This is a genomic window from Gordonia terrae (assembly GCF_001698225.1).
Classification (GTDB): Bacteria; Actinomycetota; Actinomycetes; order Mycobacteriales; family Mycobacteriaceae; genus Gordonia; species Gordonia terrae.
On the sequence record NZ_CP016594.1, the window covers coordinates 4654758 to 4712428 of the forward strand.

Sequence of the window (57671 nt, forward strand, 5' to 3'; positions counted from 1 at the left end):
GCGAGGACCGCACCCAGCGGCCAGACCAGGGCGCTGTGTCCGCCACCTCCGTGCAGCAGCAGCACGCGCAGTGGGGCCGCGTTCCGGCGCGCCCGCAGGATGTGCACATCCACCTCCCCGCACGGCCGGTCGGAGCTCGACGGCCAGGCCCACCAGCCGGATTCGGCAGCCACCCCGGTGGCTGCGGACCGCCACGGTTCGGGCAGGAAGCGAAGGTAGGATTCGGGCGTTCCGGATTCGCGGATCATGCATCCATCGTCGAACCGGAGAAGTCCACCGGCAACTCGCATTCCACCGGCGTCGAGAAGATGCGAAACATACTCGGCGGCAACGGTCTTCGTTCACCGTCGGCCTACTTCTCGGGCACGCACTCAGCTTCTCGACGTCGGGGAGCACGGAGCCGACGTCCATCGCATCGCCGAGAATGTCGGACTGCGACGAGCTGCGACGCGATAGCGTGTGGGCCGACGGTGAGGCGGTGGGCGATGCGAGGGTCTTCGCGAGTGGGTGCGGTGGTCGTGGTGATGGCGTCTGTGGTTCTGGGACTCCAGCCGACGACGGCCGCGGCGGCGCCCGGATGCGCCCACGTGACGGTGACCGAGGTCGTTCCGTCGTCGACGCCGACCGGATGGTCGGAGAACGTCGGCTACGACGCCGACGGAAACCTGTGGGTGTCGCGGATTCTCGAGAACGTCGTCGAGAGACGTGACCAGCGGGGCCGGGTCACGGCTCGCGTCCGAGTCGAGTCACCCGGCGCCGTCCGTCTCGGCCCGGACGGTCTCCTCTACATCGCCTCTGGCGACTCGCCGGTCAACATGCTGCCCGGGTCTCCGCTGGTCGGCAAGGTCCTGCGGATCGACCCGCGTTTGCCCTCCGCGCCGGCGAGCGTCTTCGCACGCGGACTGGGTATGCCGAACGGGCTGGCCGTGGACCGCACCGGCGACGTGTACGTCTCCGACGGGCGGCTCGGGGTCGTGCGGATCCGCCCCGACGGTTCCATCGATCGCGCCTGGTCGGCCGCGGCACCGAAGAACCTGACTCTCAGTGCCACGATCAACGGAACCGGGATCAACGGCGCCGTGATCGTCGGTCGGGACCTGTATGTCACGCTGACCATGAGCGCAACGGGTCGCGTGCTGCGTGTCCCGCTCGCCGATCCCGCCGCCTCCTCCGTGGCGGCCGATCTCACCACTCCGCTGCCGGGTGTGCTCGACGATCTCACCGCGGTCGGCCCCGGACAGCTCGCGGTGTCGTCGACCACCGGCCAGGTCCACCTCGTGGACCTCGGGACCGATCGGATCTGCACCACGAACGTCGGGCAGCCGGTGACCGCCCTCGCCGTGATACCCGGATCGACCGGTCGCCTCGTGGCCGGGACGGATCGGGGGCGCTGCTGACCCTGTCGATCGGCCGCTGAGTCCACTCCTCCGCCGCGAACGCGAAATACCGAACAGATGCGCAAAAGACCACGGCAACAACGCTCTTCGTTCACCGTCGAGACGATCCTCGAGGCGACCACACAGCTCCTCGACATCGAGGGCGCGGAAGTGACGACCAACCGCATCGCGGAGAAGGCCGGGGTGTCGGTGGGGTCGATCTACCAGTACTTCGGCGACAAGCAGGCGATCTTCGACGAACTCGCGCGGCGCCACCTCGACGACGCCGACCGGGCGATGACCGCGGTGCTCGACGACAATCCGGTGGGTTCCAGTCCATGGCCGGAGGTGCTGCGCGCCGTGATCGAGGTGGCGGTGCGCGAGAACTCGACACACGGTCGTGCACATGGGCGCCTGCGCGAACTGGCCGATCCGGCACGCCTGGCCGCCGGGTACACCGCGCTCGTGGACACCCTGATCGCTCGGCTGACCGCCTACCTCGTCGCCGACGGTTGGACCGTGGAGTCCGCGGCGGTGGACCTACGGCTCGCGTTCGCGGCCGTCGATGCCCAGGTGCATCAGCTGGCCGGCACCGAGCTGACCGGCGACGAGCTGACCGACCGAGTCAGCGCCTACACCGAGGCCGCGCTCCGCGGGCGCTGACCACAGCGCCGGCGGCCGACCGCCTCGAGATGCGAGATCACTTGCCGCGCCGCGGGTTGGCCTTGGCCCGTTCGTGGACCAGGCGCAGCCCCTCGAGGGTCAGATGCGGGTGATGGTCGGTGAGCGAACGACATTCGTCGAACATGAGCGGGGCGAGGTAACCGGTCGCGACCACGGTCACGTCGTCGCCGTCGAACCCCGGGACGGTGTCGCAGACACGGTCGACCAGTCCGTCCACCTGACCGGCGAAGCCGTACAGGATGCCCGACTGGAGCGCCTCGACGGTGTTCTTGCCGAGCACGCCGCGCGGCGGCATCAACTCGACCTTCCGAACCGTGACCGTGTGTTCGGACAGCGCCTCGACGGCTAGGTTCACCCCGGGTGCGATCGCCCCGCCCAGGAACTCGCCCGACGCCGAGATCGCGTCGACGACCGTCGCCGTGCCGAACGCGACCACGATGCAGGGCCCGCCGAATTCATGATGGGCGGCCAAACAATTGGAGACCCGGTCGGTACCGACCTCTTTGGGATTGTCGACCAGGAGCGGAACACCGGTGCGCACGCCGGGTTCGAGCAGCACATGCGGACCGTTACCGAAGTAGCGCGGCACCATCACCCGGAGCTCGCGGAGCAACGACGGCACCGTCGACAGCGCACTCACCCCGGTGACCTGGTCGATGTCGTCTCCGAGCATGCCCCGGAATGCCCAGGCCAATTCGTCCGCGGTGTAATGCGGGTCGGTGTGAATCCGCCAGTCGCGCACCAGTCGTGCGTGATCCCCCACCCCCGCATACACGCCGAGATGGATGTTGGTGTTCCCGACGTCGACGGTGAGTAGCATCGAAAGCCGTTGCCGTGTCAGAGCGAGGCGTCGGCGAAGACCGGACCGTCGAGGTGACGGGGGTCGAGCAGCCCCGACCCCTCGGGTACATCGGCCGGATCGTCACCGGTCGTCACGATCCGGTTCTGCGCATCCACGAACACGACGTTCGGCGAGTACTCCCGCAACTCCGCCGCGTCGAGCATGCTGTAGGCGATGATGATGACGAGATCACCCGGATGGACGAGATGTGCTGCCGCACCGTTGATCCCGATGACACCACTGCCGCGTTCCCCGGCGATCGCGTAGGTCACCAGGCGGGCGCCGTTGTCGATGTCGACGATGGTGACCTGTTCGCCCTCGAGCAGGCCCGCGGCGTCGAGCAGGTCGGAATCGATGGTGACCGAACCGACGTAATGCAGATCGGCCTGGGTCACGGTGGCACGGTGGATCTTCGAGGTCATCATGGTGCGCAACATGGTCATCGTCCCTCTGTCGTGGTTGCGGTGGCGTTGGTCCAGGCGATTTCTTCTTCGAGCGCGGCGAGTCCGCCGATGCTCACGCCCACGTTGTCGATCAGGCGCGCGTTGCCGAGCCGGGCCGCGACGAGCAGGCGTCCCGGGCCTTTCTCGGGTGGTTCCTCGAGCTGGCGTCCGAGCAGCGCCAGGTAGTCGAGCTCGATCTCCGGCACTGTGGCCAGCACCGAGTGCGCGGCGGCGAGAATGGCGTCGCGCCCACCCTCGGCCGCGTGGGCGCCGGCGACGAGCGAGGCCGACAGCGTTGTCGCCAGTTCCCGCTGCTCCGGGGTGAGGTAGCGGTTGCGCGACGACATGGCCAACCCGTCGGGTTCCCGTACGGTCGGGACCCCCACGACGTCGACGTCGAGATTCAGATCGGTCACCATCTGCTTGATGAGCACCAGCTGCTGATAGTCCTTCTCGCCGAAGAAGGCCGCATTCGGTCCGACGATGTTGAGCAGTTTGAGGACCACGGTCAGCATCCCCGCGAAGTGCGTCGGGCGCGAGATGCCGTCGAGGATCCCACCCGCCGCACCCGGGTGCACTGTCGTCCGCGGACCGTTCGGATACATCGACGACGCGGACGGTGCGAACACCAACTCGACGCCCAGCGGCTCGAGCAGAGCGAGGTCGGCGTCGAGGGTGCGCGGATACGCGTCGAGGTCTTCGCCCGCGCCGAACTGCAGCGGATTGACGAAGACGGACACCACCACGACCGTGTTGCCCTTGGCCTTGGCGGCCTTGACGAGCTGGAGATGGCCGGCGTGCAGGGCGCCCATGGTCGGGACCAGCACGACGCGCTTGCCCGCGGCCCGTAGCGCGCGGGTGACACGGCTCAGTGACGCCGGCTCCCGATGCACGGTCATGCGACCGGCCGAGTAGGTGGGTTGTCCGTCGAGCGGGCCGCTCACGCCGCCTCCTCCGTGTGGTGCTGTCATCGGTCCTCCAGTGCGTCGATCAACGCCTGCGGCGCATCGGTGTGGTCTGCCGCACGTCGTGCGAGTGTGCGGTACGCGTCGGCGATGCCGTGCGGTCCGGCGCCGCCGGGCACGGTGCGCAGCGCTGCCAGATGCCGGGTGACCGCAGGGGCATCGCCGCGGGCGACAGGCCCCGTCAGTGCCGACGGGCCGAGTTCCAGCACGTTACGTAACGACGCCGCGACCAGCGGGCCGAGGATGCGTTCGGCGAGGCGGTTGCCGTGCCCGTCGACGGTCGCGGTGTCGCGGCCGGAGTGGTCGATCGCGGCATTCAGCGCGACGACCGCGTCGGAGATCAGGGCGATCAGATGGTTGGCGCCGTGCGCCAGAGCGGCGTGATAGAGCGTGCGATCGGCCTCGGCGATCCGCACCGGGTCGCCGCCCATCTCCAGCACCAGCGACGACGCGATGGCCTCGCCCACCGCATCGGCGGCGGTGATCGCGAAGCACGCGTTGGTGAGACGAGCGGTGTCGTCCTCCGACCCCACGAACGTCATCGCGGGATGCAGCGCGATCGCCAGTGCCCCGCGTTCGGTCACCGGTTGCAGCACGGCGACTCCGTGCGCACCCGCGGTGTGCGCCACGATCGTCCCGGGCCGAAGCGAATCGGAGGACGCGATCTGCTCGACAACGGCGCTCAGGGCTGCGTCAGGCACGCTGAGCAGCAACAACTCGGAGCGTGCGACGACCTCGTCGAGATCGAGGACCTCGGACTCGGGAAGCCGACGCGCAGCCCGGCCGCGGGACTCGGGCGAACGGGCCACGACGGCACCGACCACGTGCCCGGCCTTCTCCAGCGCCTCGCCCAGCGCGGTGCCGACACGACCGGCGGAGATGAGACCGACGGTGAGCCGAGCCGGTGCCGGCAGGTTCGTCATTCCCGGAAAGGGATCGGTGGGAGCAGACCGTGCAAACGCGTCGTCCGAGACGAGGTGATCAGGATGCAGGCCATCGCCGACGGCGTCATCGCCACCGGCTCGCCGTGCGGACGGCATTCCACCGCTCGGTGAGGTCACCGCTGTCCTCCAGAGTCTCGTTCCAGTCCCGCCTCTGCCGGAGCGACCGTCACGCGAGCGAACTCGGCGCGGCGGCGTCGGCACGGGTACCAGACGTTGCAGAGCAAGAGTAGGTCCGACACCGCGGCCGGTGCCAACCTCTGTGACAGGTGTCACCTCGATGCCGGGACGGGCCCGCCCCCGGAGTTGTCGACCGAACGACGGAACCCTCGATGACCTGGGCTGAAGCGGCGTAGTCTGAGGCGGCCGCCGCCGCTACCGCCCCGCCTGCACACGAAGGTCTGCCCATGAGCTTGCAACCGGGCACAGAGTTCGCCGGATACACGGTCGTGCGCAAGATCGGTGCCGGCGGCATGGGCGAGGTGTACCTCGTACGTCATCCACGACTCCCCCGCCACGACGTCATCAAGCTGCTCGCCGAGCACGTCTCGAACGATCCGACCTTCCGTGCCCGGTTCACCCGTGAGGCCGACCTCGCCGCCCAGCTCGACCATCCCTGCATCGTCAGCGTCTATGACCGGGGTGAGGTCGACGGACGGCTCTGGATCTCGATGCAGTATGTGCCCGGAACGGATGCGGCCGCGCTGCTCGCCACCTCCCCCCGGGGACTTCCGTTGGCCGATGTCGCGGCCGTGGGCGACGCCATCGGCGCCGCACTCGATCACGCGCATCGGTGCGGGCTGCTCCATCGAGATGTCAAACCGGCGAACATCCTGCTGAGCGGCGAGGAGTCCGACCCACGCTCTCCGGGCTCTGCCGTGCGACGCCGAATTCGCCTGGCCGACTTCGGTATCGCGCGATCGACCGACGGCGGCGCAACCTCACTCACCTCGACGGACCTGGTGATCGGGTCCTTTCCGTACTCGTCACCCGAGCAGCTCTCGGCCGGCTCCCTCGATGCCCGCAGCGACGTGTACTCCCTGTCCTGCAGCGTGTTCGAGTTGCTCACCGGCACCGTCCCGTTCACCGCACGCACACCGGCGATGATGATCCACCACCACCTCAGCACACCGCCTCCCGAGGTGTCCGCCCTCCGGCCCGACGTCCCGCGGGCAGTGGCCGCCGTGGTGCGTTCCGGGCTCGCGAAGGACCGGGCCGACCGGCCGTCATCGGCGGGAGCCTTTGCCGCGGAGCTCCGTTCGGCGATCGACACCACCACGTTCGTACCGGCGCCGGGAGCGAGGCGAGCGGCCCAGTTCACTCCGACCGTCCACGCGCCCACCGCCGCGATTCCCGCAACCGCCGCAGTCCCACCGCGCGGCCGCGCGTCGCGAACCGGTCCACCGAGGACGCACGCGGGTGCGACCGCCTATTCGGGATTACCGGGCCATACTGTGCCGCAGCATGTTCCAGAATTACCGACCGTTCGGTCCTCACAGGACCTCCCGGTGCTGGACCCACCGCCGGTCGACACCCGCCCGGCCCGGCGCACCACCGCGGCGCTCGCCTGCGGCGTCGCGGCCGTTCCGTTGAGCGTCGTCGGCGGGCTGGGCCTGCCGGTAGGGGTGGCCGGCTGGTATCTGGCCGGTCGCGGTCAGCCGAACTCGGCCCGCCGACTCTCCCGGTTGCTGTGTGCGCTGGGCGTCGTCCTGAGCCTGGGGTTCATCGCATTCACCGTCGGGCGAGCCGTGGCGATGCAGTTCTGACCCGAATCTTCTGTCTCCGCTGGGTTTTCGTGAGTGTCAGTAGTAGCGGGCCCGGGACTGCTGCGGGTCGCGCCCCTGCCGCGACAAGGCACCGAACACCGAATCGACCACCCACAGGGTGACGATCCCCGCCACGATGTCGATCACGTCGTCGAAGGGCGAACGAAATCTCGGCGAGAAGGGATCCAGCACCTGCGAGGCCGGGACGTCGAGGAGTCGTCCCGTACCGTCGACGATCGCGTCGACCGGATTCCACGCCCAGCCCTCATAGGCGTTGATCGCCAGCAGAGCGATGACCGGAACCGCCAGGACCCACCAGAATCCACGCCGACGCGCGACCGACCACGCGACGATCAGGAGGACGACGAAGGCGGGCATGTTCTCCGAACAGAAGGTGAGGATCGGGTACTCACCCGACCGCACCAGGACGGGCACCTGGCCGCCCCAGAATCCGAGCGCGCCGACCGCGCCGATCGCCACCGCGATACCCGACCGAAGCGGGCTCCGCGCCCAGATCCCCAGCACGAGAACCGTGTACAACGGCATCAGGGCGGTCAGCGACCAGATCAACAGCAGGCTCGCCTCGGGCCCGTTGGCCTGGAGATTCGCGTAGTACTCGGGGAACGGGGTGCCGTCCAGCGGGTCGAATGCGAAGAGCCACAGCACAGTCGGCCACCACGCGAAGACCGGCAGGAACAGGGCGGCACTCACCAGCGACTGCTTGACCGCGTTCCCCCGGTCGGTGTGGCGGATCGCGACCATCGACGGACCGGACCCGGGTCCGAGACCGAACTCCCCACCAGCGAGCGTCTCGCTCATACGGGAATACTAGGGCGATCGTCCAACTCGCACGGCCGAAATCGCGGCAACGTCACGGATGTGACCCGAACGGATGACAGAAACGTTCGGGGGATTGACCGGTGGCTCAGCCGTTCCGGCGGCGTCGCCCGCCCCCGGACGTCTCGGCCTGCGAACGCAACTGGTTCAGGAGTTCCGAGACCGGCAGCCCCGCCGAGTGCGCCGATTCCGCGTCGTCGTCGGAGGCGCGTCGTCGGCGGCCACCACCGTAGGACTCCGCGGCCCGGCCACCGGGCGGATTCTCGTGCCGGCCCGCGGCCGAGAGGAACGCGGGCGGTTCCACGTCGTCATCGGTGTCGGTGGCGTCTGGGGCCTCGGCGTCGGGAGCACCGGCGGGCGTGCCGGTCGCCCACTCATCGGTCGGGGTGTCGTCGGTGTACAGCGGTTGATCCGCGGCGCCGACCTCGGGCGACGTGTCGGCGGTCGGCGTATCGGCGGTCGGGGGTGCCGACTCCTCGGCGTCGTTACCGAGGTAGAAACCGCCGGAGAACGGGAGCGACGGGGACTCGACGGCGCCCGTGCCGGCGGAACCGGCGGTCGGAGTGGCCGCCTGCGTGGCATCGGGACCGTCGGTGTCGACGATCTCGGCGTCGGACACACCGGCGTCTGGCACATCGGCGTTCGGGACATAGGCGCCGGGCGCCTCGTCATCGCCCGGCCTGTCACCGGCGCCGACCGCCTCGGGCGGGACCGCCGTCGCGATGCGACCCGAGATCGGATCGTCGGTGACGATCGGGATCACCTCGGTCATCTCGTTGGGGTCGACCGGACCGGTGTGCCGCCCGTCGTCTGTGGTGGGAGCGGTGGCCGCGAAGTCGCGGGCGGCGAGCAGCCCGTCGTCGGCGTAGGTCGCGCCGTAGGAGGACACGCCCCCCAGGTCGCCGGTGAAGTCACCACCGAACGAAGCGCCGGCCCGACGTCCTGTCCCGGACTCGTCGTTCAGGCCCGAGGCCAGTTCGCGCATCTTCTCGCTGGACAACGCGACCCGCTGGTCCGGGAGCGGCTCGCCGAGGAGCATCTCCAGGCTGGAGCGCAGCGCCAGGACCTGTGCCTTCAATTCGGACAGTTCTTCGTTGGACTCCGCGGTCACCTCTTTGCGGATGGTCGTCTCGACGTCGAGTTCGTACTGACGACGCGCCGCGATCTCGCGTTCGAGCTGCAGTTCGTAGACGAGACGAAGGTCCCGGCTCTTCGCCTCCGCACTCTCCGCCTGCCGTCGGAACTTCGTCACCAGGATCGCGCCGATGACGGCCGCCCACAGCGCCGCGATGACCGCCAGCGAGCCGGTGATCGACAATCGGTCGGTGAAGACCATGAGGATGCTGGCCACCAGGGCGAGCACGATCAACAGGCCGAGCAACCACTGAGCCGGTGACCGACTCGACCGGCGCGAGTCGGCGGCACGGCCGTTCGAGGTCGTCATGATCGTGAATTTACCCGCTGTGAGTACATTCGGACGTCAGGCGGGTGCGGAGTTTCTCAGATAGTCCGCATGTTAGGCGACACATCTGCGACCCCACCGCCAGTCGCGGCAACCGTCACGAATCGCCCACCGCAGACGGGTCGTCAGGGGCTCGGCAGCAGTACTCCAGCCACAGCGCCGCGGCGACGAGGACCACGCCGCCGACGAGTCCGACGATGGCACCCGGCCGGTCATGGTCGGCGGCGGCCAGGTCGTGTTGCCCGAGCAGGAACGCGAGCAACCCCAGCCAGACTCCGACGGCGATCGCACCGAGGATCGCAGAAGCCTTGGCCAGGGCCAGCACTCGCGCCGCCGTGAGCGGATGAAGCTGCCCCCGCGCGCGACCCACGTCTCGGGATTCGACGCGGGAGCGGACGACGAAGGCGATGACGATCTCGAGTGCCGCAAGCACATACAGCACCACACCGGCGAGCAACGGCAACGGCGGGAAATCGGAATAGTTGTACCGCACCAGGATCCACGCGACGACGGCAGTGACCGCCGCGATCGCGGCGAGATCGCGGACCCGGGTGGGACCGAGGCCGCTCTGCTCGTCGTCCTGATCCGGCCGCCGCGGCTCCGGCGCACTCACGAGTCGGCCCCGGTCAGACGGCCGACCGCGCGCACCGCATCCCGCTCGGTGGCGTCGAGCCCCGCGACGAGGCCGGCCACCGCACGGACACCCGCCGGGGTCCACAGGGTGGCGGCGGGCTCGATCTCCAGCCACGGGACGAGCACGAAAGCCCGTTGCGCCGCACGGGGATGGGGCAGCGTCAGGTCCGGGTCGTCGGCGACCACGACGCCGCCCGCGTCGGTCACGGTGATCACATCGACGTCGAGAGTTCTTGGCCCCCAGCGAATATCCCGGGTCCGTTCGGCCGCGCGCTCGAGTTCGAAACCACGCTCGAGCCAGTGCCGGGCATCGTGCGGACCCTCGACGACGAGCGTGATGTTGCGGAAGTCGTCCTGTTCCACCCCGCCCCACGGGGGCGTCGAATAGACGGCGGACACCGCGATCAGCTCGTCGGCGAAACCCTCGACGACCGAACGCAGATACGCCATCGGGTCACCGACGTTGGACCCCGCCGAGAGGACCGCGCGGCTCATCGTGTCCCCTTGCGGGAACGACGGGTCACCACCGCGACGTCGTCGAAGGTCAACGGGATCGGCGCCGACGGTTTGTGCACGGTCACCTCGCACGCGCTGATGCGCTCGTCGGTCATGATCGAGTCCGCGACCTCCGCGCCCACCTTCTCGATGAGGTTGCGCGGTTCGCCCCCGACGATGTCCGCGACCTGCTGCGCGAGCGCACCGTAGTCGACGGTGTCGGCGAGGTCGTCGGACTCCCCGGCGGCCTGCAGGTCCAGCCACAGCACGACGTCGATGAAGAAGTCCTGGCCGTCGGCCCGCTCGTGGTCGAACACACCGTGATTGCCACGGACCTTCAGGCCACGCAGTTCGATCCGGTCAGCCATTCGAGTCTCCTACCGGTGAAGAGGTTCGGGAACCGCCGGCGCGCCAGGCCGCGGCGACCGCAACCGCGTCGCGGCTGCCGGCGACATCGTGGACACGCACGCCCCAGGCGCCCGCGGCGGCGGCGAGAGCCGACACGGATGCGGTGGCGGCATCGCGCCCGGCGGGCGGGCGGTCCGCGCCGTCGCGGCTCAGCAGCGTGCCGAGGAAACGTTTGCGGGAGGCGCCGACCAGAACCGGGAAACCCAGCCCGGTGAAGGTGGGCAGCGCGTGCAGCAGGGCCCAGTTGTGTTCGGCGGTCTTGGCGAAACCCAGACCCGGGTCGAGGATCAGGCGGTCGGCGTCCACACCGGCCGACACGGCGGCGTCGACCTGGGCGAGCAGCTCACCGCTGACCTCGGCGACCACGTCCCGATAACCCCCGACATCCCCGCTGCGGTGGGTGAACCGGCGGTCGGGGCTGTCGCCGGCCGGACGCCAGTGCATCAGGATCCACGGCACCCCCGCATCGGCGACGACCCGCGCCATGTCGGCGTCGGCACGCCCACCCGAGACGTCGTTGACGATCGCCGCGCCTGCCTCCACCGCTGCGGCCGCCACCGGCGCACGCATCGTGTCGACCGAGACCGCCACGCCGCGAGCGGCGAGCTCGCTGATCACCGGTACGACGCGCGCCGTCTCGAGTTCCGGATCGACCCGGACCGCACCGGGGCGGGTGGACTCGCCGCCGACGTCGATGAGGTCGGCACCCTGCTCGATCAATTCGAGTCCATGCGCGATCGCGGCATCGGCATCCAGGTATCGGCCACCGTCGGAGAACGAGTCCGCGGTGACGTTGAGGACACCCATCACGAGGGTCCGGTGCACTCCCCCGCGAGCGAGGACCGGGTGCGCCGTCGTCACCGGGTGATCAGGTCGAGGGCTTCGCCGCGAGACACCGCACTGGTCTTGAAGATGCCGCGGACCGCGGACGTCGTGGTCGTCGCGCCGGGCTTACGGATCCCCCGCATCGCCATGCACAGGTGCTCGGCCTCGATCACCACGATGACCCCGCGGGGTTCGAGCCTGCGCATCATCGCGTCGGCGATCTGACTGGTGAGACGTTCCTGGACCTGCGGGCGCTTCGCGTACAGGTCGACGAGCCGGGCCAGCTTCGACAGCCCGGTCACCCGACCGGAGGTACCGGGGATGTAGCCGACGTGAGCGACCCCGTGGAAGGACACCAGGTGGTGTTCGCAGGTCGAGTACATCGGGATGTCCTTGACCAACACCAGCTCGTCGTGGTCCTCGTCGAACGTCGTCGCGAGGACGTCGTCGGGCTCGGTGTAGAGACCGGCGAACATCTCGCGGTAGGCGTTCGCCACCCGGGTGGGCGTGCGGATGAGGCCCTCGCGGTCGGGGTCCTCCCCGACCGCGAGCAGCAATTCACGCACCGCGGCCTCGGCACGCGCCTGGTCGAACTCCGATCGAGGTCCGGCGAGTACGGCGTCCTGCCGCTCGTTGATGCTCATCCGGCCACTTTACGAACTCGGCCGCGAGTCGTCGTCATCGGCGCGGTGTCCCCAGCCGTTGGTGTCGCCGTTGCGGCCCGGCCGCGGCTCGGGCTCGGGTGGCCAGCCGGGTGCCGACCAATCCCGCGGCGCGCCGTAATCCGGACGCGTTCCACCGCCGTAGGACCCGCCCGATCCGCTGCGGCCCGCACCCGGATCCGGGTACTGCGGGTTGGGGTAGTTCGGGTTCGGGTACTGGGGGTTGGGGTACTGGGGGTTCGGATACTGGGGTCCCGGATGAGCCGGCGGATACCCGTGGTCGGGGTACCGGGGTTCGGGGTTGCCGCCCTGCGCCGGCGGTGTCGGTCCGCCCGGTGTCCCCGGTTCGGGGTACATCGGCGGATAGTTCGGGACCTGACCCGGGACCTGCGGGGCACCCGGGTAGCCGGCTCCCACCGGTTCGGGGATCTTGGCCTGCTCCGGCGGCGGCCACGGCTCGCCCCGTTCGATGGCGAGCTCGCCCGGGGTCTTCACCGGCGGCTTGTCGCTGGGGGTGCGCTCGCCGAAATCGTTGAAGGTGGTGATCCGCGGACGCTTGTCGACGTCGGAGAAGATCTTCTCCAGGTCCTTGCGGGTCAGCGTCTCCTTTGCGAGGAGTTCGGTGGCGAGGACGTCGAGGGTGTCCCGGTACTCGGTGAGGATGGCCCACGCCTCGGTGTGCGCGGCCTCGATGAGCCGGCGCACCTCGTCGTCGATCTCACTCGCGATCTCCGCGGAGTAGTCGGAGTGCGACCCCATGGACCGGCCCAGGAACGGGTCGCCCTGGTCCTGGCCGTAGCGCACCGCGCCCAGTCTGGAGCTCATGCCGTACTCGGTGACCATCGCACGCGCGATCTTCGTCGCCTGGTCGATGTCCGACGACGCGCCGGTCGTCGGCTCGTGGAACACCAGTTCCTCGGCGGCACGGCCGCCCATCGCCATCACGAGCCGGGCGATCATCTCCGAGCGGGTCATCAGGTCCTTGTCCTGCTCGGGAACGGCCAGCGCGTGACCGCCGGTCCGTCCACGAGCCAGGATGGTGACCTTGTAGATCGGGTCGAGATCCGGCATCGCCCACGCGGCCAGGGTGTGCCCGCCCTCGTGGTACGCGACCACCTTGCGCTCGTGCTCGCTGATGATCCGGGACTTGCGGCGCGGCCCGCCGATGACCCGGTCGACCGCTTCCTCGAGCGCCTCCGCGGTGATCGTCTGCTTGTTCTCACGCGCTGTGAGCAACGCCGCCTCGTTGACGACGTTGGCCAGATCCGCACCGGACATCCCCGGTGTCCGCTTGGCGAGACCGTCGAGATCGGCACCGGAGTCGATCGGCTTGCCCTTGGCGTGGACCTTGAGGATCGCCCGGCGACCCGCCATGTCGGGGTTGCCGACCGGGATCTGACGATCGAAGCGGCCCGGTCGGAGGAGGGCCGGGTCGAGGATGTCGGGACGGTTGGTCGCCGCGATCAGGATGACGCCCGAGCGGTCGCCGAAGCCGTCCATCTCGACCAGGAGCTGGTTGAGGGTCTGCTCACGCTCATCGTGACCGCCACCGAGGCCCGCGCCGCGCTGGCGGCCGACCGCGTCGATCTCGTCGACGAAGATGATGCACGGACTGTTGTTCTTGGCCTGCTCGAACAGATCGCGCACACGTGACGCACCCACGCCGACGAACATCTCGACGAAGTCGGAGCCGGAGATCGTGAAGAACGGGACGCCGGCCTCACCGGCGACGGCGCGGGCCAGCAGGGTCTTGCCGGTTCCGGGCGGGCCGAAGAGCAGCACGCCACGCGGGATCTTCGCGCCCAGCGCCTGGTAGCGAGCCGGGTTCTGCAGGAAGTCCTTGATCTCGTAGAGCTCTTCGACGGCCTCGTCCGCGCCCGCGACGTCGGCGAACGTCGTCTTCGGCATGTCCTTGGTGAGCTGTTTGGCCTTCGACTTGCCGAAGCCCATGACCCCACCGCGTCCACCGCCCTGCATGCGGCTCATCACGAAGAAGAACAAGCCGAACAGCAGGATCATCGGCAGCACGAAGATCAGGATCTGCCACAGGACGGACTGCTCGTTGACGTTGGTCGTGTACGGGGTGCCGGTGCCCTGGACGGCCTCGAAGACCTGGTCGCCTGCCTGCGCCGGGTACTTGGCGCTGATCTTGTCGGCGTCGGCGTCGTTGACCTTGATCGGCGACTTGAGCTCGATCCGGAGCTGCTGCTCGCGATCGTCGATGCTGATGAACTTGGTGTTCTTGTCGTTGAGCTGCTGCAGTGCGACGGAGGTGTCGACGCCGCGGTACTCCCGACCGGAGTCGCTCATCACGCTCCAGCCCCAGAGGGCGAGCAGGATGAGCGCCAGGATGGCGAGGTTGCGGAAGACTGTCTTACGGTTCATGCCAGTTGGTGGGGGTCGAGCGGGCTCGCGGGTTCAATCCCGGTGCCGACGCCGTTCCCATGTCCTTCCCGTCGACGTACACATTGAGGCTACCGGTCAACGATCACGCTGGTGAAACCGTTCCCTCGCAGGTCGGGCGCGTGAGTCACGCGGGAAGTCGCGTCAGTGCGTGTACACCGACGGCTTCAGGCGACCGATGTAGGGCAGGTCGCGGTACCGCTCGGCGTAGTCGAGGCCGTACCCGACGACGAACTCGTTGGGGATGTCGAAACCGACGTCGGCGACCCTGATCGTGGAGCGCACGGCGTCGGGCTTGCGCAGCAGGGCGCACACCTCGAGGCTGCGCGGCGAACGCGTGGCGAGGTTCTTCATCAGCCAGGACAGCGTCAGGCCCGAGTCGATGATGTCCTCGACGATCAGCACGTCACGTCCCTCGATGTCGCGGTCGAGGTCCTTGAGGATGCGGACCACACCCGACGACGACGTCGACGACCCGTAGCTCGACACCGCCATGAACTCCATCTGCGACGGGATCGGGAGCGACCGCGCGAAGTCGGTCATGAACATGATCGCGCCTTTGAGGACACCGATCAGGACCAAATCCTCGTCGATGTCGGCGTAGCGCGACGCCACGGACTGGGCGAGTTCGGCGGTGCGCTGCTTGATCTCTTCTTCGGTGATCAGGACAGCGTCGATGTCAGCGGCGTACGGATCGGCAAACTGCACGGTTCCAGCTTGTCATGTTTTCCCGACGCCGCGACGAACGGGTACCTCGGCGGGGCCGGCAGCCGTCGATCAGAGAAATGACGAAAGGCGACCTGCGGTTCTTCCAAGAATCACCTGCTCACACCATTCATCTCCGTTCACACCGACATTTCGCGAAATTGCTATGCGAATAACAGTCACATAACAACTCATCACACAGGCACCATTCTGCGGGGATGCGTTTCGATGTGGATCAAGCGTCTGACATTCTCGAAAGCAGAGAGCTGAGCACCAGACCTCTGAATCCCCTCCCTTCTCACGCCCTGTCCTGTGTGGACAAGAAGGAGCATTTAGTGTTCCCCACTTCGCGTACCCCCCTGCGCAAAAAACGCCTCAGCGCGATTCTGGTGCTGGTCACCGCTGTCGTCACAGCCTTTGCCTCGACGGCCGAAGCTGCACCTCAGCGGGCCCCGGCCGCGACCTACGACGCGTCCTGGAATGCCTCGGCACTCACTCTCACCGTGCACAACGCATCGGTGAGCACGGACAACGGGAATCTGACGATCCGGGATATCGCCGGCGCGGAACTCTTCCGGATGCCGCTCACCTACCGCAACGAATTCCGGCAGTTCCCGATCGACACCCGGACCGCGGGGAACAAGGTCACGCTCATTCCGTCGCGGGACGCCGCACGTTCGTCGGCGCTCAATCCGACCGAGGTCGAGAAATTGCGCGGCGTGGCTCGGCACAATGTCGCGGCTCCGCAGACGCGGCAGGAACGCGACGATCAGGCTCTCGAACGATTCCAGTCCCAACTCCGCACCGGCACATCGGTCGGGACATTGGTCGGAACCGTCGTCGGTGGAATCGTCGGCGGTGTGATCGGTTGCGTCATCGGACTCGTCGCCGTGGTGGTGGGCTGCCTCGTGGGCGTCGCGCCGGCAGCCGCGATCGGCGGCATCGCCGGCCTCGCACTGGGCGGTGGAGGCACGCTGATCGGTGCGGGAATCCACTACTTCGAGACGATCAACTCGCCCTTCACGCCTCCGCGTCGATAGCCGCGGAACCCACACTGACGGTCGGTCTCACCTCGCGGTGAGGCGGACCGTCAGTGTGTCGCCGGACCGGATGACAACACGACGCACCGCGGGGTCGCCACCCACGGCGATCTGGGTCCGGTCGGCGGTGGCCGTCGCGTCCAGCAGGTCGGCGACGGCCGAAATGACCCGGTGGGTCGGTTCGGTCGCCCCGTTGTCGAGCAGCCAGGCGCGCAGCACACGCGTCCGGATCGCCGGCGGCGCGTCGAGCAGTGGCCCGATCGCCAGGCCGTCGTCGCGACCGCACTCGGCCAGCACCCGGGCCGCCCAGTCGTCGAGCGCGTCGTTGTCGGCCCGAACCCCCGCGGCGGTACGACACAGCGCCTCGACGACCCCACCGTGCAACGTGTCCTCCAACAACGGGAGGACCTCGGAGCGAAGCCGGACGCGAGTGAATCGCGGGTCTCGATTGTGCGGGTCGTGGTGGGCAGCGAGTCCCAGTTCGGTGCACGCCGCCAGGGTCTGTTGTCTGCGGACCCCGAGAAACGGCCTGCCCCAGGGGTTTTTCCAGACGCGCATACCGGCGATCGACCGTGCCCCGGAACCACGCGCCAACCCGAGCAGCACGGTCTCGGCCTGGTCGTCGGCGGTGTGACCGAGCAGAACCGGGCGGTCACCGCGGGCCGCGTCGAGCGCCGCGTATCGGGCGTCGCGCGCGGCGGCCTCGAGACCTCCGCGACGGCCCACCCGCACCGGCAGGACCTCGACTCGGGCTCCGAGAGCACTCGCCGCGTCGGCCGCGGTCCTCGCCACCTGGGCGGAGCCCGGCTGGAGCCCGTGATCGACGACCAGCGCGGTGACGTCGAGGCCCGCGCCGACGGCCGCCGCGGTCAGCGCGAGCGAGTCCGGACCGCCGGAGAGTCCCACGCAGACCTCGGAACCGAGCCGGTGAGCGGCCGCGAAATCCGCGACCGCCTTTCTCACAAGACCCGCTGAATCCATGCCCGCGGGTCGTCGATCTCGTTCGGCAGCGGCATCGTGTCCGGTGAGGTCCACACCGTGTTGAACCGTTCCATGCCGACGGCCTCGACCACCGCGTCGACGAAGGCCTTACCGCGGATGTACTGCGCGAGCTTGGCATCCATCCCGATGAGGGCCCGGATGAGTCGCTGCACCGGATTCTGCGGTGCGGTGCGGCGTTTGTCGAAGGCGGTGCGGATACGTGCCACCGACGGCACGTGCGCCGGACCGACCGCATCCATGACGTGATCGGCGTGCCCCTCGAGCAGGGTGCCGAGGACCATCATCCGCTGGAAGGCGGCATGCTGCTCCGGACTCTGCAGCAACTGCATCGCCCCGATCACGCCCTTCTCGCGCGGGCCGTCGGAACCCTTGAGCGCCTTGGTCATCCGCGTGACGATCTCGGTGGTCGACTCGCCGGCGTCGGAGGTGAGCACCGCGACGTTGTCCTGCATGTAGTCACGTAGCCACGGGTTGGCCGAGAACTGCACGCGGTGGGTGACCTCGTGGAGGCACACCCACAGCCGGAAGTCCGACGGGATCACCTTGAGCTGACGTTCGACGTTGATGATGTTCGGCGTCACCACCATCAGCACTCCGGGTTCGCCGGTCTCCGGATCAGGCGTGAACGGATCGTACTGACCGAGGATCGCGGTGGACAGGAACGCGAGCAGACCACCGGCCTGCAGTCCGCCGAATCGTGCCCCGAGTCCCGGGGAGCCCGCGTCGGCGGATTCCTCGTCGGAACCGAGCATCGATCGCATCGACAGGGAGGCGGCGTCGATCCAGCCGGCCCGGTCGAGGACCCGCGTGGTCGGTACGCGCAGGCCGTCGGCCAGACCCGTGACCTCTCGGACCGGGGCCTCGGCGCGGGTGGCGGCGTCGGCCAGTTCGGCGCGCGCCGCCTCGTAGGTGTACGCGGTCGTCTTCGGGCCGGGGCGGGCGAGTCGTTTCGCCGTGGACGCGGCCAGCGACCAGTCGATCTGCGAACCGATACCCGGTCGGCGTTCTCGCTCGACGGTGTCCTCGGCGCCCGATTCCGGCGGCATCCCGGTCTCGGTCCCGGCTTCCGCTGCCGCCGGCCCGGCGATTCCTGACGTGATCATCGGCACCCGCACTCTCTCAGTTGACCCACCACCGCATCGAGGGCGGGTCGCGCGTCCGCCGGCGAGGTGCCGCCGGACATCAGGGCGAACGACAGCACGCGGCCGTCGACTGTCTGCACTATGCCCGTCAACGAACTGACCCCGGTCAGTGTTCCGGTCTTCGCCCGTGCCCACCCCGCGCCCGGGTTGTCGGCGGCGTCGAACCGGTCGGCGAGTGTGCCGGTGCCACCGGCGATCGGCAGCCCGTCGAGCATCGGGCGCAGGGCCGGCTTGGCGGGGCCACTCGCGGCGGTCATCACCGCGTCGAGCAGTTCCGGCGTGGTCCGGTTCGCATAGGAGATCCCGGACGCGTCGTGCAGTGTCGTACCGGCCCACTGGCCCGGGAACTCCGACGAGAGCACCTGCTCGATCGCCTCGACCCCACCCGCGTGGGTCGGCTGCCCGCCGCGATGCACGGAGAGTTCGACGGCGAGCGTCTCGGCGAGCACGTTGTCGCTGTAACGGAGCATGTCGTTGACCCGGGTGACCAGCGGAGCCGACTGGACCTTCGCGATCACGCGCTCGTCGCCGGATCCGCTCGAGGCGGTACCGCGTACCTCGGTGACCGGCTCCTCGACACCGAGCGCGGCGGCCAGCGCCTCGCCGGCCATGAGTCCCGGCGTCGCGGTGCGCGGCGAGTATTCGTCGAGCGGTTCCAACCGGGCACCGTCGACCATCAGTGATTCGATGGGCGCGATGTCGCCACCCTGGATGTCCCGCCGATCCCAGGTGGTGTCCATCGTCGGCCCGGAGAACGCGCCGAGGTCGACGGCCACCGAGGTCACCGGGATCTCGGTCTCCTCGATCTGGCGCGCGAGGTCGGCGATGCGTCCCGGATCGGTGTAGAAGGTGTCGGTTCCGGCGGGCTGGGCGGACAGGGTGGGGTCACCCGCGCCCCGGAGGACGACCTGCCCGTTGCTGCCGGCCACCACCGTCGTCGTCAGTCGCTGATCGTGCGGCACGGCCTCGAGGACGGCGGCGGCGGTCAGGATCTTGGCGTTCGAGGCGGGAATGCGGGGACGGTTGGGGGTTCTCGTCCAGAGGACCTCACCGGTGAGTGAATCGCTGATCTTGCCGCTGAGCTCGCCCAGCGCGGGATTGCGCAGTGCGGGCGTGATCGCTCGCAGGACCCCTGGCGGCGTCGGCTCCGGCGCGGTGTCGACCACCGGGTCGATCCGCGGGTCGACGGCGACCGCGGCGGGTTGCGGCGGCACCCCGGGCGGGAGTTCCGGCTCCCGGTCGATGCGGAGCGCGATCACGACCGACGCCGTGGCGACGAGGGCCAGGATCACCACCGCGGTGATCGTCCACCACAAAAGTCTCCGACCGCGACGACCGCCGTTTCGGGTGGATGCGCCCACAAAGCCTCCGGGTCTCTCACGGTTCACGGTCGATGGAACGGGCCCGGATGTACGCACAACGAGGGGTACGAACATCGAGGTCGCCCGACCAACAGTATCGTTGGGGCAGCGTGCGGGCGTTTCGGCCCGACGCGGCATCCCCGATCAAGACTGCCAGGAGGAACTGTGGAATTCGATGTGACCATCGAGATCCCCAAAGGTGGCCGCAACAAGTACGAGGTCGACCACGAGACGGGCAAGGTCTACCTCGACCGCTACCTGTACACCTCGATGGGCTACCCGGCCGACTACGGCTACATCGACGGCACCCTCGGTGAGGACGGCGACCCGCTCGACGCGCTGGTCCTGCTCCCCGAGTCGGTGTTCCCCGGCATCATCGTGCGGGCACGGGTCGTCGGCATGTACACGATGACCGACGAGGCCGGCGGTGACGACAAGCTCCTGTGCGTCCCGGCCAAGGACGTGCGCTGGGACCACATCAAGGACATCTCCGACGTGTCCGAGTACGAGCTGGGACCCATCGCCCACTTCTTCGAGCACTACAAGGACCTCGAGCCCGGCAAGGAGGTCCAGCCGGGCGGGTGGGTCGGTCGCGACCAGGCCGAGAAGGTCGCTCAGGAAGCGATCGACCGCCTCGCCTCGCATCCCGACGCGGCCAACGAGCCCTCGCGGGGCTGACGCCGTCCCGCGTCGCACCATCGTTACGACGGCGGCACCCGGGTGGTCTCCGAGGAGATCCCGCCCGGGTGCCGTCGTTTCCGGTCACCGCGCCTGCCGGCAGCCGTCAGTCGATATGAGGGAAAGCCTTCGTGCGCTTGCCTTCCCGGATCAGAATGGTCTTCACTTCGGTGAACTCCTCGAAACCGGCGTTGCCCATCTCGCGGCCGTAGCCGGACTGCTTCATCCCGCCCGCGGGGAGTTGCGGCCCACCGTCGATCGTGGTGTTCACCCAGACCCGCCCGCTGCGCAGTTTCTTCGCCACCGAGAGCGCCCGGTCGATGTTCTTGGTCCACAACGAGCCCGAGAGTCCGTATTCGGTCGCGTTCGCGAGCGCCACGGCCTCCGCGGCGTCGGCGAACCTGGTCACCGTGAGCACCGGACCGAAGATCTCCTGGTGGAATTCCGGCGAGACCTCGGTGACGTCGAGCACGACCGTCGGCTCCACGAAATGCCCGGACGCGGTGTCCTCTCCGAGCGGAACCCCGCCGCCCACCGCGATCCGCCCGCCGTGGGATTCCGCAGAGGCAACGTGGGCCCGGACCTTCTCGAGGTGACCGCCGTGGATCATCGGGCCGACGTCGGTGGACCCGTCGAGCGGATCACCCACCCGAACCTGCCGCGCGGCCGCGACCAGTCGCTCCACAAACGCGTCGGCGATCGAATCCTGCACGAGCAGACGCGATCCCGCGACGCAGCATTCGCCGTTGTTGAAGAACGCACCGAACAGCACCCCGTCGAGGGCGTCGTCGAGGTCGGCGTCGTCGAAAACGATGTTGGCGGCCTTGCCCCCGAGTTCCATCGACAACCGTTTGGCCGTTCCCGCCGACGCTGCGGTGATGGCGTGACCGGTCGCGGTGCTCCCGGTGAACGACAGCAGGTCGATGTCGGGACTCTCGGCCAACACCGCCCCCACATCGGCGCCGTAGCCCGTGACGACGTTGACGACGCCGGCGGGCACACCCGCTTCGACGAGGATGCCCGCGAGTTCGAGCGCCGTGCCCGAGGTGAACTCGGACGGTTTGACGACGGCGGTGCATCCCGCCGCGAGGGCGAACGGCAACTTCTGGGCAAGTAGGAGCAGGGGGAAGTTCCACGGCAGGATCATGCCGGCCACGCCGGCGGGTTCACGGACCACCAGCGCGGTGGCCCCTTCCCCCAGTCCGGTGTGCGCCTCACCGTGGGCCGCCATCGCGAGCCCGGCCGCGTACTCGAAGAGCTCAGCGCTTCCGGCGACATCGCTCTCCGCGTAGCGCAACGGTTTTCCGGTCTCTTCGGCCTCGATGCGTGCGAGACGTTCGGCATTCGCCCGCATCAGGTCGGCGACCCGCAGCAGGGTGCGGGCCCGGTCCATCGACGTCGACGCCGGCCACGGACCGTCGTCGAAGGCGCGCCGCGCCGCCGCGATCGCGCGCAGGGTGTCGGTGCGGTCGCCGGCGGCGTAGACGGCGAGCTCGCGTCCGTCGACCGGGCTGTGCCGGACAATCGTGGATCGATCGTCCGCGTCGTCGAAGGCCCCGTCGACGAAGATCCCGTATCGACGGATGGTCGCGGGGTCGGCGGCGGTGGTCATCTGCATGTGGAACTCCTGGTCGAGAGGGTCGAGATGAGGGGAACGATGCGACGGGCGCTTGTCAGTGCTCGTGGATCAGCACGCCGCGAAGGTTCTTGCCCGCGTGCATGTCGACGTAGGCCTCGTTGATCTGGTCGATCGTGTACCGCGCGGTGATCAGTTCGTCGAGCTTGAGCTGACCTGCCTTGTAGTAGTCCAGCAGCGCCGGGATGTCGCTGGTCGGGTTGCAGTTGCCGAACAGCACGCCGCGGATCGTCTTGGCGTAGGTGACGATCTCGAGCGGACTGATCGGGATGCCGGGCTCGTTCTGGCCGATCGAGACGAGAGCCACGCGGCCTTCCTTGCGGACCGCCGAGAAGGCCTCGGCGATCAGCGCGCCGTCGACGACGCCGACCGTGATGACGGCCGAGTCGGCGCCCTGCCCGTTGGTGACCGATTCGACGAACGGGACGGCTTCGGCGATCGAGGCGAAGGCGTGCGTGGCACCCAGTTTCATCGCCTGCTCACGCTTGAAGTCGACGGGGTCGACGGCGACGACGTAGGCGGCACCGGCGTGGTGTGCGCCCTGCACCGCGTTCATCCCGACTCCGCCGGCCCCGATGATCATCGCGGTCTCGCGCGGCCGGACATGAGCGGCGTTGACGGCGGCGCCCCATCCGGTGGCGACGCCGCAGGAGACGAGGCAGGCGATGTCGAAGGGCAGGTCGTCGTCGATCTTCACGGCCTGCGACTCGTCGGTGACCAGGTGGTCGGCGAAGGTGCCGAGTCGCTGCATGGCGCCGATGGGCTGACCGGACGTACGGCTGAAGCGCGGATTGCCCTCGAGGCCGAACCCGTTCTCCATCCCCGCACCGGTGTCGCAGATGTACTGCATGCCTTGGGAGCACCACCGGCAGCGACCGCACGCCGGCAGATAGGCCGTGGCGACATGGTCACCGACGGCCAGTCGCCGCACACCCGGACCCACGGCATCGACGATGCCGGCGCCCTCGTGCCCGCCGACCATCGGCAGCGCGTTCGGGATGTCACCGGTGACGAGGTGGTCGTCGGAATGGCAGAGACCGGATGCCATGACCTTGATGCGGACCTCGCCCGGACCGGGCTCGGCGAGGTCGAGGTCCTCGACCTTCCACTTCCCGCCGATGGCGTCGATGACGGCTCCGCGAACTGTTCGAGACATGGTGTGTACCTCCAGAGATGGTCTATTTGATGATGGCGAGTTTGCTGCGATCGAGAGTGAGAACGACGATCGCGATGACCACCGCGCCGTACACGATCTGCTGATAGTTGGGGTCGACGCCGGCGACCGATCCGCCCACGCGGAGGACGGTCACGATGAGGGCGCCGACGATCACCTTCCACGCGCTGCCGATACCGCCGGTGATCGCGCACCCGCCGACGAGGACGGCTGCGATGGCGGGCAAGAGCAGGGCGTCGGCGAGTTGCGGTGCGGCACTCTGCTGCTGAGAGGACAAGACGATCGCCGCGAGACCTGCGAAGAGCCCCGACAGCGCGAAGGCGAGGACGCGAACACCCCGGGTGCGGATACCTGCCATGAGGGCCGCCCGCTCCCCGAGTCCCACAAGGTGAAAGATGTTGCCGCGCGGGTGGTAGTGCATGAAAGCCCAGATCGCGGCAGCGATGAGCACTCCGATCCACACCGCGAGCGGCATGCTGAGGAAAGTGACCGAACTGAGCCAGAAGATCGCGCCGTAGTTGGTGTCGATGTAGATCGTGGTGGACCCGGACAGAGCGAGCGCGATCGCCCCCCAGAAGCCGAGGGCGCCCAGGGAAACCACAAAGGACGGCACCTGTCCGATGGTGGTGAGCAGACCGGTCAGGGCGCCGATGGCTGCCGTCGCGGCCGCGGTGATCAGCATCGCCAGCGGACCGGTCGCCCCGATCGTCTGCGCGAGGATCACGGTGCCCAGCGAGCACACGGCGGCCACCGAGAGGTCGATGCCGCCGGTGAGGATGACGAACATCTGCCCCAGTCCGAGCAGCAGGATCGGCAGCGCTTGGGCGGTCACCACCGAGAGGGCGGTCGACGAGAAGAAGTTGGGTTCGGCGATCGTGACGAGTCCCAGCAGGACAAGCAGCAGCGCCGGCGGCCCGGCCGTCCGCATCGCCGCCGCGGACGGGAGTCCTCCGGGCATTGTGAGGCTGCGCGACGGGAGCGGTGAGGTCATCGTTGTCTCGGCCATGTCACATCATCTTCTCGAGTAGCTCGATCTTGGTGGGTGGTTCGGTGGCGACGGAGTCGTATTCGGCCGTGACCCGCCCATCGCGGAGGACCACGATGCGGTGCCCGAGGCCGATCGCCTCGTCGAGGGTGTCGGCGAGTACGAGGACTCCCACGCCGCGCGCGGACAGGTCCCGGATCAGCCGGTAGACATCTTCTTTCGCGCCGATGTCCAGTCCGCGAGTCGGGTGGTCGAGGATCAACACCGACAATCCGTCATCGCGAATCCACTTGGCCAGCACAGCTTTCTGCTGGTTTCCGCCGGACAGCCTTGCGATGTCGAGGTCAGGGTCGTCAGGTCGGATGTGCAACTGCCGAATCCACTCGCGGGCCTCGTGCCGAGCGGCCGCGGCCCGTCCCCGGCGCCCGCGCGCGGGATGACTGAGGCAGATGTTGTCGGCGACAGAGGCGCCCGCGACCAACCCCTCGGACCGGCGCTCGGCCGGGAGATAGGCGACTCCGGCTGCCACTGCTTGTCTGGGTGACGCCGGGAGCAGACCGGAACCGCCGATCGACACCGTGCCCTGCGCCGGCTCGGCTCCGAAGATCGCCCGAGCGAACTCCTCTCGGCCCGACGACGCGACGCCGACCATGCACACGACCTCGCCGGGCCGAACGGCCAGGGAGACATCGTGGACACTGCCGGACACCGTGACGTTCCGGGCGTCGAGGACCGGGGGCGCCTCCTTCACGGGTTCACGTCTTCCGGTGCAGTAGATCTCGTCCGCGGCCTCCTTGCCGATCATCATCGCGTAGAGCTCTCGCTCATCGACGTCCGCCGTCGTGCGTTCGCCGACGAGTTTGCCGTCTCGCAGCACGTAGACGCGGTCGGAGAACCGCAGGACCTCGTCGAGCCGATGCGACACGAAGATCACCGAGCCGATCTCACGCAGCGCCATCACGCGACGGTGCAGGATCTCGATATCGGCCGGCTGCAGCACCGACGTCGGCTCGTCGAGGACGAGAAGGGGTGCGTGTCCCGACGAACGATCGCTCACCGCACGGGCGACCTCGATCATCTGCCGTTCGGCGAATCCCACGTCCTCGGTCGGGGTATCGGGAGCCACGGTGGAATCGACCAGGTCGAGCATGGCCTGCGCCGCCCGGCGACGGGCGCCGCGGCGGATCAGCCCGAGCCGGGCGAACTCCGATTCCGAGCCGAGCGTGAGGTTTTCGGCGACGGTCAGGTTCGGCAGGAGTGACTGTTCCTGGTGGACGACGCCCACGCCGTGGCGGGCGGCATCGGCCGGGTCGGCGAAGACGAGCTCGGTGCCGTCGACCCGCATCACACCGGCGTCGGGACGATGTACCCCGGCGAGGATCTTCAGCAGAGTGGACTTGCCCGCGCCGTTCTCTCCGATGAGGCCGATCACCTCGTGTTTGTGCACGGTCAGCGACACATCGTCGAGGACCACATTCGGTCCGTAGCGCTTGGTGATTCCGTCGAGTTGGAGCAACGGTGTCATTTCACGACCCTCAATCGGTTGCGGGCGGGCCATCCGGTCGCGATCACCGCGGCGATGATGATCACGCCTTGAGCGCCCTGCTGGATGTAAGGACTCGCACCTGAGAGCAGCAACCCGTTGCCCAGGACCACGAGGAGCAGGATTCCGACGAGCGCGTGCAATGGTCCGCCGCGGCCGCCGCTGAGCAGCGTGCCGCCGACCACGACCGCCGACAGGGTGAGGAACAGATTGCCCGAGCCGACACCGACGTCGCCGACACCGAGGCGGATCGTGGCGAGCACTCCGGCCAGTCCCGACATGAGCCCGGCGAAGGTGAACAGCACGATCTTCGTCCTGGTGACATTGATGCCGGTCACCTTGCTGACCCCTTCGTCGCCGCCGACCGCGTACGTCTGCGTTCCGAGGGAGGTGCAGCGACACAGGAACCAGGTCAGCAGGAGCGCAGCGACGGCGAAGACGACGATGATCGGGATGCCGAGCCAGGCGCCCTGCGCCCACTCCCCCAGCCCCGCGTCCGCCAGTTGCGGTGTGCTGGTGCCGAACAGCACGGTCGCGACGCCGAGCCCCACGAACCAGGTGCCGAGGGTGACGAGAAACGAGGGCACCTTCGCGACCGCGTGGAGGACACCGTTCACGAGGCCGAAGAGCGCTCCCACCCCGATGGCGATGACCACCGCGAACAGGCCCAGGTCGTTCCCGTTCACGCTGTTGGCCGCCAGCAGGACGAACGTCAGTCCGCTGGCCGCCATCACGCCCTCGATCGAGAGGTCGACGCTGCCGATCAGGACGACGAGCGTCGCTCCCATCGCGAGGATCAACGGGATCGCGGCCTGCTGGATGATCGCGTTCAGGTTGCCGAGTGTGAAGAACGAGTCGGCGGTGAACGAGAAGACGACACACAGTGCGACGAGCGCGACGAGCGGACCCACCGAACGCCCCCAGCGGGACAGCAGTACCGACTTCTGGTCGTGCTCATCGGGAGCCGGCGGTCCGGCCTCCCCGGTCTCCGGCGGCACCGAAGTTGACGTGGTCATGTCGGGTCACTCCTCATTGCTCAGTGAGTCGGGATCGATCGGTCCGACGATGCGCGAGAACGGATCTCGAACCGATTCCACGATCTCTTCGTCGGTGGGGCGCTCGAGGTACCGAGCAGCGTTGTCGCTCGTGATCAAGGTCTGGTCGACATAGAACTCACGCTGCAGGCGCGACAGGTCGGACACCTTCAGCTGCCCGGTCGCCACCTGGTGGCAGATCGCGAGCCCCATCGCGCCGTTGAAATAGGGGTCGGTGGTGTAGGTCGAGACCATCTCGCCGGCCTCGATGGCCTCGAGCCCCTCGGGTGTGGCGTCGGCGGCACTGGCGACCTTGATCTGGCCGGCCTTGCCCTTCTCGCGGACGGCCTGGAGTGCCCCGAGCGCCATCGAGTCGGTGGCGGCCCAGATCCCGTTCACCTTGTCCCCGTACTTGTTCAAGAGGGTCTGGGTGGTCGTGTAGGCCTTGTTCCGGTCGAAGTCGGCCGGTTGATTGTCGAGCACCACGACACCCGGGTGCCGCGCGATGCCCTCGGTGAATCCCTGGTAGCGCGTCTTGCTGATGTCGTTGGCCAGCAGCCCCTGGATCGCGATGACACCACCCTGGCCGCCGATGCTCGCTCCCAGGACGTCGCCCGTGTCAGCCCCTTCTTTCACGCCGTCGTAGCTCACGTACGACGCCCATCCGTCGCCGACGTCCCAGGGATGCAGGTCGGCCGGCTTGCTCCACTGGGTGACCGCACAGCCGCCGCTGTTCTGAACCGCGCGCACGATCGCCGGGGTGTCGGCACTGGTGTTGGGGTTGATGTTCAGCAGGACCTTCTTGCCGGTAGCCAGTACGGACTGCAGCTGCGACAGGGCGTTCTGGGAGTCGCCGCCGTACACGATCACCTTGAGATCGACGCCGACCGATTCGGCGTAGGCCTTGCTTCCCTCCACCCAGGCGGCTTCGTACGGATTGGTGAGCGAGCGCACCTCGGACACCATCAGCAGATCGTCGGCACCCGTGGTCGACCCGTCCTGCGAGCCGCAGCCGACGAGGGCGGCCGCGCCCAGGGCGGCCGCGACGACGAGGGTCGCACATCGCCGCAGTGGTCGAACGTGGTGAGTGTGTGGCATGAAGACTGCACCTCCTGTAAGCGTTTTCTACAGTGATCGGGAACACATGTCAAGATCGTGGGGATGCCGACCACTCAACCGTGCAGATAGCGACATCGACGCTGTTCAGACCGGTTCGGCGACCGCCGGTCGGCATGGGCGGACGCACCCTCGCGGCAGACGCGCACGACCGCTCCCCGGGTCGCGCTGATAGCGCTTTCTCGACGCGGTCGCCGGTGTCTGGCCGAACGCTCAGCCCGCGGACCGGAGCAGCGACCGGCTGATGATCAGGCGCTGCATCTCGCTGGTGCCCTCGTAGATCTTGGTGATCCGGGCATCGCGATACAGCCGCTCGACCTCGTAACCGCGGATGAACCCGTTGCCGCCGAACACCTGCAGCGCTGCGTCGGCGTGCCGAACACACGATTCGGAGGCGTTGAGCTTGGCCATCGAGCACAGCACCTCGGCGTCGTCGTCACCGGAGTCGATGGCCCGGGCGGCAGAGACCGACAACGCCGTGGCGGCCTGCAACTCGGTGGCGATCGACGCCAGGGAGAAGGAGATGGCCTGGTTGTCGGCGATCGCCCTGCCGAACTGTTGCCGGTCGAGAGACTGTCGCACCGCGGCGTCGAGCGCCGCACGACTGATACCCAGGGCCAGACCCGAGATCCCGAGCCGCCCCTTGGCCAGGACCTTCATCATGTAGCCGAATGCCTGCCCCTCCTCACCGAGCAGCGCGGACTCCGCGAGTTCGGCATCGTCGAAGACGAGGCCACCGACCTGGGAAGCGCGTTGTCCCATCTTGTGTTCGTGGTATGCCCGACTCACCCCGGGAGTGTCGACATCGACGAGAAAGACCGAGATCCCGCCGCGCTTCCCCCGCTCCGGATCGGTCACGGCCAGCACCACCGCGAAGTCGGCGACCGGTGCGTTGTGGATGTAGATCTTCTCGCCGCGTAGACGCCACCCGGTCGAGGTTCGTTCCGCTCGCGTCGTGATGGACCCGAGATCCGACCCCGACCCGGGCTCGGTCAGCGCGTAGGCGCACCGCTTCTCGGCGCTCAGCATCGGGAGCAGGTACTCCTTCTTCTGATCATCGGTGCCGTAGGTGTTGAGGAGTGTGCCGAGGATCTCGACGAGACCGCATTGGTCGGCGATCGAGGCGTACCCGTACGAGAGGGATTCCATGACGAACAGGTAGTCGAGGGCGGTCCCTCCCGCGCCGCCGTCATCGTGCGGAACGGTAATGCCGAAGAGACCGATCTTACCCATTTCGGCGTAGATCTCTTCCGGAAAGCGTTCGGTCTCATCGAGTTCGGCGGCGATCGGGCGGATGCGTTCGTCCACGAACTCGGCGACGAGCGCACGTTCGTCGGGTCCGAACACAGAGGTCGGGATGCGGCTGTGCGCCGTGCCGGGTGCGAAGGTCATGTACTCACTCCTTGGTGTGATGGGCGATGCGGCCGTCGGTCAGGAGACCGCGCAGGCCGCGACCGACTCGAGCAGGTCCGGGTCCATCTGGGCCGGGGAGTCGATCAGCGGAACAAAATCCATGTGGGACAGGATGTCCCGTTCGATGTCGACACCGGGTGCGACCTCGACCAGCTCGAGGCCTCCGTCCACCAGACGGAACACGGCACGCTCGGTGACGACGAGGACGCGTTGCCCTCGGGCAGTGGCATGCGGACCGGAGAACGTCACCTGCTCCACGGTCCGGACGAACTTGCGAAGCCGGCCCTCCCGGCGGATGCACAATCGCCCGGCGACGACGTCGACGTCGAGGCCATCGGCAGTGAACGTGCCGCAGAAGATCACGGAGTCGGCACTCTGGGAGATCTCCACGAATCCCCCGGGACCGTTGATCTCACCGGCAATCCGACTCACGTTGACCGATCCGGACGCGTCGATCTGCGCCATGCCGAGACACGTCGTGTCGATCAGCCCGCCGTTGATGAGATCGAACTGGGTGGTCGACGAGTGTACGACTTCGGGATGGATTGCGGCGCCGAATAAGTCACCGGACAGGGGCCGTCCGCCGATGATGCCCTGTTCGATGAGGACCGTGTTGTCCTCGGAGCGGCCGGCCGCAACCAGCGCGTCGATGACGAGCGACGGGATACCGAAGCCGACATTGAGGACTCCACCCCTACCGACCTCGGCAGCCGCGCGACGGGCGATGATCGCTCGCGCCCCAGACCGCGACGACGCCGAGATCGCATCCGGAGCGGGCGCCCCGGACCGGCAGAGCCGGTCGTCGTACTCCCCGTCGTGCGTCTGCCACTGCCCCGGGACCTCGACGACCATGTCGACGAGCGGTGCCGGCAGGTGGACCACATGGGGGTCCAGTACGCCGTCGCTGATGTTCTTGACCTGTGCGATGACCAGTCCGCCGGAGGCGCGAGCGGCCTGCGCCACCGATGTCGCGTCGAGCTGAGCGGCCTCGCCGGCCCATCCGATATTGCCGTTTCGATCCATCGTGTCGCCGCGCACGAGTGCAACGTCCACCCGAAACGGCTTGTAGCGCAGATATTCCTGTCCATCGAACTCGACCAGCTCGACGAGTTCGGCGGCCCCCCGCGCGGTGAACCGCCCGCCACCGCACCGGGGATCGGCGAACGTCCCCAGGCCCACCGTGGTGATGAGGCCCGGCCGACGGGCTCCGATCTCGCGGAACAGCTGACTGATCACCCCACCGGGCAACGCATAGGCCTCGAGTTGCTCACGGCGCGCCAGCTCGCGCAGTTCCGGCGACCAGGTCCACAGACCGCCGATCACCCGGGACACCATGCCGGGGTGCGCGAACCGTCCGGTCCCACCACCCATCCGATCACCCATGCCCAGGGCGTAGACCACGGTGAGGTCGCGCGGTTCGCCGGCGCCGAGGAATCTGGCTTCGAGCGCGGTCAGCAGCCCTTCGGGTTCGAGGATTCCCCCGCCCGCGCCCGTTATCGCCACGGTGGCGCCGGTCGGGATCGAGGCAACCGCCACATCTGCGGAAGTCACCACCGGCCGACGAGTGCCCCTACTACGCATTGATGAACGCTTTCTATGTGGTGTCGCAACATACAACCTGCTTGGTGTTGTGAAGCGTATCTCAGTGTAAGCGCTTTCTCAATAGGTAGCCCTGGTGGTCGCGGTCCCTCGCAGCTCAGCCGTGGAGGATGCGCGCCGGGCCGGTCGAGCGTCGGAGTACGACCTGCGCCGACAGCGGTTCGGGCGAATCGGGCCGCTCGTCGGAGTCGAGCATGACGCGCATGAGATCCCACGCGCGCCGCCCGAGCTGCGCCTTGGGAGACGTGACCGTCGTCAACGCCGGAGCAATGTGGCGCGCCAGGACGATGTCGTCGAAACCGGTGACCGAGATGTCCTCCGGCACCGACAGGCCGGCGTCGCGCAAGGCCGAGATGGCACCGATCGCACTCAGATCGTTGAAGCAGATCAATGCTGTCGGATCATGTTCGAGCGCTTCCGGAACCGCCGCATGTGCACCTTCGACCGTCCCGTCAGCGCTGACGTGCGTCACCTGAAGACCGAATCCGACCGCGCTCTGCACCGCGCGCCACCGTTCCCGGTTCTGCCAGGCGAATTCCGATCCGCCCAGATAGACCGCACGGGTGTGCCCGAGCTGAGCCAGATGACTACACAGCTGCATCATCGGACTGAAGTTGTCGGCGACGACCATCGGCAGGTCGACGCCGAGTTCGATGCGGTTGACCAGGACCGCAGGGGCCTCCCGGCGTGCGAGCTGCTTGAGCCCGGCAGTCGGGATGCGGCTGGACAGGAGCATCAGCCCGTCGACCTGTCCGAGCAGGTCGAGAGCTGTGTTCAACTCCTCGTCGGGGTCACCGTTGGAGTCCGCGACGAGCATCCGGTAGCCGTTCTCCGCGGCGCCGCGGTGCATCTCGTTGACCACGTCGAAGAAGTACGCATTCGTCAGGTCCGGCAGGATCACCCCGATGTTCCGCAGACTGCCGAGCGCCAGACCACGTGCGGCGCGGCTCGGGCGGTAGGCCAACTGATCGGCCGCCTCGTGGACCCGGTCGGCGAGCTCCTGCTTCACCTTGGAGGAACCACTCATCACGCGTGAGACCGTGGCTATGGAGACACCGGCGGCCTCGGCCACCGTCGCAATCGTCGGCCGCGACCGAGACCCCTCCGGGCGCTGTGTGGACATGGTGGCGTCGTCCTCCTGATCGGCGTGACAAAGGCGGGTGGTGCTGGTCGATCCGAGAAAGCGATTCCTGATGCTCAGGAGGATGGTAGCGGTTCACCGATCGAGGTCAGGGCTGCCGCCGCGGCGGCAACCGTCTCGGCAGCGGGCATCTTCCACCAGCGACTGCTGAGCACCTCGACCTCGACCAGGCCGGGGTAGCCCGCCGCTCGGCAGTCGGCAACGAAGGCGGCGATGTCGATCGCCCCCTCTCCCGGCATCCCCCGGCTCGTGAGCTCGTCGTCGATGGGCGTACACCAGTCGGCGAGCTGCACCGAAAGCATGCGGTCGCCGGACCCGATGATCTGTTCGCGAAGATCGGTTTCCCACCACACGTGGTAGGAGTCGACGGCGAGGCCGACCAGCGGATGCCCGATGCTCTCGGTCAGGGCGGCAGCCTCCCGAAGCGAGGTGATCGCCGAACGCGTCGCCGCGAGCATCGGATGGAACGGCTCGACCGCCAGGGCCACCCCCGCCTCCACGGCGTACGGGATCAACTGCTCGATACCCTCGCGGATCTGACGGCGTGCGGAATCGAGATCTCCGGTGAGCGGTGGACCACACACGAGCACAAGGCAGTCGGCACCCAGCGCTCTTGCCTGGTCCACGGCCCGGCGGTTGTCGTCGAGTCTCTCCCGACGCAGCGATTCGGTCGGCTGGGGGAACATGCCACCGCGGCACACGCTGGTCACTCGTAGCCCCGCGTCGTCCAGCCGGCCACGAGCGTCGCGGAGATCAGTGCCCTCGAGGACATCACGCCACAGGCCAACCCCGCCGAACCCGTACCGAACGGCGAGGTCGAGCACCTCGTCGAGCGACGAACCGCGGATGGTCGCGGAATTGAGGCTGCACTCCGACAGTCGCACGGCGTCAACCGATCCCGTGTACGGCGAAGTAGGCGGCGGCGCGGCGTGCGGTGCTCTCGGGATCGACGAACAGTCCGATCCCGTCGGCCTCCCGCACGAGGTCGGCCAGGTGGACCAGAGTGCGCCCGGCCTCGAAGCCGCCGATCATCCGGAAATGCGACTGCTGCCCGTTGAGGTAGGCGAGCCATGCCACACCGACCTTGTAGTACTGCGTGGGTGCGGCGAAAATCAGCCGGGCGAGCGGCTCGGTCGGGCCGAGGATCTTCCGGAAACCCGCGACGTCGTCGGCGTCCAGGCGTGCAAAGGCGGCCGATGCGTACGGCCCCAGCGCCGCGAACGCGCCCAGCAACGCGTCGCTGTGCCCGTCGTCGTCACCGGCGATCATGTCGACGTAGTTGTAATCGTCGCCGGTGTAGACCCGCACTCCGTCCGGAAGCCGTTGTCGCAGCCTGACCTCGAGTGCCGGATCGAGCAGTGACACCTTGATGCCCCGGACCCGCTCGGCGTGCGCGCCGATGATGTCGACGACGGTGTCCATTGCCGTGTACGGGTCTCGATGTCCCCAGTAACCGTCCAGTGCGGGATCGAAAACCGCTCCCAGCCAATGCAGGACGACCGGACGCCGCGCCTGCGTGAGCACCTTGTCGTACACGGCGAGGTAGTCGTCGGGGCCACTCGCCGCGGTCGCCAGATGTCGGCTCGCCATGAGCACGCAGTCACCTCCGAATGCTTCGATCGCCGAGAGCTGTTCAAGGTAGGCATCGGCGATCTCGGTGGTGGACGGACGCTCCGTGGTGATCTGATCAGTGCCGATCCCGACCACCACACGTCCACCGAGATGCCGGGCCTCGTCCAGTGTCCGCGAGGCGAGTTCCCGCGCGCCTTGCCAATTCAGGCCCATGCCGCGCTGCGAGGTGTCCATCGCCTCGGCGACCCCCAATCCGAGAGACCACAGGTCACGCCGTAACCGCAGGGTTGCATCCCAGTCGATCTGGTCGCCACCACCGGCCGCGGACGCCCGTCGGGGATCGGCGACGACGTGGGCTGCTGCGAAGACGTCGCGACTCCGTGGCGGGGTCGCGACCGTCGCGAGGGTCGCCGGTGCTCCGAGGAGATGCACCGAGGTACCCGTGGCTGTCGGCAGGGTCAGCGTGGTCATGACACTCCTGTAATCGCTTTCTTGCGGATTGACACACGAAGCCTATACCCTCTGAATATCGAGGTAAAGACCGTTCGTCTTCGCAACCTCGGTCCAGAAAACAGTTTCTAGGCGGTGTGCCGAACCCACCGCCATCCCCCGACGAAAGGGCTTCGATGGCCGACACGCAGAGGGTCGGGGCTCGCGAGAGCCTGGCCGGTAAGACAGCGATCGTCACGGGCGCCGCGGGCGGCATCGGATCAGCGATCGCGGCCGGTCTGACCCGCGAAGGGATGCACGTCGTGGGCCTCGACGCCGACGGGCGGGTCGACGACCTGATGGGATCGATGGGCGGCTCGGCGGTGTGCGGTGACCTGACCGACGCCGCGGTCAGCCAGGCCGCGATCGACGCCGCGATCACCCGCACCGGGCGGCTCGACGTGATCGTGAACGCAGCCGGGATCCAGAAGCGGACCGACGCGATCGACATCTCCGACGACGACTTCGATCGGCTGCTCGAGGTGAATGTGTCGTCGGCGTTCCGGCTGATCCGCCAGGCCACCAAGAGCCTTGTCGAGACGAAGGGCAGCGTGGTCAACGTCGCCTCCCTGTCCGCCGACCGCGCCGTACCCGGGATCGTCCCCTACGGCGCGACGAAATCCGCACTGACACAACTGAGCAAGGGGCTTGCCGTCGAACTGGGCAAGTACGGAATCCGGGTCAATGCCGTGGCCCCGGGTTACATCGAGACCGCGATGACCGCAGATGTACTCGGCGAGGCCGAGTTCCGCGATGCCAAACTCACACGCATTCCGCTACAACGCTTCGCCGACGGTGACGACGTGGCCGACGTCGTGACGTTCCTCGTCTCGGACGCCGCACGGTACGTCACCGGCGTCGTCCTGCCGGTCGACGGCGGTTACTCGATCACGTGAACCGACAGGTCCCGGCGGCGACGCCACCGGCCGAGGCCTCGCGAGCCCCGACACCGTGGCACGTCGTCGTCGCACCGGATTCGTTCAAGGGCAGTGCATCCGCGCACGAGATCGCGGCGGCGATCACCACCGGCTGGCTGCAGGCCCGCCCGTCCGACCGTCTGACCGTGCTGCCCCAGGCGGACGGTGGCGAAGGGACGCTGTCGGCGATCGCCTCGTCGACCGCGGACTCGCGCTGGCACGTCGTCGGCAGACCGGTGTGCGGACCAGACCGCCGGCCCGTCGAAGCCCGCTGGCTCGAACTGCCCGGTTCGGTCGCCGTCATCGAACTCGCGGAGTCGAGCGGCCTTCCCCTGATGGCGCACCCGGCGCCGACCCGGGCGACGACCCGCGGGCTGGGACAGGTGATCATGGCCGTTCTGAGCACCGGCGCACGTCGAATAGTCGTCGGCCTGGGCGGATCGGCATCGACCGACGGCGGGGTCGGGGCCCTGCTCGAACTGGGCCTGCGCCTCTATGACGACGACGATCGGCCGGTCCACGTCGTCGATGCGCTCGATCTCGAACGCGTGACCCGAATCGACTCCACCGGACTCGCCGCCCTCCCACCCGATGGGGTCGAGATCCTGACCGACACGACGGCCACATTGTGCGGACCGGCCGGGGCGGCACACACGTTCGGCGCACAGAAGGGCGCCGACCAGCCGACGCGTCGGGCTCTGGACCGTGCGTTACACCACTTCGGCGGTGTCATGGCAGACCATTTCGGGATCAGCGCAACACAACCCGGCGCCGGCGCCGCGGGCGGAACCGGCTTCGGACTCCTGGCGTGGGGAGCGACGCAGGCCCCCGGGGCACTGCGGGTCAACGAGCTCACCGGATTGACCGCGGCACTGCCCACCGCAGATCTCGTCATCACCGGCGAGGGCTGCTACGACCGCACCTCGTCGACCGGGAAACTCGTGGGAACCGTCCTCCGGCACTGCGCCGAACGAGGTGTGCGTTCGCTGGTTGTGGCCGGACGGTTCGACGCCCGCCCGCCGGACCTCGCGGTGGAACTGTCGGCGGTGGCCGGTTCGGCGGAGGCCGCCATGGCGGATCCCACCGCGCACGCGGCCGCGGCGGTCAGGGGGGTGGCCACGTCCGTCAACGAAGCGAAACCGATTTCTTGATTCCCGTTGCAGCCGGCCCGACGCCGGCGGCCGCCGGGCCGAGCCGATGAGGAGTACGACGACATGACCGACCCGATCGCAACCAACTCCACTCCCCTGAGTCTGCACGTAGGGGACACCGCGACCTTCACCAAGACCGTCGGCGAATACGACGTATACGGATTCGCGGGCATCACCGGCGATTTCGCGCGCAATCACATCGACCGCTCGTACATGGAGGCCGGTTCCTACGGCGAGCGCATCGCCCACGGAGTCCTGATCCTGGGTCTGTCCTCGACTGCGTCGACCGAGATCGCGGCACGTGCCGGCGAGCGCGCGGTGTCCTACGGCTACGACCGTGTCCGCTTCGTCGCGCCGGTCTTCCTCGGGGACACGGTCACCATCACCTACACAGTCGACCGGATCGATGATGCCGACCAGAAGTCGCACTCGTCGATCGTCGCGACGAATCAGCGCGGCGAGACCTGCATGGTGGCCACCCATGTCCTGAAGTTCCTGCCGCACAACGATTCCGCATCCTGAGCCGTCCGCCTCGACGACCCACCCCGACCACCCGATCCGTCCGTCCCACCAGGAGAGCTCGTGCACACACCTCGAATCCTCACCGCCCGCCAGGCTGCCGACCTGATCCACGACGGCGACACCATCACGGTCAGCTCCTCGTCGGGTCTCGGCTGCCCGGACGCCGTCCTCGCCGGTATCGGCACACGGTTCGACGAGACCCGTTCGCCCGCCGGGATCACCAGCGTTCACAGCATTGCCGCGGGCGACATGTGGGGGATCAAGGGCATCGACCATCTCGCCCGTCCCGGCCTGCTCCGCCGCGTCGTCGCCGGTTCCTATCCGTCCGGTCCGTCGAGCGCCGACCCCCCCGCGATCTGGCAGATGATCGAGAACAACGAGGTCGAGGCCTACAACCTTCCGTCGGGCATTCTGTTCCAGCTCCATCGGGCCGCGGCCGCCAAGCAGCCCGGGGTGCTGTCGCAGGTCGGCATCGACACCTTCGTCGACCCCCGCGTCGGAGCCGGACGGATGAACACCATCACGCCGAACGCCTACGTCCGGGTGCAGGAGATCGACGACCAGGAGTGGCTGTTCTACGAGGCGCTGGTTCCCGACGTCGCCGTCATCCGCGCGACCACCGCCGACACCCACGGCAACCTCACCTTCGAAGAAGAGGCCTCGCCCCTGGGTGCGCTCGACCTCGCCTACGCCGCACACAACAACGGCGGGGTGGTCATCGCGCAGGTGAAGTACCTGGCCGAGGGCGGCAGTCTCGCACCGCAGGCGGTCCGGGTACCCGGCATCCTCGTCGACGCCATCGTCGTCGTGCCCGACCAGCTACAGACCACCCAGACCCCGTACGACCCCGCCATCTCGGGTGAGCTGCGACGCCCACTGAGCACCCTCGACCCCGTCCCCTTCTCCTTGGAGAAGATCATGGCGCGTCGCGCCGCTGCGGAGTTGCGATCCGGCGAGATCGCCAACATAGGTTTCGGCGTCTCGGCACTCGTCCCCCACGTTCTCGTGGAAGAAGGTCTTCCACAGGCAGTCTCGTGGGTGATCGAACAGGGCGCGGTCGGCGGTGTCCCGCTGCTCGACTTCGTTTTCGGCGTATCGCAGAACCCCGACGCGATCATGCAGAGCTCGGATCAGTTCACGCTGTTGCAGGGAGGCGGGTTCGAGCATTCGCTGCTCTCGTTCCTCGAGATCGATCGGCACGGCAACGTCAACGTGCACAGCCTGCCCAAGCGGCGTCATGTCACCGCGGGCCTCGGCGGCTTCGTCGACATCACCACGGGAGCACCCTCGATCGTCTTCGTCGGCTCGTTCACCGCGGGCCGTCGTGACATCGGGATCGGGAACGGCCGGCTGGACATCCGAGCCGACGGTCCGCACACCAAACTGGTCGCCGACGTCGACTCACCGACCTTCTCGGGCCGGCGAGCGATCGAGAAGGGTCAGCGGGTCCTCTATGTCACCGAGCGTGCGGTCCTCGAACTCCGGCCGGCAGGCATCACCGTCGTCGAGATCGCTCCCGGCGTGGATCTACAGCGCGACGTACTCGACCGCTCGGAGTTCGAGCTCCTCGTCGACCCCGACCTGCGCACCATGGCCTCGGGCCTGTTCTCGCCGGACCGCATGGGGCTGACCCTCGACCTCCAGCCTGCGCATTCGCGCATCCGCGCGCTGGACTGAGGACACCCGGACCGAGGCCGGACCGTCAGGCCACGCGGTGCCGCTGCTCGGCGAGAACCGGCAGGATCTGTTCGCGGATGCGCACTTCGGTGGCCGCGCCGTCGATCGGGACCAGGATCACCGCGTCGGCGACCTCGGCCGCGTAGATGTCGCGGACCAGCGTGATCAGTCCGTGGGTGGTCCCGATGTAGCGGATGGTCCCGGAGCTCGCCTCCGACGACGCGACCACCGCGGCAGCGGCCGCCGCACGCGCCGACGCGGCATCCGGCGCGACGGCCACCTCCACCTCCAGGGCGACAACGAATCTCGCTTGATCGTGGCTGCCGGCCCGGAGCAGGGAACGCGCCCGCTGCGCATCGCGAAGGGTCTCGCGTCGCACGACGATCGGAAATGTCTGTGCCAGTTCGTCTCCGGCGACGGCGACCTGAAATCCCGGCCGGCCGATGCTGATCGGGGCCGTCGGTGGGGATGTCGGTGCGGGGACCACGGTGCCGCGGTCTGCACGTGCGTCGAGTTCGATGGTCATCGTGTCACCCCTCGTTCGAGTTCGGTCGGATCGTCTGTTCGGTCAGTGCTTGCGGTCAGGGCGCGTAGCGCGTCGAGCAGCCGGTCGATGTCATCGGAGGTGGTTCCCGCGCCGAAACTCGCGCGAACCGCGCCGGCCGGATGACCGAGACGTCTGAGCAGCGGGTGGGCACAGAACCGGCCGTCGCGCACACCGATGCCGTGTTGTGCACTCAGATACTCCGCGACGACCCGCGGTGCGATGCCGTCGACGGTGAAGCCCGCGATGCCGACCCGATCGGTGGAGTCGGCGAAGATCCGCAACGGCCGCACCCCGTCGATCGCGGCCAGTCCCCCGTCGAGACGCTCGGACAGGCGCGCCTCGTGCAACCCGATCGCCTCCGGCCCGAGGTCGGCGAGTGCGCGACAGGCCCGGGCGATCGACACCGCGCCGAGCACGTTCGGCGAGCCGGCCTCGTGGCGGGCGGCCCCGGTGTGCCAGGTGACCCCACCGGCACTCGGACCCAGGTCGACGTCGGCGGTCGCACCGCCGCCGGCAAGGTAGGCATCGGCGGCGTCGAACCAGTCCCGGCGGCCGATCAGGACTCCGGCGCCGAAGGGCGCGTACGCCTTGTGTCCGGAGAAGGCCAGGTAGTCGATGCCGTGACTGACGATGGCCACGGGTCGGTGCGCGACGAGCTGCGCGGCGTCGACCAGGATGCGGGCCCCGTGCCGGTGGGCGATCGACGCGAGCCGGCCGATCGGCAGCACCTCGCCGGTGACGTTCGACGCCGCGGTGACCGCGAGCAGCGAGGCCGGCGCCGACGCGAGCTCGACCTCGAGCGCGACCAGGGTGTCCTCGATGGTGTCGCAGGCCGGGACGACCCGGGCCCGGTTGCGACCGTCGCGCGGCGCGCACCACGGCAGCAGGTTGGCGTGATGCTCGATGTCGAGCACCACGACGTCCCCGGGGGTGATGTGGGCGGCGAGGTTGATGGCGTCGGTGGTGTTGCGGGTGAAGACGACGGTGTCGTCGACCCGCCCGCGGACGAACTCGCGCACGGTCTCCCGAGCGTCCTCGTACCGGGCGGTCGTGACCTGCGACAGGTGGCCGGCACCGCGGTGGACACTCGCGTACTCGCCGAGCCCCTCGGCGACCGCGGCGGCCACCGAACTCAGTGCCGGCGCACTCGCCGCGTAATCGAGATTGACGTATCGCGTCGTCCCGCCGCCGGCCAACGGTACGGTCACGTCGGCGCCGAGGACCGGGGCGAGACCGGGAACGGCCGGGCGCGCACGGTGGTCGAGACCGACGACGTGGGCATCGACAGACTCGTGGCCGACAGTTCTCGGTGCTGACAGGACAGCGGTCATGGCAGGAGCTCCTCTGAATTTCCGCGCTTGCCGCGTCCGGTCGGTACGCGGCCAGGTCGTCACCCGGAGCACCCCACCGCGGAGGAGGGTTGCCGACCAGCGAGCCGGGGCTTGTCACTGGCACTCATGACCTACGAACCAGAGTCGTCGATGCCGCGCAGACGTGTCAATTTTCACTCAGCGTGATCCGAAGTTAGGGCACACTTACCTGTAGCGTGTCAGGGGTGTCAGCGACTGATGTGTTCGTGTTGTCCCGCCCGCACGGCACCGTGCGGGGCCGGGGCGCCGTCCGGGGTTTCACCGATGTCGATGCGGCCTCGGCCGCGCTGCGTTCCGGCGAGGTCGGCGCGCTGACCGGCGCGATCCCGTTCGATCTCGCCGACCCGGCCGCGCTGGTGGTGCCCGAGGTCCTGGACTTCGACGACGCACCGCTGGCCGGCGGACCGCCGCTGTCGCGAATCCCGCTGTCGACCACCCTGCACCCCACCGCGGATGAACACCGCGAACGGGTGGCGCACGCCGTCAAACGCATCGTTGCCGGCGACGTCGGCAAGGTGGTCCTCGCCCGCAGCGTCGACATCGTGCTCGACCGAGAGGTCGCGCCAGGCGAACTCCTCGATGCCCTCGCGGGCGGGAACGCCGGGCACAATGCGTTCGGCGTCGACCTCGGCGCGGCCACCGGCTCCGGGTCGTGGTTGTTCGGTGCGAGTCCCGAAGTGCTGCTGCGGAAGTCGGGATCGGTCGTCACCTGTCACCCGTACGCGGGGTCGGCGCCCCGATCGCCGGATCCGGTCGTCGACCGCGCGGTCGCCGACGGATTGTTCTCCTCGGCCAAGGATCTCGCCGAACACGCGTTCGTCGTGGATCATCTGCGGGACCGGCTGTCGCATCTGTGCGACGACGTCGACGCGCCGTCGACCCCGCGCCTGCAGTCGACCGGTGAGGTGTGGCATCTAGCCACCCCGATCCGCGCGACGCTCCGCGACCCCGCCACCACCGCACTGGATCTCGCGCTTCTGCTCGGACCAACCCCCGCCGTCTGCGGCACACCGAGTGATGTTGCGGCACAGATCATCCGAGAGGTCGAGGGGGAACGCGGCTTCTATGCGGGAGCCGTCGGCTGGTGCGACGCCGCCGGCGACGGCGAGTGGATGGTGACCATCCGGTGCCTCGAACTCGAGGCAGATCGTCGCAGCCTCCGCACGTGGGCCGGGGGCGGCATCGTCGAACACTCCGATCCCCAGGGCGAGCTCGAGGAGACCGCGTTCAAACTCCGCACGGTCTTGAACGCGTTGGGAATCGACGGCCTCGAATAGCCGCGTCCGGGCGGCGCCGGCTCAGCCCAGCGCCTGGTCCAGATCCCCGAGCAGGTCGTCGACCCCTTCGAGCCCGACCGACAGCCGCACCACCGAGTCGCTGAGGCCGATGGCAGCGCGTCCGTCGGGCCCCATCGCACGATGCGTGGTGGTCGCCGGGTGGGTGATCAGCGACTTCGAGTCACCGAGATTATTGGAGATGTCGACGATCTGCAGGCCGTTGAGCACCTCGAAGGCGCGCTTCTTGCCGTCGATGCCGTCGTGGTCGTTGAGCTCGAAGGTCACCACGGTGCCGCCGCCCGACATCTGCGACTTCGCGAGATCGTACTGCGGGTGAGATTGCAGGAACGGGTATTTCACCCACCGCACGCGCGGGTCGGCCTCGAGGAAGTCGGCGATCCGGAGCGCGGAGGACACCGAGGCGTCGACGCGTAGGCGCAGTGTCTCCAGACCCTTCACCAGCGTCCAGGCGTTGAACGGACTCAGCGCGGGACCGGTGTGGCGCATCAACTGCTGGACCGGCCCGTCGATGTACTCCTTGGCGCCGAGCACGGCTCCGCCCATGACGCGGCCCTGTCCGTCGATGTGTTTGGTGCCCGAGTACACGATGACGTCGGCGCCCAGATCGAGACCACGCTGCAGCAACGGCGTGGCGAAGACGTTGTCCAGCACCACCTGTGCGCCCGCGGCGTGCGCGAGTTCGGAGACCTTCACGACGTCGACGAGGCTCTGCATCGGGTTCGACGGGGTCTCGAAGAACACCGCGTCGGTGGGCTTCGACAGCGCCCGCTCCCACTGTTCGAGGTCTTCACCGTCGACGAATTCGGTCTCCACACCCCACCGCGGCAGGATCTCGTTGCACACGACGAAGCAGGAACCGAACAGGCTGCGTGCGGCGACGAGCCGGTCACCGGCCTTGAGCAGCGCCCCGAGTGCGACGAACACCGCGGCCATGCCGCTCGCGGTCGCGAAACACGCTTCAGCACCCTCGAGTTGACGCAGACGCTCCTGGAACATCTCGACGGTCGGGTTGCCGTAGCGCGAGTAGACGAATCGCTCGTCCTCCCCGGTGAAGGCACGTTCAGCCGCCTCGGCGGAGTCGTAGACGTAACCGCTTGTGAGGTAGAGGCCCTCGGAGGTCTCGTGGAATCCGGAGCGCGACAATCCACCGCGTACCGCGATGGTGTCGGCCGACAACCCTTCGGGGAGCGGGCGACCCCCGGGCAGATCAGGACTCACGATTGCCTCCACGGCAGGTTCTCGGCACGCCAGCCCGACGCGCCGCGATGGTCGTTCTCATCGAGGGCACCCTCGAAACCGTCGACGATGTTGTAGGCCTTGCCGATTCCGTCGGCGGTCGCGGCTTGCGCGGCGCCGATCGACCGATGCCCGGAGCGGCAGATGAAGATGACCTCCTGGTCGTCGGACACGCCCGAATCGCGCAGCTGTGCGACGAAGTCGTCGTTACGCCGCCCCTCGGGAAAGGTGGTCCACTCGGCGAAGATCGTGCGCTTGCCCAGGATCTCGAGGTCGGGCACGCCGACGAACGACCATTCGGCTTGCGTCCGACAGTCCACCAGCACCGCGTTCGGATTGCTCTCGAGCTTCTCCCACGCCTCACGGGGGGTCAGGTCACCGGCATAGGTCATGAGGAACACACCTTCCATTCGCCGTTCTCGCGCACCACGATCGTGTCGACGACGTTCACGTCGTCGGGTGTCTTGTCATAGTGCCAATGAACCTTCGCGGTCGCCCGGTCACCGTCGACGACCAATTCCGTGATCTCCGGGATCTCGATGTGACCGTTGCGGGTCAGGGTTTCCCGGTTGTCCTGCACGAACCGCTCTTCGGAGATGAAATCGGCCGCCTCCACGTCGGCGGCGCAGATGTTCGCCCGGTACTCGGCATAATTCGGGCCGTTCCGCGCGGTGTAGACGTCGTTGATCGCGTACTGGACCTGGGCCGAGTCGCCGGCCCGGTCCTCGGCGGGACGGGTCACATTCGACAGCACGACGCCGAGCACGACGAGGCCCACGACGCCCGCCGCGACGAAGAACGGCCATGCGTTCTTCCACGACGGGGGCCTCTGGTCACCCTCACCTGCAGCTTCGGCCATGGCGGGCAGTCTATCGAGCGTCCCGGGACCGGTTGAGACCGGCGTCGCCGGCCGTGCGGTGCCCGACGAGCGCACCCGCGCGTCGTCGACAATCGGAACACCGTGAGTAAGGTGGCCCTAAGTACCTGAGTAGCTAAGTACCTGAGTACCGAAGTACACCGGAGAACGACGACGCCGAACGCAACGACCAGCGAGGACCCCGGATGCGCTCTACCACCCGCCGCACACTCACCCTTCTCGTCGGGCTGCTCGCGGCAGCTCTCGTGGCGACCTCGTGTTCGCCGCCGGATGAGACCGTCGACTCCGGGATGGCGCAGGCGCCCGCCCCCGAGGCGGGCGCGATCCCGGTGACCGTGCAGCAGGTCTATGCCCCCGCGACGGTCGCACAGGCGCCGAAACGCGTCGCGGCGATGGGCGTCGGCGACGGAGACACCCTGCTCGCGCTGGGGATCACCCCCACCACGATCGCGCCCTTCGCCGACCCCGACCAGGCGTCGGCACCGTGGAATGCCGAGCTGCTCGCGGACTCGAACCCGGTCGTCCTCCCCAATTCCTCGGGTGCGTTCGGCGACGAGATCCCCAAGACCCTGGCCACCGAACCCGACCTCATCACCGCGGTCGGCGCCGACCCCACCCGCGATCAGTTCGACCTGCTGAGCAAGACCGCACCGACGATCCTGCGGCCCGCGCAGTTCCAGCCCTGGCAGGTGCCGTGGGACGCGCAGACCCGACAGATCGGCACCGCCGTCGGGCTGCCCGAGCTGGCCGACCAGAAGGTGGCCGAGACCGAGCAGTTCCTCGCACGAGTCCGCGAGCAGAATCCGCAACTCGCGGGCAAGACCGCTGTGGTCGTCACCGCCAGCCCGACCGGCGGCGTGTCGATCTACGGCCCCGGCGACGGCCGCGGGCAGACCGTCGCCGGATACGGACTGACCTTCCCGCCGGCGCTGCAGCCATCGCTGACCAGCGGATTCTACGGCGACCTCCCGGCCGAGAGCCTGAACCTGCTCGACTCGGCCGACGTCGTCGTCGCCGTCGACTGGGAGGGATCCAACGACCGGCTGAAGTCGAACGCGGCATTCAACCGCCTCGCCGTTGCGCAGTCGGGCCGCGTCGTCTACCTGCCCCAAGAGGTCGGCAGTGCCATGTCGGTGCCGACGGTTCTGACCATCCCGTGGGTCGCCGATCAGGCCGTCGAACCGATCGCGGCCGCCGCGGGCAAGGCCTGAGCCTGCCGCGGCCCCGGCCGCCGATCACCCGTCGAGGTGAGGGTTACCTCACAGACGGATTTTGGTCGGGGACAGCAAGCGCCTACCGTAGAAGGGATAGGCCTTATCCATACGCGCGGACCCGGGGGTCACCGAGATTACTGGCCGGCGCGTGCTGAGCAACGGAAGACACCTACTCCATGAGCGACAACAGCCGCCCGCTGCGGGTTGCGATCGTCGGTGCCGGTCCCGCCGGGATCTACGCCGCCGACGCGTTGATGAAGTCCGACACCGCCAAGGACCGCGGCGTCAGCATCGATCTGTATGAGCGGATGCCCGCTCCGTTCGGTCTGATCCGCTACGGCGTCGCACCCGACCACCCGCGCATCAAGGGCATCATCACCGCCCTGCACAAGGTCCTCGACAAACCACAGGTACGCCTGCTCGGCAACGTCGACTACGGCACCGACATCACCATCGACGAACTGCGCGCCCACTACGACGCGGTGATCTTCTCCACCGGCGCCACCGACGACCGCGTCCTCGACATCCCCGGCATCGACCTCGACGGCAGCTACGGCGCCGCCCAGTTCGTCGCCTGGTACGACGGCCACCCCGACTTCCCCCGCACCTGGCCGCTCGAGGCCGAGAAGGTCGCAGTCATCGGCGTCGGCAACGTCGCCCTCGACGTCGCACGCGTACTCGCCAAGACCGGCGACGAACTGCTGCCCACCGAGATCCCCGCCAACGTCTACGAAGGCCTCAAAGCCAACAAGGCCATCGAGGTCCACGTCTTCGGCCGCCGCGGCCCCGCGCAGGCCAAGTTCACCCCCCTCGAACTCAAAGAACTCGACCACTCCCCCAACATCGAAGTCATCGTCAACCCCGAGGACATCGACTACGACGAGGGCTCGGCCGTCGCGCGCCGCGGATCGAAGATCACCGACCAGGTCGCCACGATCATCGAGAACTACGCGATCCGCGAACCCAAACAGGGCGCGATCCACAAGCTGTTCCTGCACTTCTTCGAAAGCCCCACCGAAATCCTCGGCGAAGACGGCAAGGTCGTCGGTCTGCGCACCGAACGCACCCAGCTCGACGGCACCGGCAACGTCAAACCCACCGGCAAGACCACCGACTGGGAAGTCGGCGCGGTCTACCGCGCGGTCGGCTACCTCTCCGACAACCTGCCCGAGATCCCATTCGACTCCCAAGCCGGCGTCATCCCCAACGAAGCCGGACGCGTCTTCGACGAAGGCCACCAGCTCACCGGCATCTACACCACCGGCTGGGTCAAACGCGGCCCCGTCGGCCTCATCGGCCACACCAAGGGCGACGCCAACGAGACCGTCGACTGCATCCTCAAAGACATGGAAGCCGGGGCCCTCAACCAACCCGGCAAACCCGGCGAGGACGCCATCATCGAACTCCTCGAGTCCAAGAGCATCCCGTTCACCACCTGGGACGGCTGGTACCGACTCGACGAACACGAACGCGCACTCGGCGCCGCCGAAGGCCGCGAACGCGTCAAGGTCGTCGAACGCGAGGACATGCTCGCCGCGTCGGAGCCCGACAAGGTGTCCCGCCCCTCCGCGTGACGAACGCACAAGAGCGGCGGCCGAGATCTCTCGGTCGCCGCTCTTTCGCATGCGCCCGGCGGGTGCGGGGGCGTCCTCCCCGCACGCCGCCCGGCGCGAAATGCTTCAGTTGTTCATCGACCGGGGATCGCGGGAACGCCCGCGACGTCGGTGCCGCCGCCGGTCAGGACCGTCGACGCCGACGCCGAGGAGCCCGTGCCGAGCCGGTCCAACGGGTTGTCGACGCGCCGGACGTTCCACCAGAAACCGGCATTGTCGGTCAGGTTCTCGGCGTAGTCGGAGATCGCGTATCCGGCGATCGATGACGGGAAGCAGCCGAACCAGGTGGTCTTGATCGTGAGCGATTCGTTCTTCTTCAGCTGCGACTTGAACTTCGTCGCGCCGTTGATCTCCTGCAGGGTGACGTTGCGGAACTCGCCGTCACGCGCGGTGACCCGCATGAACCGGGTCATGCTCCACGCCTGGTTCCACGGAGTGCCCGGAGCAGCGAACTGGCAGTAGACCCCGCCCGTCATCTGGAGGTTGGGAACGGCGGCGTGGGCGGGTGCAGCACCCACCAACGTTCCACCGGCGATTCCTGCGGCGACCAGAACCCCTGTGAGAGCCCGTTTCAGCGATTTCATCGATCCTCCTCGTTCGTAGGCGACACTGTTGTGTTTCCCGACGTCGCCGTCGTGGGGCGGTTCATCCCATCCCACCGGCGACCGGTCTGCTGCTGTCGGTCCGAGATGCCCACCGACACCGGGACTATCGACCCAGCCTGAGCGAAGTGTTACCGCGCGCACAGCCTTCCCTCAGCATTCGTCGGCATTTCGTTATCCGAACGACACCCGGCTTGTCTGCTCCGCACACGGCGCGGAGGCGTCCCCGCGCAAGGTTGGTAAGGTTTACCTTCGTGCGCCGATCTGTCCGAGTTCTCGGAATCCCGCTGCTGCTAGCGACCCTTGCAGCGCTGGTCGTCGCGTCCGTGCTCTTCGGGACCCGACCGGTCCCTCTCGACGAGATCTGGCCGAGCTTCACCGCCGGCGCCCAGGAGATCTGGAACGCGTTGATCAATCTGCGGATGCCGCAGGTGCCGAAGGACACCGACGTCGACGGGATCGTGTGGGACCTCCGTGTGCCGCGCACACTGCTCGGCCTGTCCGCCGGACTCGCGATCGGTGCGGCCGGCGCCATCACGCAGGGCCACACCCGCAACCCGATCGCCGACCCCGGAATGCTGGGCGTCAACGCCGGAGCCGCATGCGCTGTCGTGGGCGGCATCTATCTGCTGGGGATCACCAGCCCGATCGCGTTCATGTTCTTCGGCCTCGTCGGCGCGATCATCGCGTCGACCGTGGTGTTCGGGTTGTCGTCGCTGAGTGGCTCGAGTCCGCTGACCCTGGTGCTCGCGGGTACCGGCCTGACCGCGATGCTGACCGCCATCACGTCCGCGATCGTGCTCGTGGACACCAATTCGCTGGACCAGTGGCGCTTCTGGAGTGTCGGGTCCACGGCGGGCCGGGGCATCGACGTGTTCTGGGCCAGCCTGCCGTTCATCGGCGTCGGACTCGTCCTCGCGCTGGCGAGCGGATTCTTCCTCAACGTCCTGAGCCTGGGCGACGACATGACCAAGGCACTCGGTTCCCGGGTCGTGCTGATCCGAGCCCTCGGCGTGCTGACGATCACCCTGCTCATCGGAGCCGCCACCGCGGCCTGCGGCCCGATCGTGTTCCTCGGTCTGGTCGTCCCGCACATCGCGCGCGCGATCGTGGGCGCCGACTACCGGTGGATCATCCCGTACTCCGCTCTGCTCGGCGGCATCCTCCTCGTCGGTTGCGACATCCTCGGCCGCGTCGTCGCCCGCCCCGGCGAAGTCCAGGTCGGTGTGATGTTGGCACTGGTCGGGGCGCCGTTCCTCATCGTCATGGTCCGCCGACAGAGATTGGGGACCGTGTGAACCCGCCGACCTCCATGAAGACCGCGACCGGTATAGCCGAGAAGACCGGGCTCCGGGCCAAGACCCGGATCGCACCTCATCCCGGCGGCTACCGGATCGCCATCGAACCGATGTCGATGGTCGTCCGCCCGCGCATGCTCGCCGTGGCACTGGTGTCCACCACCGTCACCGTCCTCCTGTTCCTCACGAGCGTCGGGGTCAGCGACTTCCCGCTGACCCCGATCGACGTCGCGCGCATCCTCCTCGGCGGCGGCACCCGGGTCGAGAACGTCGTCGTCTTCGACGTCGCCCTGCCCCGCGCGCTGGTCGCGCTACTGGTGGGATTCGGTCTGGGCCTTGCCGGTTCGCTCACCCAGCTGATCGCCCAGAACCCGCTGGCCACGCCGGACATGCTGGGCATCACCGCCGGTGCCAGCGTGGCGGCGGTGACCGCGATCGCGTTCTCGACCACCAGTTGGGGCGCATGGCTCGGCGGTCTCGGCGTCCCCGCGTCCGCCATGCTCGGCGGGTTGCTCACCGCCGTCGTCATGTACGTCTTGGCATGGCCGGGACGCAAGGCCAACAGCGGCATCAACCCGTTCCGGCTCGTGCTGATCGGTGTCGGGATGACGTGGCTGCTGCAGGCGCTGACCCAGTTCCTGCTGTCCCGTGCCGACATCCGGGATGTCGGTCGCGCGCAGGTCTGGATCGTCGGATCGGTGGCGAACGTGGGCTGGTCGAATGTGTGGCCGGTCGTCGCGGGTGTGTGCGCGAGCATCGTCGTCGTGGTCGTCCTGGCCCGCCAGATCGGGATGCTCAGCCTCGGACCCGATCTCGCCCGCGGACTCGGTGTCCGCACCGGTGCGGTGTCGACGACGCTGCTCCTCACCGCGGTCCTGGTCGCCGCGCTGAGTGTGTCCGCGGCCGGCCCGATCGCCTTCGTCGCCCTGCTCGCCCCGCAGATCGCCCTGCGGCTGGCCGGTACCGCCGTGCCCACACCGCTGGTGTCCGGGGTCATCGGTTCGGCGCTGGTCCTGGGCGGCGACCTGCTGTGCCGCACGGTACTGCCCGGTGGTCTGCCGGTCGGCATCGTCACCGCCGCGATCGGCGGGCCGTTCCTGATCTACCTGATGGTCGTCATGTCCCGAAAGGCGAGCGTATGACCGCGTCCTCCCTCGAAAACCCGACCGCCACCGCGCGATTACGCGGCGTCGGGCTCACCGTCGGCTACGACGACCGGATCGTCATCGACGGCCTGGACATCGACATCCCCGACGGGCAGGTCACCACGATCATCGGCTCGAACGGATGCGGCAAGTCGACGCTGCTGCGGTGTCTCGCCCGGCTGCTGCCACCGCGGGCCGGCACGGTGTACCTCGACGGCGACGACATCTCGTCGGTCCGGCCCAAACAGGTCGCGCGCACCCTGGCGATCCTGCCGCAGAATCCCATTGCGCCCGAAGGTCTCACCGTCGCCGACCTGGTCGGGCGCGGACGGCACCCGCACCAGCGCTGGTTCGCGCAGGCCAGCGCCGCCGACGAGGCGGCGGTCGCGCAGGCGATGGAGATGACCGACACCCTCGACCTCGCCGACCGCACCCTCGACGCGCTCTCCGGCGGGCAGCGGCAACGGGTCTGGATCGCGCTGACCCTCGCCCAGGACACCGACCTCATCCTGCTCGACGAGCCGACCACCTACCTCGACCTCGCCCACTCCATCGACGTCCTCGACCTGGTCCGCAGGCTCCGCGACGAGCACGGCAAGACCGTCGTCATGGTGCTGCATGATCTGAATCTGGCTGCCCGTTACAGCGATTCGCTCTTCGTCATGCGCAACGGCGCCATCGTCACCACCGGTTCCCCCACCGAGGTCATCGACGCCGAGACCCTCGATGCGGCGTTCGGCCTGCGGGCGCACGTGATGACCGATCCGGTCACGGGCGGCCCGCTCATCGTGCCGCTGGACTCACGGACGAACGCGACCCCCGCTGCCCCCTGATCCGAAAGCGCGACCCCTGGTGCCCCTGAGATCAGGGGTCATCCCGCCGAGCCGAATTCGCGAGCATCCTCTCGCGGAGCGAGTCGTACACCGGCGGTGACCCGGACATGTGCGCGACGAGCACCGCGGCAGCCGTCGCGGCCAGCATGGGAAGGGCGACCGTGGTCGTCGCGGTCATCTCCATCACCACGACCATCCCGGTGAGCGGCGCCCGGACGACCGCGCCGAACAGCGCTGCCATCCCGGCCAAGATCATCGCACCCCGGAATCCCGACCCGGCCGAGTCCGGCTGCTGGACAACGATGTCGGCGACCTCGGCGAAGGTGGCACCCCACAGCGCGCCCAGCGCGAGCAGCGGCGCGAACAGGCCACCGGGCGTGCCCGCGGCGTACGAGAGCGGACCTGCGACGAACCGGACGAGGAAGAGCGCGGCGAGTGCGGGGAGCACGACACCGCCGTCGACGACCGCCTGGGTGAGTCCGTCCCCGCCGCCGGCTGCGCGCGCATCGAGGGCGAGCAGTGCACCGATCACCGCACCGATGAGAGCGGCGCGACCGATCGGGGGCACCCGCGAGAACCGGCCGACCCAGCCGAGGGTCCCGAGAACCATTCGGCTGTAGGCGATCCCGATGAGGCCGGAGACGAGGCCGAACACCACGAAGACGGGCAGCACCGTCACCGACGGCACGTCGAGATCGGGTACGTCGAATTCCGGACGGTCGCCGAGGATCACCCGGCCGGCGGCGACCGCCGCCACCACGGCGAACACCGTCGGCACCACGAGTCGCAGCCGGACCGAACGGCCGACCTCCTCGAGCGCGAACAGCGCACCACCGATCGGCGCGGTGAACGCCACCGCCAGCCCCGCGCCGCTCAGTGACGTCTGCATCACCCGGACGTCGGCGTCGTCCAGCCCTCCGCGCCTGCCGGTCTCGGCACCGACGACGGCGCCCATGTGCACCGTCGGCCCTTCTCGCCCGAGCACGAGCCCCGATCCGATCGCGGCGAGCGCGCCGACGAACTTGGCCGGGATCAGACGCAGCGGCGCCGAGGACACCTCACCGCGCTCGACCGCCTCCACATGCTGGATTCCGCTGCCCGCGGCGGTCGGGACGACCCGAACGGCGAGCGCGCCGAGCGCCGCGCCGGCCGCGGTGACCGCGATGGGTACCAGCCACCCGGGAACACCGAATCCCGCCGACCAGTCGAGCATCTCGACGCGCCAGCGGTCCAGGTGCCCGAGACACCAGCGGAACGCGCCGCCCAGCACACCGGTCACGAGCCCCGCCACGACGGCCAGCACACACAATCGCACCAGGCCCCGGTCGGCAGGTGGTGGCGAGGTCACACGTGGACGCTACCCTGCATCGCGCATCACACCGGCTGGATCAGCCGTCCCTGCACCACAAGCGAGGCGTTCTGCTTGAGCCGGCGCATCCGGATGCTGACCGAGTACCCGGTGACGCCCTCGATGGCGGCAACCCGGGTCCGTAGATAGTCGTAGAAATGAGCGGTGTCCCGGCAGATCAGCGACACCATGAGGTTCCGCTCGCCACTGATCGCCGCGGCGAACGCGACTTCATCGTGAGCTGCGAGTTCGGTTCCCGCCCGGTCGAGAGCCGCCGGGGTGACCGTGAGCCAGAGGGTGGCACTCAGGTCGAAACCGAGACGGTCGGGCAGGATCTCGACGTCGTAGAACAATGCCCCGGCGCGTTCGAGTGCGCGGAGCCGACGGCGGACTCGTCCGACCGTCCAGCCACAGATGCGGGCGAGCTCGCGGTGCGCCCGGCGGCCGTCCTGGACCAGGGCCTCGATCAGCATCGCATCGTCGGCGGTCAGGCGCCCGCCGCCCGCCGTGTCGTCCTGTTCCGGCTCCTCCGGCGTGTCATCGCCCGCACCGGTCGCTGCGGAGGCGAGGAGGTCCCGGTCGCGGTCGGCGAGATGGCCGCCGAATCCCGTCCATCTCGACGCCGGGTGGCCGGGGTCGAAGGCGTGCAGGATGAGATCGATGCTGACGTCGGTCACCGCGGCGCGCGCCGGGAACGTCTTCGCGATCGCTTCCTCGCCCGCCACACCGAGTGGCGCCCGGATGAGGCAGATGATCTCCGCACCCCCCGATGCGACGTAGGCGAAGGCGACTTCCCGGCGGCGGGCGAGTGAGGATGCGAGCGGTTCCATCCGATCCGGGCGGCACCGCACTCGTGCCACCCACTCCGACTGGCCGCGCACCGAGGGTTTGATGATGCCGACGACCTTCATCACCCCGGCCCGCCGCAGCGCCTGGTAGCGACGTGCCGCGGTCTGCTCCGAGATCCCGGCCACATCGCCCAGCTGCCGGAACGTCGCCCGCGGCGACACCTGTAGTGCGCGGAGGATCGTGCCGTCGATGTCGTCCATGATGGAGGAAGTGTACCGATGACGAGTCTCGGTAGTCGGAATCGTACCGCTTCAGGGAATCAGTACGCGATTTCGGGGCATTCCCTCCGACAATGGATTTCTGCGCCGCGCCGGCGCCCCCTTCCTCCAGACCGAAAGCGAGCGCGTGACCGCGACCACCTCCCCCGTCACCACCGGTGAATCGACAGTTCCCGAACGCCGCACGGCAACCATCGTCATGGCCTGCCTCGGCGTCTTCGTCGCCTACCTGCCCATCACGAGCGTTGCCGTGACCCTGCCGGCGATCGGCAGCGCGTTCGGCGCGTCGACCGCTCAATTGTCCTGGGTCCAGGACGCTTTCGTCCTGCCGATGGCGGCGTTCATCCTCACCGCGGGGGTCTTCGGCGACGTACACGGCCGACGCAAGGTGTACCTGGTCGGACTGTCCCTCACCGCACTGGGCGCACTCGTGGCGTTGTCCGCGCAGTCGATCAGCATGGTGTGGATCGGACAGGCGCTCGCCGGCACAGGCGCGGCCGCGCTGCTCCCCACGACCCTGGCTCTGATCAGCCATGCCGTCCCCGACGTCCGCGAGCGCGGCAAGTTCATCGGCATCTGGGCATCGGCGCTGATGCTCTCACTGACGGTCGGGCCGTTGGTCGCGGGCCCGGTCGCCGAGTCGGCGGGCTGGCGCTGGATCTACCTGCTGCCGATCCCGGTGGCGCTGATCGCACTCGCGGTCGCGGCGGTGACCCTGCCAGAATCCCGTGCGCCCCATGCCCGTCGCCTGGACTGGCCCGGTCAGATCTCCGCCGCGGTCGCGGTCACCGCGCTGGTCTTCGGCGTCATCGAGGCCGGCGTCTACGGCTTCGGCGACGCCCGGGTCATCGTCGCGCTGGTGGTCGCCGTCATCGCCGCGGTCGTGTTCGTCATCACCGAGAAGCGTTCGGCGAGTCCGATGCTCGACCTCGATCTCTTCCGGAGCCGCGCCTTCACGGCCACGACCCTGGTCGCGATGATCACGTTCCTGGCGCTCATCGGCTTCATCTTCGTGCTCAGCATGTATTTCGGTCTGGTGCAGCAGCTCGGCACCATCGAGGCGGGCTGGCGGTTGGCCCTCATGAACGGCGCGTCGATGCTGGTCGGGGCGCTCGCCGGCAAGATGATGCACCGTATCCACGCGCGGTTCCTGATCGGCGGCGGTCTGATCATGGTCGCCGTTGCCCAGTTCGCACTGCTGACCATCGACGCCGAGACCTCGTTCGCATCCATCTCCTGGCGTCTGGTCGTGCTCGGGCTCGGGATGGGCCTGGTGATGGCACCGATGACCGCGACCGCGGTGTCGGCGGTGCCCTATCACCTGTCGGGGATGGCCGCGGCCGGCAACAACGCCTTCCGTCAGGTCGGCGGCGCGCTCGGTCCGGCTGTCCTCGGTGCCCTCCTGACCGCCGGCGCGGTGAACTCGTTGCCGCAGAAGCTCATCGACGCCGGTGTCGAGGAACCGGTACGCGACCGGGTGGTCGGCGCGGTCGACACCGAGGGCCTGGCCGCCGCGAGCGGCCTGAACCTCGGCGCCGACACCCCCGCCGTGATGGGCGCCGTCGGCGACGCCTTCCTGGACGGTATGCACCTGTGTCTGACGTTCTCGGGCGTCCTCACCGCAGCCGCCGCGATCCTCGCACTCGTGATGTTGCGTCCCGGTCGGGCGGTCGAGGAGCAGCCGGTCGGCTGAGCCGCGGGTCGATGATCTAGGACCCGACAGGCGGCGCCCCGCCGAGCCCGTCGGTGACCGCGGCCGCGGCGGTCCGCACCCGGCGGCCGAGCTCGATGACATCCTGCCCGAGCATGGACGTGCGCGCGTCGACGACCGCGACGATGACTGCGGGCACTCCGCCGGGTGCGAAGGCGACGGCGTTGACAGAGATGGGCCGGTAGTCGGCGGCCGGATCGATCTCACCGACCACGACGTCGGTGGACAGACGACGCTGCGCCTCGCGTAGCGCGGAGACCGCACGCTGCCCGGCGATGCCCGTACCGCGCAGACCGGCGACGGTGGCCGACAACGACTGCTCTCGTTGGTCAGCACACTCCACCGCGTACCCACGGGCGCGGATCACCTCGAGCATCGGCCGGTACATTTCGCGCAGTTCGGCATGGTCGATCCCGACATGGTCCGCACCGAGGAGCAGCCACTCGTCGAGCCGATCGGGCGGGTACCACGCGGCCAGTCCGGCGCCCAGCGGGGGCGCGATCTCCAGGGTGTCGCCCAGCCGCAGGCCGAGTGTGCCGCGGCGGCCGGCCACGGGTTGCACGATCTCACCGATCGCCAGGTCGGCCCCCGAGGGTACGAACGCGATTGCCGCCATGCCGCTTTCGTCGGCCAGATCGCGCATCAGCGGACGAGCGACCTCCACCGGGGCCATCGCCCGCGACGCCGCCTCACCGATCGGGACCACCGCGGGCCCCAGGCGGTAGCCCTTGGTGACCGGGTCCCGCAGGAGCCAGCCCGCTTCGGTCAGCGCGATGACCATCGGATAGCACGTGGGCTTCGAGACCCCGAGGTGCCGCGCGATGTCGGCCAGGCTCCGGGCCGACGTCGGCTGGTCGGTCAGCAGCTGCATCAGCATGACGATGCGTTCGGTCTGCGGGGAGGAGCGCGCCATGCGCCCATCGTGCCACCGACTGGTGTGTTCGCATAATGCGACTCTGGCGTCGCACTGTGATCGCAGTTACTCTCAGCCGCACACGTTGGACGGCTCTCGAAAGGTCCCCACAATGGCAACTGTCAACGGCGGTCAACTTCTTGCCCGCGCACTCGCCCAGGCCGGCACGACGGAGGTCTTCACCCTCCACGGCGGACACCTCGACGCCTTCCTGATCGCCTGCGCGGGAGAGGGAATCCGGCTCACCGATACCCGCCACGAGGCGAGCGCCGGCCACGCCGCCGACGCGTACGCGCGCGTCACGGGCGGCTTCGGCGTGTGCGTGGTCACCTCGGGCCCCGGGTTCACCAACGTCTACACCGCGCTGGCCAATGCCTACCTAGACCGCTCGCCGACACTGTTCGTCGTGGGGGCGCCTCCGCTGCGCGAGACCGAGACCAATCCGCTGCAGGGCGGCTTCGATCAGATCGCCGCCGCCGACCCGGTCACCAAGTGGGCCTACCGGATCACCGACGCCGCCCGCGTCCCGGAGATCGTCGCGCTGGCGATCCGCAAGACCACCAGCGGCGTGCCGGGCCCGGTGCTGCTCGAACTGCCCATCGACGTCATGTTCGGCGAGGCCGACGACGATCAGGTGCGCTTCCCCACCAATTACCGGGTCTCGACGCGGTCCGGAGCGGATCCCGACGCCGTGACCCTGGCCCTCGACCTGCTGCAGACCGCATCGAACCCCGCGATCGTGATCGGCGGCGGGATCACCTTCTCCCGTGCCGAGGAAGCGCTCGTGGCCTTCGCCGAGACCGTCGGCGTGCCCGTGTTCTATCCGGGCAAGGCCGATGGTGCGATCCCGGCCGACCACCCGCTCGCCGGTGGCGGACTCCTGTCGATGGGCACCATCCCGGCCCTCGGGGCGCCCACACCCGACGTCGTCGTCATGGCGGGCACGCGAGCCGGGATGTTCACCGGCGGGCGGGCCAGCATGTTCCCGGGCGCCAAGATCATCCAGATCGACATCGACCCCGCCGAGATCGGCCGGATCTACGACGTCGAGGTCCCGATCGTCGCCGACTGCCGCGCCGCTCTGGAGCAACTCACCGCTGCGGCCGCCGGACGGACCTGGCCGGACTGGACCGAGTGGGCGAGCACCGTGAAGGCCGCCAAGGGCGCGCACGCCGCCGGATTCCCCGACGCGACCACCGACACCGGCAAGATGCACCCCTACTTCGCGGCCAAGGCCATCGTCGAGGCCTGCCCGCCGGACACCATCTTCGTGCTCGACGGCGCCGAGGCCCCGTCCTGGGCAGAGTTCTTCGTCGCCGTCGGACGTCCGGGAAGCGTCCTGCGGCTGGGTTATCTCGGATGCTTGGGCGTCGGACCGGGATTCGCGATCGGAGCGGCCCGGGCCCGGCCCGGCGCACCCGTCGTGCTGATCACCGGAGACGGCGCAGCCGGTTTCCACCCGCAGGAATTCGACACCATGGCCCGTCATCACCTGCCGGTGACCACCGTCGTCTTCAACAACGCCGTCTGGGGTATGTCGATCCACGGGCAGGAGGCCGTCTTCGGGCCCGAGGGCGTGGTCGTGTCCGAGCTGGCCGACAGCGACTACGAGAAGATCGCGGAGGCCTTCGGCGGAATCGGAATGCGCGTCAAGCATCTCGACGATCTCGCGCCCGCCGTCGAGAAGGCTCTCGGCGCCGATGTCCCCGCGTGCATCAACGCCGAGATCGAGCCGGGCGTCGTCCACCCGATCACGACCATGATGCTCGGCGACGTCACGAGCACCGACGAGATCGTCGTCCCCTACTACGAGAACCTGCCCCGGTGACCACCGATCACACCCGGCGAGAGGGAGAGACCATGACGGACAAGCGTGTCGACGGCAAGATCGCCGTCGTCATCGGCGGCGGCTCGGGCATCGGCGAAGCCGCGGCCCGGACCCTGGCCGTCCACGGTGCAGC

55 protein-coding genes and 1 riboswitch (2 of these 56 cut by a window edge) are annotated in these 57671 nt (G+C 68.5%); of the genes, 18 read left to right on the forward strand and 37 right to left on the reverse strand.

What is annotated here, in order from left to right:
• Nucleotides 1–248, reverse strand: partial view of an alpha/beta hydrolase gene (locus tag BCM27_RS20595; RefSeq protein ID WP_004020822.1) — the 5' end (the start) only. 718 nt of this gene lie to the left of the window's left edge; the window shows 248 of its 966 coding nt (coding positions 1–248); its start codon is at nt 246–248; its stop codon lies off the left edge, out of view.
• A gap of 276 nt (nt 249–524) precedes the next feature.
• On the opposite strand from BCM27_RS20595, the gene BCM27_RS20600 reads away from it, so the two are divergent.
• Together BCM27_RS20600 and BCM27_RS20605 are read left to right on the forward strand one after the other, a co-directional pair.
• Complete coding sequence (locus tag BCM27_RS20600; protein ID WP_239450626.1) at nt 525–1397, forward strand: SMP-30/gluconolactonase/LRE family protein; 873 nt, start codon at nt 525–527, stop codon at nt 1395–1397.
• A 57-nt stretch (nt 1398–1454) separates the two neighbouring features.
• A complete protein-coding gene (locus tag BCM27_RS20605) occupies nt 1455–2039 on the forward strand; it encodes a TetR/AcrR family transcriptional regulator (RefSeq protein ID WP_004020820.1) in 585 nt (194 codons plus the stop codon).
• Nucleotides 2040–2076: 37 nt separating this feature from the next.
• Here the strand turns inward: BCM27_RS20605 and BCM27_RS20610 are convergent, their stop codons facing one another.
• Genes BCM27_RS20610 through BCM27_RS20625 form a run of 4 tightly spaced genes read right to left on the reverse strand, consistent with a single transcriptional unit; the run spans nt 2077 to nt 5370 of the window.
• Complete coding sequence (locus BCM27_RS20610) at nt 2077–2880, reverse strand: type III pantothenate kinase (RefSeq protein WP_004020819.1); 804 nt, start codon at nt 2878–2880, stop codon at nt 2077–2079.
• 17 nt (nt 2881–2897) lie between these two features.
• Nucleotides 2898–3338, reverse strand: coding sequence for an aspartate 1-decarboxylase (gene panD / locus BCM27_RS20615; RefSeq protein WP_033205068.1), 441 nt, complete (start codon nt 3336–3338; stop codon nt 2898–2900).
• 2 nt (nt 3339–3340) lie between these two features.
• Nucleotides 3341–4288, reverse strand: a complete 948-nt coding sequence (gene panC, locus BCM27_RS20620) for a pantoate--beta-alanine ligase (protein ID WP_004020817.1) — start codon at nt 4286–4288, stop codon at nt 3341–3343.
• Between the two features lie 23 nt (nt 4289–4311).
• Nucleotides 4312–5370, reverse strand: coding sequence for a Rossmann-like and DUF2520 domain-containing protein (locus BCM27_RS20625; RefSeq protein WP_033205071.1), 1059 nt, complete (start codon nt 5368–5370; stop codon nt 4312–4314).
• Between the two features lie 287 nt (nt 5371–5657).
• On the opposite strand from BCM27_RS20625, the gene BCM27_RS20630 reads away from it, so the two are divergent.
• Nucleotides 5658–7016, forward strand: a complete 1359-nt coding sequence (locus tag BCM27_RS20630; protein WP_004020815.1) for a serine/threonine-protein kinase — start codon at nt 5658–5660, stop codon at nt 7014–7016.
• Between the two features lie 36 nt (nt 7017–7052).
• Here the strand turns inward: BCM27_RS20630 and BCM27_RS20635 are convergent, their stop codons facing one another.
• The 9 genes from BCM27_RS20635 to hpt form a co-directional block, all read right to left on the reverse strand.
• Nucleotides 7053–7835, reverse strand: a complete 783-nt coding sequence (locus BCM27_RS20635; RefSeq protein ID WP_004020814.1) for a hypothetical protein — start codon at nt 7833–7835, stop codon at nt 7053–7055.
• 106 nt (nt 7836–7941) lie between these two features.
• Nucleotides 7942–9297 carry a DUF6779 domain-containing protein gene (locus tag BCM27_RS20640; protein ID WP_033205073.1) on the reverse strand — a complete coding sequence of 452 codons (1356 nt, stop codon included), beginning with the start codon at nt 9295–9297 and terminating at the stop codon, nt 7942–7944.
• 115 nt (nt 9298–9412) lie between these two features.
• Entirely contained in the window at nt 9413–9928 is a 516-nt protein-coding gene (locus tag BCM27_RS20645) for a DUF3180 domain-containing protein (protein WP_004020812.1), read from the reverse strand.
• Nucleotides 9925–10443, reverse strand: a complete 519-nt coding sequence (gene folK, locus BCM27_RS20650; protein WP_004020811.1) for a 2-amino-4-hydroxy-6-hydroxymethyldihydropteridine diphosphokinase — start codon at nt 10441–10443, stop codon at nt 9925–9927. Before folK ends, BCM27_RS20645 begins: the two co-directional genes overlap by 4 nt.
• Nucleotides 10440–10811: a dihydroneopterin aldolase gene (folB, locus tag BCM27_RS20655; protein WP_004020810.1), complete on the reverse strand. Its 372-nt coding sequence runs from the start codon at nt 10809–10811 to the stop codon at nt 10440–10442. Before folB ends, folK begins: the two co-directional genes overlap by 4 nt.
• Nucleotides 10804–11658 carry a dihydropteroate synthase gene (gene folP / locus BCM27_RS20660; protein ID WP_004020809.1) on the reverse strand — a complete coding sequence of 285 codons (855 nt, stop codon included), beginning with the start codon at nt 11656–11658 and terminating at the stop codon, nt 10804–10806. The genes folB and folP overlap by 8 nt, the downstream gene beginning before the upstream one ends.
• Nucleotides 11659–11708: 50 nt before the next feature.
• The gene (gene folE, locus BCM27_RS20665) at nt 11709–12320 is read right to left on the reverse strand and encodes a GTP cyclohydrolase I FolE (protein ID WP_004020808.1); all 612 of its coding nucleotides are present in this window, start codon (nt 12318–12320) and stop codon (nt 11709–11711) included.
• Nucleotides 12321–12329: 9 nt separating this feature from the next.
• Nucleotides 12330–14723 carry an ATP-dependent zinc metalloprotease FtsH gene (gene ftsH, locus BCM27_RS20670; RefSeq protein ID WP_004020807.1) on the reverse strand — a complete coding sequence of 798 codons (2394 nt, stop codon included), beginning with the start codon at nt 14721–14723 and terminating at the stop codon, nt 12330–12332.
• A gap of 162 nt (nt 14724–14885) precedes the next feature.
• Nucleotides 14886–15449: a hypoxanthine phosphoribosyltransferase gene (hpt, locus tag BCM27_RS20675; RefSeq protein WP_004020806.1), complete on the reverse strand. Its 564-nt coding sequence runs from the start codon at nt 15447–15449 to the stop codon at nt 14886–14888.
• 332 nt (nt 15450–15781) lie between these two features.
• On the opposite strand from hpt, the gene BCM27_RS20680 reads away from it, so the two are divergent.
• Nucleotides 15782–16486 carry a DUF8020 domain-containing protein gene (locus BCM27_RS20680; RefSeq protein WP_004020805.1) on the forward strand — a complete coding sequence of 235 codons (705 nt, stop codon included), beginning with the start codon at nt 15782–15784 and terminating at the stop codon, nt 16484–16486.
• Nucleotides 16487–16513: 27 nt separating this feature from the next.
• Here BCM27_RS20680 and tilS read toward each other — a convergent pair whose 3' ends face one another.
• The 3 genes from tilS to dacB are packed head-to-tail and all read right to left on the reverse strand — an operon-like array spanning nt 16514 to nt 19922.
• On the reverse strand, nt 16514–17449 hold the full coding sequence (gene tilS / locus BCM27_RS20685) for a tRNA lysidine(34) synthetase TilS (protein WP_004020804.1): 936 nt from the start codon (nt 17447–17449) through the stop codon (nt 16514–16516).
• The gene (locus tag BCM27_RS20690; protein ID WP_004020803.1) at nt 17446–18591 is read right to left on the reverse strand and encodes a zinc-dependent metalloprotease; all 1146 of its coding nucleotides are present in this window, start codon (nt 18589–18591) and stop codon (nt 17446–17448) included. The genes tilS and BCM27_RS20690 overlap by 4 nt, the downstream gene beginning before the upstream one ends.
• Nucleotides 18588–19922 (reverse strand): D-alanyl-D-alanine carboxypeptidase/D-alanyl-D-alanine endopeptidase, encoded by a 1335-nt coding sequence (gene dacB / locus BCM27_RS20695; protein ID WP_033205104.1) that lies wholly within the window; start codon nt 19920–19922, stop codon nt 18588–18590. Before dacB ends, BCM27_RS20690 begins: the two co-directional genes overlap by 4 nt.
• Nucleotides 19923–20156: 234 nt before the next feature.
• Here dacB and BCM27_RS20700 point away from each other — a divergent pair, with 234 nt between their 5' ends.
• Nucleotides 20157–20669, forward strand: a complete 513-nt coding sequence (locus BCM27_RS20700; RefSeq protein ID WP_004020801.1) for an inorganic diphosphatase — start codon at nt 20157–20159, stop codon at nt 20667–20669.
• A 106-nt stretch (nt 20670–20775) separates the two neighbouring features.
• On the opposite strand, the gene BCM27_RS20705 is transcribed toward BCM27_RS20700, so the two are convergent.
• From BCM27_RS20705 to BCM27_RS20755, 11 genes are all read right to left on the reverse strand, one after another.
• On the reverse strand, nt 20776–22287 hold the full coding sequence (locus BCM27_RS20705; protein WP_004020800.1) for an aldehyde dehydrogenase family protein: 1512 nt from the start codon (nt 22285–22287) through the stop codon (nt 20776–20778).
• Between the two features lie 55 nt (nt 22288–22342).
• On the reverse strand, nt 22343–23461 hold the full coding sequence (locus tag BCM27_RS20710; RefSeq protein ID WP_004020799.1) for a Zn-dependent alcohol dehydrogenase: 1119 nt from the start codon (nt 23459–23461) through the stop codon (nt 22343–22345).
• 22 nt (nt 23462–23483) lie between these two features.
• A complete protein-coding gene (locus BCM27_RS20715) occupies nt 23484–24437 on the reverse strand; it encodes an ABC transporter permease (RefSeq protein ID WP_051987068.1) in 954 nt (317 codons plus the stop codon).
• A 49-nt stretch (nt 24438–24486) separates the two neighbouring features.
• Nucleotides 24487–25989 carry a sugar ABC transporter ATP-binding protein gene (locus BCM27_RS20720; protein ID WP_004020797.1) on the reverse strand — a complete coding sequence of 501 codons (1503 nt, stop codon included), beginning with the start codon at nt 25987–25989 and terminating at the stop codon, nt 24487–24489.
• Nucleotides 25986–27023: an ABC transporter permease gene (locus tag BCM27_RS20725; RefSeq protein WP_004020796.1), complete on the reverse strand. Its 1038-nt coding sequence runs from the start codon at nt 27021–27023 to the stop codon at nt 25986–25988. Before BCM27_RS20725 ends, BCM27_RS20720 begins: the two co-directional genes overlap by 4 nt.
• A 6-nt stretch (nt 27024–27029) precedes the next feature.
• Complete coding sequence (locus tag BCM27_RS20730) at nt 27030–28139, reverse strand: sugar ABC transporter substrate-binding protein (protein WP_004020795.1); 1110 nt, start codon at nt 28137–28139, stop codon at nt 27030–27032.
• A gap of 231 nt (nt 28140–28370) precedes the next feature.
• Entirely contained in the window at nt 28371–29549 is a 1179-nt protein-coding gene (locus BCM27_RS20735; protein ID WP_004020794.1) for an acyl-CoA dehydrogenase family protein, read from the reverse strand.
• A 39-nt stretch (nt 29550–29588) separates the two neighbouring features.
• Nucleotides 29589–31124 carry a CoA-transferase gene (locus BCM27_RS20740; protein ID WP_004020793.1) on the reverse strand — a complete coding sequence of 512 codons (1536 nt, stop codon included), beginning with the start codon at nt 31122–31124 and terminating at the stop codon, nt 29589–29591.
• A gap of 142 nt (nt 31125–31266) precedes the next feature.
• Nucleotides 31267–32292: a LacI family DNA-binding transcriptional regulator gene (locus tag BCM27_RS20745; protein ID WP_004020792.1), complete on the reverse strand. Its 1026-nt coding sequence runs from the start codon at nt 32290–32292 to the stop codon at nt 31267–31269.
• A gap of 74 nt (nt 32293–32366) precedes the next feature.
• Nucleotides 32367–33194, reverse strand: a complete 828-nt coding sequence (locus BCM27_RS20750) for a sugar phosphate isomerase/epimerase family protein (RefSeq protein WP_004020791.1) — start codon at nt 33192–33194, stop codon at nt 32367–32369.
• A gap of 4 nt (nt 33195–33198) precedes the next feature.
• Nucleotides 33199–34353 (reverse strand): dihydrodipicolinate synthase family protein, encoded by a 1155-nt coding sequence (locus BCM27_RS20755; protein ID WP_004020790.1) that lies wholly within the window; start codon nt 34351–34353, stop codon nt 33199–33201.
• Between the two features lie 155 nt (nt 34354–34508).
• Between BCM27_RS20755 and BCM27_RS20760 the strand changes: the two genes are divergently transcribed.
• From BCM27_RS20760 to BCM27_RS20775, 4 genes are all read left to right on the forward strand, one after another.
• Nucleotides 34509–35267 carry an SDR family NAD(P)-dependent oxidoreductase gene (locus tag BCM27_RS20760; RefSeq protein ID WP_004020789.1) on the forward strand — a complete coding sequence of 253 codons (759 nt, stop codon included), beginning with the start codon at nt 34509–34511 and terminating at the stop codon, nt 35265–35267.
• Nucleotides 35264–36439, forward strand: coding sequence for a glycerate kinase family protein (locus tag BCM27_RS20765; RefSeq protein ID WP_004020788.1), 1176 nt, complete (start codon nt 35264–35266; stop codon nt 36437–36439). Before BCM27_RS20760 ends, BCM27_RS20765 begins: the two co-directional genes overlap by 4 nt.
• A 63-nt stretch (nt 36440–36502) precedes the next feature.
• Complete coding sequence (locus tag BCM27_RS20770; RefSeq protein ID WP_004020787.1) at nt 36503–36961, forward strand: MaoC family dehydratase; 459 nt, start codon at nt 36503–36505, stop codon at nt 36959–36961.
• A 60-nt stretch (nt 36962–37021) separates the two neighbouring features.
• Nucleotides 37022–38638, forward strand: coding sequence for an acyl CoA:acetate/3-ketoacid CoA transferase (locus tag BCM27_RS20775; protein WP_004020786.1), 1617 nt, complete (start codon nt 37022–37024; stop codon nt 38636–38638).
• A 25-nt stretch (nt 38639–38663) separates the two neighbouring features.
• Here BCM27_RS20775 and BCM27_RS20780 read toward each other — a convergent pair whose 3' ends face one another.
• Together BCM27_RS20780 and BCM27_RS20785 are read right to left on the reverse strand one after the other, a co-directional pair.
• Complete coding sequence (locus tag BCM27_RS20780) at nt 38664–39164, reverse strand: hypothetical protein (RefSeq protein ID WP_004020785.1); 501 nt, start codon at nt 39162–39164, stop codon at nt 38664–38666.
• On the reverse strand, nt 39161–40516 hold the full coding sequence (locus BCM27_RS20785) for an aminotransferase class V-fold PLP-dependent enzyme (RefSeq protein WP_004020784.1): 1356 nt from the start codon (nt 40514–40516) through the stop codon (nt 39161–39163). The genes BCM27_RS20780 and BCM27_RS20785 overlap by 4 nt, the downstream gene beginning before the upstream one ends.
• Nucleotides 40517–40534: 18 nt before the next feature.
• Nucleotides 40535–40648: riboswitch (SAM riboswitch) on the reverse strand.
• A 107-nt stretch (nt 40649–40755) separates the two neighbouring features.
• Between BCM27_RS20785 and BCM27_RS20790 the strand changes: the two genes are divergently transcribed.
• Complete coding sequence (locus BCM27_RS20790; RefSeq protein WP_004020783.1) at nt 40756–41832, forward strand: isochorismate synthase; 1077 nt, start codon at nt 40756–40758, stop codon at nt 41830–41832.
• A gap of 21 nt (nt 41833–41853) precedes the next feature.
• Here the strand turns inward: BCM27_RS20790 and BCM27_RS20795 are convergent, their stop codons facing one another.
• The 3 genes from BCM27_RS20795 to BCM27_RS20805 are packed head-to-tail and all read right to left on the reverse strand — an operon-like array spanning nt 41854 to nt 43948.
• The gene (locus tag BCM27_RS20795; RefSeq protein WP_004020782.1) at nt 41854–43071 is read right to left on the reverse strand and encodes an O-succinylhomoserine sulfhydrylase; all 1218 of its coding nucleotides are present in this window, start codon (nt 43069–43071) and stop codon (nt 41854–41856) included.
• Nucleotides 43068–43481, reverse strand: a complete 414-nt coding sequence (locus tag BCM27_RS20800; RefSeq protein ID WP_033205106.1) for a rhodanese-like domain-containing protein — start codon at nt 43479–43481, stop codon at nt 43068–43070. Before BCM27_RS20800 ends, BCM27_RS20795 begins: the two co-directional genes overlap by 4 nt.
• Nucleotides 43478–43948, reverse strand: coding sequence for an Rv0361 family membrane protein (locus BCM27_RS20805; protein ID WP_004020780.1), 471 nt, complete (start codon nt 43946–43948; stop codon nt 43478–43480). Before BCM27_RS20805 ends, BCM27_RS20800 begins: the two co-directional genes overlap by 4 nt.
• Nucleotides 43949–44151: 203 nt before the next feature.
• On the opposite strand from BCM27_RS20805, the gene BCM27_RS20810 reads away from it, so the two are divergent.
• Nucleotides 44152–45177: an ABC transporter substrate-binding protein gene (locus BCM27_RS20810; RefSeq protein ID WP_004020779.1), complete on the forward strand. Its 1026-nt coding sequence runs from the start codon at nt 44152–44154 to the stop codon at nt 45175–45177.
• Between the two features lie 179 nt (nt 45178–45356).
• On the forward strand, nt 45357–46754 hold the full coding sequence (locus tag BCM27_RS20815; RefSeq protein WP_004020778.1) for an FAD-dependent oxidoreductase: 1398 nt from the start codon (nt 45357–45359) through the stop codon (nt 46752–46754).
• Between the two features lie 113 nt (nt 46755–46867).
• Here the strand turns inward: BCM27_RS20815 and BCM27_RS20820 are convergent, their stop codons facing one another.
• Entirely contained in the window at nt 46868–47377 is a 510-nt protein-coding gene (locus BCM27_RS20820; RefSeq protein ID WP_004020777.1) for a hypothetical protein, read from the reverse strand.
• Between the two features lie 272 nt (nt 47378–47649).
• On the opposite strand from BCM27_RS20820, the gene BCM27_RS20825 reads away from it, so the two are divergent.
• The 3 genes from BCM27_RS20825 to BCM27_RS20835 are packed head-to-tail and all read left to right on the forward strand — an operon-like array spanning nt 47650 to nt 50671.
• The gene (locus tag BCM27_RS20825; protein ID WP_004020776.1) at nt 47650–48693 is read left to right on the forward strand and encodes a FecCD family ABC transporter permease; all 1044 of its coding nucleotides are present in this window, start codon (nt 47650–47652) and stop codon (nt 48691–48693) included.
• A 14-nt stretch (nt 48694–48707) separates the two neighbouring features.
• Entirely contained in the window at nt 48708–49835 is a 1128-nt protein-coding gene (locus tag BCM27_RS20830; protein ID WP_231895829.1) for a FecCD family ABC transporter permease, read from the forward strand.
• Nucleotides 49832–50671 carry an ABC transporter ATP-binding protein gene (locus tag BCM27_RS20835; protein WP_004020774.1) on the forward strand — a complete coding sequence of 280 codons (840 nt, stop codon included), beginning with the start codon at nt 49832–49834 and terminating at the stop codon, nt 50669–50671. Before BCM27_RS20830 ends, BCM27_RS20835 begins: the two co-directional genes overlap by 4 nt.
• A gap of 31 nt (nt 50672–50702) precedes the next feature.
• On the opposite strand, the gene BCM27_RS20840 is transcribed toward BCM27_RS20835, so the two are convergent.
• A complete protein-coding gene (locus BCM27_RS20840) occupies nt 50703–52019 on the reverse strand; it encodes a ClC family H(+)/Cl(-) exchange transporter (protein ID WP_004020773.1) in 1317 nt (438 codons plus the stop codon).
• A gap of 26 nt (nt 52020–52045) precedes the next feature.
• Nucleotides 52046–53068 carry an Lrp/AsnC family transcriptional regulator gene (locus BCM27_RS20845; protein WP_004020772.1) on the reverse strand — a complete coding sequence of 341 codons (1023 nt, stop codon included), beginning with the start codon at nt 53066–53068 and terminating at the stop codon, nt 52046–52048.
• A gap of 145 nt (nt 53069–53213) precedes the next feature.
• Between BCM27_RS20845 and BCM27_RS20850 the strand changes: the two genes are divergently transcribed.
• Nucleotides 53214–54779, forward strand: a complete 1566-nt coding sequence (locus BCM27_RS20850) for an MFS transporter (protein ID WP_004020771.1) — start codon at nt 53214–53216, stop codon at nt 54777–54779.
• Between the two features lie 16 nt (nt 54780–54795).
• Here the strand turns inward: BCM27_RS20850 and BCM27_RS20855 are convergent, their stop codons facing one another.
• On the reverse strand, nt 54796–55710 hold the full coding sequence (locus tag BCM27_RS20855; RefSeq protein ID WP_004020770.1) for an IclR family transcriptional regulator: 915 nt from the start codon (nt 55708–55710) through the stop codon (nt 54796–54798).
• Nucleotides 55711–55822: 112 nt separating this feature from the next.
• On the opposite strand from BCM27_RS20855, the gene BCM27_RS20860 reads away from it, so the two are divergent.
• Both BCM27_RS20860 and BCM27_RS20865 read left to right on the forward strand, forming a co-directional pair.
• Nucleotides 55823–57538, forward strand: coding sequence for a thiamine pyrophosphate-binding protein (locus BCM27_RS20860; RefSeq protein ID WP_004020769.1), 1716 nt, complete (start codon nt 55823–55825; stop codon nt 57536–57538).
• 32 nt (nt 57539–57570) lie between these two features.
• Nucleotides 57571–57671: the 5' portion of an SDR family NAD(P)-dependent oxidoreductase gene (locus BCM27_RS20865; protein WP_004020768.1), read on the forward strand. The gene runs 691 nt beyond the window's last position; only the first 101 of its 792 coding nucleotides appear in the window; the start codon lies at nt 57571–57573; its stop codon lies beyond the right edge, outside the window.

Coding starts and splice junctions, on each gene's coding strand:
- BCM27_RS20745 (WP_004020792.1), bottom strand. CDS start 32,292: ATGTCCACACAGCGCCCGGAGGGGTCTCGGTCGCGGCCGACGATTGCG.
- BCM27_RS20830 (WP_231895829.1), top strand. CDS start 48,708: ATGAAGACCGCGACCGGTATAGCCGAGAAGACCGGGCTCCGGGCCAAG.
- folP (WP_004020809.1), bottom strand. CDS start 11,658: ATGGGTGTCCTCAACGTCACCGCGGACTCGTTCTCCGACGGTGGCCGA.
- BCM27_RS20720 (WP_004020797.1), bottom strand. CDS start 25,989: ATGACACCGTTGCTCCAACTCGACGGAATCACCAAGCGCTACGGACCG.
- folE (WP_004020808.1), bottom strand. CDS start 12,320: ATGAGCATCAACGAGCGGCAGGACGCCGTACTCGCCGGACCTCGATCG.
- BCM27_RS20610 (WP_004020819.1), bottom strand. CDS start 2,880: ATGCTACTCACCGTCGACGTCGGGAACACCAACATCCATCTCGGCGTG.
- BCM27_RS20810 (WP_004020779.1), top strand. CDS start 44,152: ATGCGCTCTACCACCCGCCGCACACTCACCCTTCTCGTCGGGCTGCTC.
- BCM27_RS20835 (WP_004020774.1), top strand. CDS start 49,832: ATGACCGCGTCCTCCCTCGAAAACCCGACCGCCACCGCGCGATTACGC.
- BCM27_RS20730 (WP_004020795.1), bottom strand. CDS start 28,139: ATGCCACACACTCACCACGTTCGACCACTGCGGCGATGTGCGACCCTC.
- BCM27_RS20705 (WP_004020800.1), bottom strand. CDS start 22,287: ATGCAGATGACCACCGCCGCCGACCCCGCGACCATCCGTCGATACGGG.
- folB (WP_004020810.1), bottom strand. CDS start 10,811: ATGGCTGACCGGATCGAACTGCGTGGCCTGAAGGTCCGTGGCAATCAC.
- BCM27_RS20770 (WP_004020787.1), top strand. CDS start 36,503: ATGACCGACCCGATCGCAACCAACTCCACTCCCCTGAGTCTGCACGTA.
- BCM27_RS20635 (WP_004020814.1), bottom strand. CDS start 7,835: ATGAGCGAGACGCTCGCTGGTGGGGAGTTCGGTCTCGGACCCGGGTCC.
- BCM27_RS20715 (WP_051987068.1), bottom strand. CDS start 24,437: ATGCCCGGAGGACTCCCGTCCGCGGCGGCGATGCGGACGGCCGGGCCG.
- BCM27_RS20640 (WP_033205073.1), bottom strand. CDS start 9,297: ATGACGACCTCGAACGGCCGTGCCGCCGACTCGCGCCGGTCGAGTCGG.
- folK (WP_004020811.1), bottom strand. CDS start 10,443: ATGAGCCGCGCGGTCCTCTCGGCGGGGTCCAACGTCGGTGACCCGATG.
- BCM27_RS20845 (WP_004020772.1), bottom strand. CDS start 53,068: ATGGACGACATCGACGGCACGATCCTCCGCGCACTACAGGTGTCGCCG.
- BCM27_RS20815 (WP_004020778.1), top strand. CDS start 45,357: ATGAGCGACAACAGCCGCCCGCTGCGGGTTGCGATCGTCGGTGCCGGT.
- BCM27_RS20760 (WP_004020789.1), top strand. CDS start 34,509: ATGGCCGACACGCAGAGGGTCGGGGCTCGCGAGAGCCTGGCCGGTAAG.
- BCM27_RS20600 (WP_239450626.1), top strand. CDS start 525: ATGGCGTCTGTGGTTCTGGGACTCCAGCCGACGACGGCCGCGGCGGCG.
- BCM27_RS20800 (WP_033205106.1), bottom strand. CDS start 43,481: ATGACCTATGCCGGTGACCTGACCCCCCGTGAGGCGTGGGAGAAGCTC.
- BCM27_RS20860 (WP_004020769.1), top strand. CDS start 55,823: ATGGCAACTGTCAACGGCGGTCAACTTCTTGCCCGCGCACTCGCCCAG.
- BCM27_RS20735 (WP_004020794.1), bottom strand. CDS start 29,549: ATGACCTTCGCACCCGGCACGGCGCACAGCCGCATCCCGACCTCTGTG.
- panD (WP_033205068.1), bottom strand. CDS start 3,338: ATGTTGCGCACCATGATGACCTCGAAGATCCACCGTGCCACCGTGACC.
- BCM27_RS20805 (WP_004020780.1), bottom strand. CDS start 43,948: ATGGCCGAAGCTGCAGGTGAGGGTGACCAGAGGCCCCCGTCGTGGAAG.
- BCM27_RS20820 (WP_004020777.1), bottom strand. CDS start 47,377: ATGAAATCGCTGAAACGGGCTCTCACAGGGGTTCTGGTCGCCGCAGGA.
- BCM27_RS20855 (WP_004020770.1), bottom strand. CDS start 55,710: ATGGCGCGCTCCTCCCCGCAGACCGAACGCATCGTCATGCTGATGCAG.
- BCM27_RS20780 (WP_004020785.1), bottom strand. CDS start 39,164: ATGACCATCGAACTCGACGCACGTGCAGACCGCGGCACCGTGGTCCCC.
- BCM27_RS20710 (WP_004020799.1), bottom strand. CDS start 23,461: ATGTCTCGAACAGTTCGCGGAGCCGTCATCGACGCCATCGGCGGGAAG.
- BCM27_RS20605 (WP_004020820.1), top strand. CDS start 1,455: ATGCGCAAAAGACCACGGCAACAACGCTCTTCGTTCACCGTCGAGACG.
- ftsH (WP_004020807.1), bottom strand. CDS start 14,723: ATGAACCGTAAGACAGTCTTCCGCAACCTCGCCATCCTGGCGCTCATC.
- BCM27_RS20690 (WP_004020803.1), bottom strand. CDS start 18,591: ATGATCACGTCAGGAATCGCCGGGCCGGCGGCAGCGGAAGCCGGGACC.
- BCM27_RS20755 (WP_004020790.1), bottom strand. CDS start 34,353: ATGACCACGCTGACCCTGCCGACAGCCACGGGTACCTCGGTGCATCTC.
- BCM27_RS20630 (WP_004020815.1), top strand. CDS start 5,658: ATGAGCTTGCAACCGGGCACAGAGTTCGCCGGATACACGGTCGTGCGC.
- BCM27_RS20785 (WP_004020784.1), bottom strand. CDS start 40,516: ATGACCGCTGTCCTGTCAGCACCGAGAACTGTCGGCCACGAGTCTGTC.
- BCM27_RS20725 (WP_004020796.1), bottom strand. CDS start 27,023: ATGACCACGTCAACTTCGGTGCCGCCGGAGACCGGGGAGGCCGGACCG.